The 53896-nt window shown below is 69.6% G+C and carries 60 protein-coding genes and 2 tRNA genes (1 of these 62 only partly in view); 37 read left to right on the top strand and 25 right to left on the bottom strand.

Annotation, left to right across the window (positions count from 1 at the left end; translation table 11 throughout):
- Window positions 1–43: 43 nt before the first annotated feature.
- Together ACZ5KW_RS16860 and ACZ5KW_RS16855 are read left to right on the top strand one after the other, a co-directional pair.
- Complete coding sequence (locus ACZ5KW_RS16860) at window positions 44–676, top strand: protein-L-isoaspartate(D-aspartate) O-methyltransferase (protein WP_343778993.1); 633 nt, start codon at window positions 44–46, stop codon at window positions 674–676.
- A 125-nt stretch (window positions 677–801) separates the two neighbouring features.
- Window positions 802–1635 (top strand): protein-L-isoaspartate O-methyltransferase family protein, encoded by an 834-nt coding sequence (locus ACZ5KW_RS16855; protein WP_343778991.1) that lies wholly within the window; start codon window positions 802–804, stop codon window positions 1633–1635.
- 90 nt (window positions 1636–1725) lie between these two features.
- Here ACZ5KW_RS16855 and ACZ5KW_RS16850 read toward each other — a convergent pair whose 3' ends face one another.
- A complete protein-coding gene (locus tag ACZ5KW_RS16850) occupies window positions 1726–2202 on the bottom strand; it encodes a DUF7382 domain-containing protein (protein WP_343778989.1) in 477 nt (158 codons plus the stop codon).
- A gap of 75 nt (window positions 2203–2277) precedes the next feature.
- Between ACZ5KW_RS16850 and ACZ5KW_RS16845 the strand changes: the two genes are divergently transcribed.
- The 4 genes from ACZ5KW_RS16845 (at window position 2278) to ACZ5KW_RS16830 (ending at window position 4666) form a co-directional block, all read left to right on the top strand.
- The gene (locus tag ACZ5KW_RS16845) at window positions 2278–3438 is read left to right on the top strand and encodes an ATP-binding protein (RefSeq protein ID WP_343779828.1); all 1161 of its coding nucleotides are present in this window, start codon (window positions 2278–2280) and stop codon (window positions 3436–3438) included.
- Window positions 3439–3487: 49 nt separating this feature from the next.
- A complete protein-coding gene (locus tag ACZ5KW_RS16840) occupies window positions 3488–3892 on the top strand; it encodes a fluoride efflux transporter FluC (RefSeq protein ID WP_343778987.1) in 405 nt (134 codons plus the stop codon).
- Window positions 3889–4251 carry a fluoride efflux transporter FluC gene (locus ACZ5KW_RS16835; protein WP_343778985.1) on the top strand — a complete coding sequence of 121 codons (363 nt, stop codon included), beginning with the start codon at window positions 3889–3891 and terminating at the stop codon, window positions 4249–4251. Before ACZ5KW_RS16840 ends, ACZ5KW_RS16835 begins: the two co-directional genes overlap by 4 nt.
- A gap of 100 nt (window positions 4252–4351) precedes the next feature.
- Window positions 4352–4666 carry a hypothetical protein gene (locus tag ACZ5KW_RS16830; RefSeq protein ID WP_343778983.1) on the top strand — a complete coding sequence of 105 codons (315 nt, stop codon included), beginning with the start codon at window positions 4352–4354 and terminating at the stop codon, window positions 4664–4666.
- 22 nt (window positions 4667–4688) lie between these two features.
- Here ACZ5KW_RS16830 and cca read toward each other — a convergent pair whose 3' ends face one another.
- Entirely contained in the window at window positions 4689–6104 is a 1416-nt protein-coding gene (cca, locus tag ACZ5KW_RS16825) for a CCA tRNA nucleotidyltransferase (RefSeq protein ID WP_343778981.1), read from the bottom strand.
- Window positions 6105–6352: 248 nt separating this feature from the next.
- On the opposite strand from cca, the gene ACZ5KW_RS16820 reads away from it, so the two are divergent.
- From ACZ5KW_RS16820 to ACZ5KW_RS16810, 3 genes are all read left to right on the top strand, one after another.
- Window positions 6353–6425 (top strand) — tRNA-Asn (locus ACZ5KW_RS16820).
- 71 nt (window positions 6426–6496) lie between these two features.
- The gene (locus ACZ5KW_RS16815; protein WP_343778979.1) at window positions 6497–6964 is read left to right on the top strand and encodes a group I intron-associated PD-(D/E)XK endonuclease; all 468 of its coding nucleotides are present in this window, start codon (window positions 6497–6499) and stop codon (window positions 6962–6964) included.
- A gap of 44 nt (window positions 6965–7008) precedes the next feature.
- Window positions 7009–7083 (top strand) — tRNA-Ile (locus ACZ5KW_RS16810).
- 24 nt (window positions 7084–7107) lie between these two features.
- On the opposite strand, the gene ACZ5KW_RS16805 is transcribed toward ACZ5KW_RS16810, so the two are convergent.
- Window positions 7108–7971: a TIGR01548 family HAD-type hydrolase gene (locus tag ACZ5KW_RS16805; RefSeq protein ID WP_343778977.1), complete on the bottom strand. Its 864-nt coding sequence runs from the start codon at window positions 7969–7971 to the stop codon at window positions 7108–7110.
- 120 nt (window positions 7972–8091) lie between these two features.
- Entirely contained in the window at window positions 8092–8613 is a 522-nt protein-coding gene (locus ACZ5KW_RS16800) for a UPF0146 family protein (protein WP_343778976.1), read from the bottom strand.
- A 39-nt stretch (window positions 8614–8652) separates the two neighbouring features.
- Here ACZ5KW_RS16800 and ACZ5KW_RS16795 point away from each other — a divergent pair, with 39 nt between their 5' ends.
- The 3 genes from ACZ5KW_RS16795 to ygfZ all read left to right on the top strand — a co-directional run bounded on the left by ACZ5KW_RS16795 (window position 8653) and on the right by ygfZ (window position 10762).
- Entirely contained in the window at window positions 8653–9174 is a 522-nt protein-coding gene (locus tag ACZ5KW_RS16795) for an archaemetzincin family Zn-dependent metalloprotease (RefSeq protein ID WP_343778974.1), read from the top strand.
- Window positions 9175–9257: 83 nt separating this feature from the next.
- On the top strand, window positions 9258–9557 hold the full coding sequence (locus ACZ5KW_RS16790; protein WP_343778972.1) for a DUF6432 family protein: 300 nt from the start codon (window positions 9258–9260) through the stop codon (window positions 9555–9557).
- 47 nt (window positions 9558–9604) lie between these two features.
- Window positions 9605–10762 (top strand): CAF17-like 4Fe-4S cluster assembly/insertion protein YgfZ, encoded by a 1158-nt coding sequence (ygfZ, locus tag ACZ5KW_RS16785; protein WP_343778970.1) that lies wholly within the window; start codon window positions 9605–9607, stop codon window positions 10760–10762.
- A gap of 13 nt (window positions 10763–10775) precedes the next feature.
- Here the strand turns inward: ygfZ and ACZ5KW_RS16780 are convergent, their stop codons facing one another.
- From ACZ5KW_RS16780 to ACZ5KW_RS16770, 3 genes are all read right to left on the bottom strand, one after another.
- Window positions 10776–11951, bottom strand: a complete 1176-nt coding sequence (locus tag ACZ5KW_RS16780; RefSeq protein ID WP_343778969.1) for an inorganic phosphate transporter — start codon at window positions 11949–11951, stop codon at window positions 10776–10778.
- The gene (locus ACZ5KW_RS16775; protein WP_343778967.1) at window positions 11951–12079 is read right to left on the bottom strand and encodes a DUF7859 family protein; all 129 of its coding nucleotides are present in this window, start codon (window positions 12077–12079) and stop codon (window positions 11951–11953) included. The genes ACZ5KW_RS16780 and ACZ5KW_RS16775 overlap by 1 nt, the downstream gene beginning before the upstream one ends.
- 403 nt (window positions 12080–12482) lie before the next feature.
- The gene (locus ACZ5KW_RS16770) at window positions 12483–13010 is read right to left on the bottom strand and encodes a metallophosphoesterase (protein ID WP_343778966.1); all 528 of its coding nucleotides are present in this window, start codon (window positions 13008–13010) and stop codon (window positions 12483–12485) included.
- A 423-nt stretch (window positions 13011–13433) separates the two neighbouring features.
- Between ACZ5KW_RS16770 and ACZ5KW_RS16765 the strand changes: the two genes are divergently transcribed.
- Window positions 13434–14072 (top strand): IS6 family transposase, encoded by a 639-nt coding sequence (locus tag ACZ5KW_RS16765; RefSeq protein WP_004595436.1) that lies wholly within the window; start codon window positions 13434–13436, stop codon window positions 14070–14072.
- Between the two features lie 79 nt (window positions 14073–14151).
- On the opposite strand, the gene ACZ5KW_RS16760 is transcribed toward ACZ5KW_RS16765, so the two are convergent.
- The 5 genes from ACZ5KW_RS16760 to ACZ5KW_RS16740 form a co-directional block, all read right to left on the bottom strand.
- Window positions 14152–17088 (bottom strand): replication factor C small subunit, encoded by a 2937-nt coding sequence (locus ACZ5KW_RS16760; protein WP_343776999.1) that lies wholly within the window; start codon window positions 17086–17088, stop codon window positions 14152–14154.
- 74 nt (window positions 17089–17162) lie between these two features.
- Window positions 17163–18086 (bottom strand): DUF5995 family protein, encoded by a 924-nt coding sequence (locus tag ACZ5KW_RS16755; protein ID WP_343777001.1) that lies wholly within the window; start codon window positions 18084–18086, stop codon window positions 17163–17165.
- Between the two features lie 82 nt (window positions 18087–18168).
- Entirely contained in the window at window positions 18169–19116 is a 948-nt protein-coding gene (locus ACZ5KW_RS16750) for an electron transfer flavoprotein subunit alpha/FixB family protein (protein WP_343777003.1), read from the bottom strand.
- Complete coding sequence (locus ACZ5KW_RS16745; RefSeq protein WP_343777005.1) at window positions 19113–19901, bottom strand: electron transfer flavoprotein subunit beta/FixA family protein; 789 nt, start codon at window positions 19899–19901, stop codon at window positions 19113–19115. Before ACZ5KW_RS16745 ends, ACZ5KW_RS16750 begins: the two co-directional genes overlap by 4 nt.
- Before the next feature lie 148 nt (window positions 19902–20049).
- Window positions 20050–21348 (bottom strand): helix-turn-helix transcriptional regulator, encoded by a 1299-nt coding sequence (locus ACZ5KW_RS16740; protein WP_343777007.1) that lies wholly within the window; start codon window positions 21346–21348, stop codon window positions 20050–20052.
- A 166-nt stretch (window positions 21349–21514) separates the two neighbouring features.
- On the opposite strand from ACZ5KW_RS16740, the gene ACZ5KW_RS16735 reads away from it, so the two are divergent.
- Together ACZ5KW_RS16735 and ACZ5KW_RS16730 are read left to right on the top strand one after the other, a co-directional pair.
- Window positions 21515–22876: a DUF7094 domain-containing protein gene (locus tag ACZ5KW_RS16735; protein ID WP_343777008.1), complete on the top strand. Its 1362-nt coding sequence runs from the start codon at window positions 21515–21517 to the stop codon at window positions 22874–22876.
- A gap of 79 nt (window positions 22877–22955) precedes the next feature.
- Window positions 22956–23402 (top strand): type IV pilin domain-containing protein, encoded by a 447-nt coding sequence (locus tag ACZ5KW_RS16730; RefSeq protein WP_343777381.1) that lies wholly within the window; start codon window positions 22956–22958, stop codon window positions 23400–23402.
- 18 nt (window positions 23403–23420) lie between these two features.
- Here the strand turns inward: ACZ5KW_RS16730 and ACZ5KW_RS16725 are convergent, their stop codons facing one another.
- The gene (locus ACZ5KW_RS16725) at window positions 23421–24107 is read right to left on the bottom strand and encodes a methyltransferase domain-containing protein (protein WP_343777009.1); all 687 of its coding nucleotides are present in this window, start codon (window positions 24105–24107) and stop codon (window positions 23421–23423) included.
- A gap of 114 nt (window positions 24108–24221) precedes the next feature.
- Between ACZ5KW_RS16725 and ACZ5KW_RS16720 the strand changes: the two genes are divergently transcribed.
- Window positions 24222–25085 (top strand): DUF6663 family protein, encoded by an 864-nt coding sequence (locus tag ACZ5KW_RS16720; RefSeq protein WP_343777010.1) that lies wholly within the window; start codon window positions 24222–24224, stop codon window positions 25083–25085.
- A 66-nt stretch (window positions 25086–25151) separates the two neighbouring features.
- On the opposite strand, the gene ACZ5KW_RS16715 is transcribed toward ACZ5KW_RS16720, so the two are convergent.
- Complete coding sequence (locus ACZ5KW_RS16715) at window positions 25152–26126, bottom strand: C-terminal binding protein (RefSeq protein ID WP_343777011.1); 975 nt, start codon at window positions 26124–26126, stop codon at window positions 25152–25154.
- Between the two features lie 189 nt (window positions 26127–26315).
- On the opposite strand from ACZ5KW_RS16715, the gene ACZ5KW_RS16710 reads away from it, so the two are divergent.
- Window positions 26316–26624 carry a DUF7536 family protein gene (locus ACZ5KW_RS16710; RefSeq protein ID WP_417448588.1) on the top strand — a complete coding sequence of 103 codons (309 nt, stop codon included), beginning with the start codon at window positions 26316–26318 and terminating at the stop codon, window positions 26622–26624.
- A 16-nt stretch (window positions 26625–26640) separates the two neighbouring features.
- On the opposite strand, the gene ACZ5KW_RS16705 is transcribed toward ACZ5KW_RS16710, so the two are convergent.
- A complete protein-coding gene (locus ACZ5KW_RS16705) occupies window positions 26641–26922 on the bottom strand; it encodes a MarR family transcriptional regulator (RefSeq protein WP_004598013.1) in 282 nt (93 codons plus the stop codon).
- 281 nt (window positions 26923–27203) lie between these two features.
- On the opposite strand from ACZ5KW_RS16705, the gene ACZ5KW_RS16700 reads away from it, so the two are divergent.
- From ACZ5KW_RS16700 to ACZ5KW_RS16690, 3 genes are all read left to right on the top strand, one after another.
- Window positions 27204–27512 carry an EMC6-like membrane protein gene (locus ACZ5KW_RS16700; RefSeq protein WP_343777013.1) on the top strand — a complete coding sequence of 103 codons (309 nt, stop codon included), beginning with the start codon at window positions 27204–27206 and terminating at the stop codon, window positions 27510–27512.
- A gap of 1 nt (window position 27513) precedes the next feature.
- A complete protein-coding gene (locus ACZ5KW_RS16695; RefSeq protein WP_343777014.1) occupies window positions 27514–29334 on the top strand; it encodes a ribosome biogenesis/translation initiation ATPase RLI in 1821 nt (606 codons plus the stop codon).
- Window positions 29335–29433: 99 nt separating this feature from the next.
- Window positions 29434–29700 carry an HAH_0734 family protein gene (locus ACZ5KW_RS16690; protein ID WP_053771822.1) on the top strand — a complete coding sequence of 89 codons (267 nt, stop codon included), beginning with the start codon at window positions 29434–29436 and terminating at the stop codon, window positions 29698–29700.
- A gap of 33 nt (window positions 29701–29733) precedes the next feature.
- Here the strand turns inward: ACZ5KW_RS16690 and ACZ5KW_RS16685 are convergent, their stop codons facing one another.
- From ACZ5KW_RS16685 to ACZ5KW_RS16675, 3 genes are all read right to left on the bottom strand, one after another.
- Window positions 29734–30363, bottom strand: coding sequence for an L-threonylcarbamoyladenylate synthase (locus ACZ5KW_RS16685; RefSeq protein WP_343777015.1), 630 nt, complete (start codon window positions 30361–30363; stop codon window positions 29734–29736).
- 112 nt (window positions 30364–30475) lie between these two features.
- On the bottom strand, window positions 30476–30985 hold the full coding sequence (locus tag ACZ5KW_RS16680) for a redoxin domain-containing protein (protein ID WP_343777017.1): 510 nt from the start codon (window positions 30983–30985) through the stop codon (window positions 30476–30478).
- A gap of 1 nt (window position 30986) precedes the next feature.
- Window positions 30987–31247: a glutaredoxin family protein gene (locus tag ACZ5KW_RS16675; protein ID WP_121595581.1), complete on the bottom strand. Its 261-nt coding sequence runs from the start codon at window positions 31245–31247 to the stop codon at window positions 30987–30989.
- Window positions 31248–31397: 150 nt separating this feature from the next.
- On the opposite strand from ACZ5KW_RS16675, the gene ACZ5KW_RS16670 reads away from it, so the two are divergent.
- The gene (locus ACZ5KW_RS16670) at window positions 31398–32819 is read left to right on the top strand and encodes a hemolysin family protein (protein WP_343777019.1); all 1422 of its coding nucleotides are present in this window, start codon (window positions 31398–31400) and stop codon (window positions 32817–32819) included.
- Window positions 32820–32969: 150 nt separating this feature from the next.
- On the opposite strand, the gene ACZ5KW_RS16665 is transcribed toward ACZ5KW_RS16670, so the two are convergent.
- Window positions 32970–33701, bottom strand: coding sequence for a DUF5781 family protein (locus ACZ5KW_RS16665; protein ID WP_343777020.1), 732 nt, complete (start codon window positions 33699–33701; stop codon window positions 32970–32972).
- A gap of 127 nt (window positions 33702–33828) precedes the next feature.
- Here ACZ5KW_RS16665 and ACZ5KW_RS16660 point away from each other — a divergent pair, with 127 nt between their 5' ends.
- A complete protein-coding gene (locus ACZ5KW_RS16660; RefSeq protein WP_343777021.1) occupies window positions 33829–34893 on the top strand; it encodes a WD40/YVTN/BNR-like repeat-containing protein in 1065 nt (354 codons plus the stop codon).
- A 37-nt stretch (window positions 34894–34930) separates the two neighbouring features.
- Here the strand turns inward: ACZ5KW_RS16660 and ACZ5KW_RS16655 are convergent, their stop codons facing one another.
- Both ACZ5KW_RS16655 and ACZ5KW_RS16650 read right to left on the bottom strand, forming a co-directional pair.
- A complete protein-coding gene (locus ACZ5KW_RS16655) occupies window positions 34931–35644 on the bottom strand; it encodes a queuosine precursor transporter (protein WP_343777023.1) in 714 nt (237 codons plus the stop codon).
- Window positions 35637–35861, bottom strand: a complete 225-nt coding sequence (locus tag ACZ5KW_RS16650; RefSeq protein ID WP_343777025.1) for a ribbon-helix-helix domain-containing protein — start codon at window positions 35859–35861, stop codon at window positions 35637–35639. Before ACZ5KW_RS16650 ends, ACZ5KW_RS16655 begins: the two co-directional genes overlap by 8 nt.
- Before the next feature lie 123 nt (window positions 35862–35984).
- On the opposite strand from ACZ5KW_RS16650, the gene ACZ5KW_RS16645 reads away from it, so the two are divergent.
- From ACZ5KW_RS16645 to ACZ5KW_RS16630, 4 genes are all read left to right on the top strand, one after another.
- Entirely contained in the window at window positions 35985–36566 is a 582-nt protein-coding gene (locus tag ACZ5KW_RS16645) for a biotin transporter BioY (protein ID WP_343777026.1), read from the top strand.
- Between the two features lie 4 nt (window positions 36567–36570).
- Entirely contained in the window at window positions 36571–37338 is a 768-nt protein-coding gene (locus ACZ5KW_RS16640; protein WP_343777027.1) for an energy-coupling factor ABC transporter ATP-binding protein, read from the top strand.
- The gene (locus ACZ5KW_RS16635; protein ID WP_343777028.1) at window positions 37335–38048 is read left to right on the top strand and encodes an energy-coupling factor transporter transmembrane component T family protein; all 714 of its coding nucleotides are present in this window, start codon (window positions 37335–37337) and stop codon (window positions 38046–38048) included. The genes ACZ5KW_RS16640 and ACZ5KW_RS16635 overlap by 4 nt, the downstream gene beginning before the upstream one ends.
- A 99-nt stretch (window positions 38049–38147) precedes the next feature.
- Window positions 38148–40319, top strand: a complete 2172-nt coding sequence (locus ACZ5KW_RS16630; RefSeq protein ID WP_343777030.1) for a (Fe-S)-binding protein — start codon at window positions 38148–38150, stop codon at window positions 40317–40319.
- 19 nt (window positions 40320–40338) lie between these two features.
- Here ACZ5KW_RS16630 and ACZ5KW_RS16625 read toward each other — a convergent pair whose 3' ends face one another.
- Window positions 40339–40644 (bottom strand): DUF7853 family protein, encoded by a 306-nt coding sequence (locus ACZ5KW_RS16625; protein WP_343777032.1) that lies wholly within the window; start codon window positions 40642–40644, stop codon window positions 40339–40341.
- 226 nt (window positions 40645–40870) lie between these two features.
- On the opposite strand from ACZ5KW_RS16625, the gene ACZ5KW_RS16620 reads away from it, so the two are divergent.
- The 7 genes from ACZ5KW_RS16620 to ACZ5KW_RS16590 all read left to right on the top strand — a co-directional run bounded on the left by ACZ5KW_RS16620 (window position 40871) and on the right by ACZ5KW_RS16590 (window position 47940).
- A complete protein-coding gene (locus ACZ5KW_RS16620) occupies window positions 40871–41866 on the top strand; it encodes a PstS family phosphate ABC transporter substrate-binding protein (protein ID WP_343777034.1) in 996 nt (331 codons plus the stop codon).
- A gap of 56 nt (window positions 41867–41922) precedes the next feature.
- Window positions 41923–42897 (top strand): phosphate ABC transporter permease subunit PstC, encoded by a 975-nt coding sequence (pstC, locus tag ACZ5KW_RS16615; protein WP_343777035.1) that lies wholly within the window; start codon window positions 41923–41925, stop codon window positions 42895–42897.
- Window positions 42897–44663 carry a phosphate ABC transporter permease PstA gene (gene pstA, locus ACZ5KW_RS16610; protein WP_343777036.1) on the top strand — a complete coding sequence of 589 codons (1767 nt, stop codon included), beginning with the start codon at window positions 42897–42899 and terminating at the stop codon, window positions 44661–44663. The genes pstC and pstA overlap by 1 nt, the downstream gene beginning before the upstream one ends.
- A 1-nt stretch (window position 44664) precedes the next feature.
- A complete protein-coding gene (gene pstB / locus ACZ5KW_RS16605; protein ID WP_343777037.1) occupies window positions 44665–45501 on the top strand; it encodes a phosphate ABC transporter ATP-binding protein PstB in 837 nt (278 codons plus the stop codon).
- Window positions 45502–46203 (top strand): phosphate signaling complex PhoU family protein, encoded by a 702-nt coding sequence (locus ACZ5KW_RS16600; protein ID WP_343777038.1) that lies wholly within the window; start codon window positions 45502–45504, stop codon window positions 46201–46203. It begins immediately after the preceding gene.
- A 51-nt stretch (window positions 46204–46254) separates the two neighbouring features.
- The gene (locus tag ACZ5KW_RS16595; RefSeq protein ID WP_343777039.1) at window positions 46255–46755 is read left to right on the top strand and encodes an arsenate-mycothiol transferase ArsC; all 501 of its coding nucleotides are present in this window, start codon (window positions 46255–46257) and stop codon (window positions 46753–46755) included.
- Window positions 46756–46887: 132 nt separating this feature from the next.
- Window positions 46888–47940: a sodium:calcium antiporter gene (locus ACZ5KW_RS16590; protein ID WP_343777040.1), complete on the top strand. Its 1053-nt coding sequence runs from the start codon at window positions 46888–46890 to the stop codon at window positions 47938–47940.
- Window positions 47941–47987: 47 nt separating this feature from the next.
- Here the strand turns inward: ACZ5KW_RS16590 and ACZ5KW_RS16585 are convergent, their stop codons facing one another.
- The gene (locus ACZ5KW_RS16585; RefSeq protein WP_343777041.1) at window positions 47988–48878 is read right to left on the bottom strand and encodes a VOC family protein; all 891 of its coding nucleotides are present in this window, start codon (window positions 48876–48878) and stop codon (window positions 47988–47990) included.
- A 114-nt stretch (window positions 48879–48992) separates the two neighbouring features.
- Between ACZ5KW_RS16585 and ACZ5KW_RS16580 the strand changes: the two genes are divergently transcribed.
- The 3 genes from ACZ5KW_RS16580 to ACZ5KW_RS16570 all read left to right on the top strand — a co-directional run bounded on the left by ACZ5KW_RS16580 (window position 48993) and on the right by ACZ5KW_RS16570 (window position 51581).
- The gene (locus ACZ5KW_RS16580) at window positions 48993–49412 is read left to right on the top strand and encodes a cobalamin B12-binding domain-containing protein (protein ID WP_343777042.1); all 420 of its coding nucleotides are present in this window, start codon (window positions 48993–48995) and stop codon (window positions 49410–49412) included.
- Complete coding sequence (meaB, locus tag ACZ5KW_RS16575; protein WP_343777044.1) at window positions 49413–50531, top strand: methylmalonyl Co-A mutase-associated GTPase MeaB; 1119 nt, start codon at window positions 49413–49415, stop codon at window positions 50529–50531.
- A 93-nt stretch (window positions 50532–50624) separates the two neighbouring features.
- The gene (locus ACZ5KW_RS16570) at window positions 50625–51581 is read left to right on the top strand and encodes an alpha/beta fold hydrolase (protein WP_343777045.1); all 957 of its coding nucleotides are present in this window, start codon (window positions 50625–50627) and stop codon (window positions 51579–51581) included.
- Between the two features lie 21 nt (window positions 51582–51602).
- Here ACZ5KW_RS16570 and ACZ5KW_RS16565 read toward each other — a convergent pair whose 3' ends face one another.
- Window positions 51603–52121 carry a DUF4442 domain-containing protein gene (locus tag ACZ5KW_RS16565; RefSeq protein WP_343777047.1) on the bottom strand — a complete coding sequence of 173 codons (519 nt, stop codon included), beginning with the start codon at window positions 52119–52121 and terminating at the stop codon, window positions 51603–51605.
- Window positions 52122–52627: 506 nt separating this feature from the next.
- Between ACZ5KW_RS16565 and ncsA the strand changes: the two genes are divergently transcribed.
- A complete protein-coding gene (ncsA, locus tag ACZ5KW_RS16560; RefSeq protein WP_343777048.1) occupies window positions 52628–53611 on the top strand; it encodes a tRNA 2-thiolation protein NcsA in 984 nt (327 codons plus the stop codon).
- Window positions 53612–53666: 55 nt separating this feature from the next.
- On the opposite strand, the gene ftsZ is transcribed toward ncsA, so the two are convergent.
- On the bottom strand, window positions 53667–53896 hold the 3' portion of the coding sequence (gene ftsZ / locus ACZ5KW_RS16555) for a cell division protein FtsZ (protein WP_343777050.1). It continues 1006 nt past the right edge of the window; only the last 230 of its 1236 coding nucleotides appear in the window; its start codon lies off the right edge, out of view; it ends in the stop codon at window positions 53667–53669.

The raw sequence follows: 53896 nt of genomic DNA, 5'->3' as shown, positions 1-53896 counted from the left end.
TCCGGTCGATGGTTTCTCCACGCTAGAAGTGCTATCGTATCTCATGACCGACACCGACCACGCGGCGGCCAGGCGCGACCTGGTGGCCGCGCTCCGCCGGCGCCTCGACGTGAGCGAGCGGACGCTGTCGGCGATCGAGGCCGTCCCGCGCCACGAGTTCGTCCCCGAAGCCCACGTGGACTCCGCCTACGACGACCGACCCCTCCCGATCGGCCACGAGCAGACGGTCAGCGCGCCACACATGGTCGCGGTGATGACCGACCTCCTCGACGTCGAACGCGGTGACCGCGTCCTCGAGGTGGGTACCGGCTGCGGCTACCACGCGGCGGTCGTCGCTGAGATCGTCGGCCCCGGATCGGTCTTCTCCGCCGAGCGCGTTCCCGAACTCGCCGCCGACGCCCGGGAGCGACTCGCCCGCCTCGGCTACGACGTGACGGTCACGGCCGGTGACGGACGCGACGCGTTCGTCGACTCTGCCCCCTTCGACGCCGCCTACCTCACCTGTGCGGCGCCCGAGTCGGTCCCGGAAGCGATCCTCGACCGCGTTCAGCCGGGCGGTCGCGTCGTCGCGCCCGTCTCCGCGGGCGGCGAGCAGCGACTCGTCCGGCTCACGGTCCGCGCGGACGGCGTCGACCGCGAGGATCACGGCGGCGTGCGGTTCGTTCCGCTGCGGTAGTCGGGACCGCTAGCCGCCGCGGTCTCCGAGTGCGCTGCCGCCGCAGTCCCCGAGATTTCCTCGCACCGGATCGCCACCCACTCGACGAACGCACGCTTTTAGAGGACCGAGCCCCGAGTGCGGTCATGGACGACGCGTCGCTCAGGGCGGACATGATAGAGGGGCTCGAACACCAGATCGGCGAGTCCCTCGAGCCGCCCGTGTTGACCGCGCTCCAGCGCGTTCCCCGCGACCCGTTCGTCGACGACACTCCCCGGAGCGGAACCGTCGACGACGACGACCCCCACTCGCTGTCGCTCGCGACGGTGGTCCGGCTCGTCACGGCGCTCGACGCGACCGAGGGCGACTCGGTTCTCGTCGTCGGCGCCGGAATCGGCTACTCGGTCGCGATGCTCGCCGAAATCGCCGGCGCGCGTCACGTTCACGCGGTCGACATCGACCGCGCCGCCGTCGTGGCCGCGCGTTCGAACCTCGACGCCGCCGGATATGAGGCCGTCCTCGTCGACCGCGCTGACGGCGCCGACGGACTGCCGGCGTACGCGCCGTACGACAGAATCCTCCTCGAAGCCGCGGTGGTCGAGCCGCCGCGTGCCCTCCGCGAGCAGCTGGCGCCCGGCGGACGGCTGGTCTACCCGCGCGGCGCGGGCGTTCAGACGGTCGCGGCGATCGAACCGTCCGCCGACGCGGACGCCGCAGGCGCCTCGACTGCCGACGGACCCGCTGCGGACGCTCCCGCTGCGGACCCCGGCGCGGGTGACGGAGAGGACCCGGCGCCCGCCGGGTTCGAGACGGTCGAGACGCACGGCCCGGCCCGGCTCAAACCGATGCTCGTCGACGGCGAACAGCCCGGCGTGGAACGGAACCGAGCACGGCGGGAAGACGCCGAACACGCCGAACGCGACCGCCGCCGTCGACACGGCTGGGAGCAGGACTGGATCGACTGGGACGACCATCTCTGACGCTCCCTCGTCGGAACCTGGCGAGATCACCGCCACGATTCGACCGGACCTCGGAGCGTCCGCGATGGCGTTTCACACCGCGGGCGTCGTTCACTCCTCGACGACGAGCACCTCCGTGTTCCCTCGCTCGTCGACGTAGTCCCCCTCCGCCGGCGGCTTGATATCGACCGTGAGCGTCCCGTCCGCCTGGTTCGGCCCCAGTTCGGGGTCGACGTCGACGGTCGCGATCCCTTCGCCGTTGGTCCGCGCGGTGACGACGCCGTCGATCCGCGCGGAGCCGCCCCGCACGATGACCGTCGCGTCCGCGACGCGGGAGCCGTCGGGGTCGACGACCGCGACCTCGATCGACTGGTCGCCGGGCGTGGTCACCTCGGGCTGCGGCTGCGCGTCGAGCTCGGTCGCCGCTAACCCGTTGATGTCGCCGATCATCCCCATCATCACGCTGAGGCTGGCGACGCCGACGACGAGCGCGATGACGAGGCGGACGGGGAGTCCCTCGATCGCTCGGGTATCGGTGCTGAACGTCCGGCGGTTCGCGGTGCGCGAGTCGTGTGCTCGATCGGACATACGCCTCGCTGGCCGCGGTATCGTTTATAAAAAATCGGCCCGCACGATCCGGGATCCCCCGGAGATTTTTGTCCGATACCGGTGCGATCCGACCGCGTGTACGTACTCGGACGCGACGACGCGGACGGCGACGGCGATGAACCAACTCCGCCCGCTGGAAGCGGTCCCGCCGACTCCTGCCCGCCACACACCGCTCGCATCGGTTCCTTCCTCGCCCGCGACGGGAGCGCCGGCGCGCCGCTCGGCGTCGACCTCGACCGCCCGCACGCGGGGGTCGTCTTCGGGAAGCGCGGGACCGGAAAGTCGTACACGCTCGGTGTCCTCGCCGAGGAAATCGCCGATGCCCGGGGCGTCGCTCCGATCGTCGTCGATCCGATGGGCGTCTTCGGCGGGCTCACCGCGGCCGGCGGCCGCGTCGTCGAGCCCGCCGTTCGCCCCGCCTCGATACCGCCGTCGGCGTGGCCGGAGCTGCTCGGTCTCGACCCGGCCAGCGGACCCGGGAGTCTCGTCTGGCGCGTCGTCGCGGACGCGGTCGAGGACGGCCGCGGTGACGCCGTCGACGACCCGGCCGACGAGCCCTCGTCCCCGTCGCTCGCGACGCTGCGGGAGGCGGTCGCCGCGGCCGACGCTCCGGCGGCGACCCGGCGGGCCGCGGCGAACCACCTCCGGCTGGCGTCGTCTTGGGGCGTCTTCGACGCCGACTCCCCGCCGGTTTCGTCTCTCGCGGCGGACGGTAATCCCGCGGTACTGGACCTCGCAGGCGTCCCCGACGCGGCGTCGGCCGCCGTCGTCCGCGCGGTCGCTCGTGGGCTCTACGACGCCCGGGTCGCGGGCGACCGCTCGCGACTCCCGTGGCTGCTCGTCGACGAGGCACACGCCTTCTTCGACGGCGTCGCCGACCCAGCGCTCCGGACGCTTCTGACGCGCGGTCGGGCGCCCGGCGTCTCGCTGGTCTGTGCGACACAGCGCCCGGCCGCGCTACCGAGCGTCGCCGTCTCGCAGTCCGATCTCCTCGTCTCGCACCGCCTCACCGCCGAACGCGACGTGAACCGGTTGGCCGAGGCGGAGGCGACGTACCTCGGCGGCGACCTCTCCTCCCGACTTCCCGAGGGCGTGGGCGAGGCGCTCGTCGTCGACGACGCGACCGAGACCGCCCACACCGTCCGCGTCCGGGAACGCCGAACGCCGCACGAGGGCGAGAGTCCGCGCGCGAGCCGGTCGTTTGACGCGACGTAGCCCCGAAGCGCTTCAGAACGCACAAGCCGCCGCGGACGCTCTCGACCTCATGGATCGGACGCCCTACGGATTCCTCCTCGTCGCGGTCGGCGGATTCCTCGGTGCCGTCGCGAGACACGCCGTCGACGGTGCGGTCACTGCGACGGTCGCCGCGGCCGCGCTCGGCGGCGGTCTCACGCCCTTCTCGACGCCGCCGACCGGCCTCGGGACGTTGGTCGCGAACGTCGCCGGCTCGTTCGCGCTCGGACTCCTGTTGAGCCGCGCGCCGAGCGCCAGAACGCGGCTGCTGGTCGGGACCGGCGCGCTCTCCTCGTTCACGACGTACAGCACCTTCGTCGCCGACGCGGTCGCGCTCGGGACGCCGGCGGGTGCGTGGTACGTCGGCGTCAGCTACGCGACCGGGTTCGCCGCGGCCGCGCTCGGTCTCGCGGTCGGAGGGGGGTGGCGGCGATGACAACCGCACCCCTGCTCACGGCGACGCTCGTCGGCGTCGGCGGCGCGCTCGGGGCCGTCTCGCGACACGCGGTCGGCCTCCGCGTCGAGGGACGCCGGTCGCTCATCCTCGTCAACGCGCTCGGTAGCTTCGCACTCGGAACGGTGTCCGCCGCCCCGATCGGATCGGCGGCGGCGCTGCTCTTCGGGGTCGGTTTCTGCGGCGCGTTCACGACGTTCTCGTCGTTCGCGGCCGGAACGGTCCGCGCCGCGACCGAGCGCGGGCCTCGCGACGCGGCGACCCTCGCGGCCTCGACGCTCGCTGCGGCGCTCGTCGCCTTTCTCCTCGGGGCGCTCCTCGTCGCTCGGGTCTTCGGATGAGCGCCGGTCGCTCCCGCCGGCCGAGACGCTCGGCCTGAATTCGCCCTGCTGGAGGTCGAGAAGCGATAGGTACAGCATCCTCCGGTCCCTACGCGAGCCCGTGACCGACACCGATCGTCCCGTCGATAGCGAGTCGACTGACTCGGCCGACTCGGGGCGGCTCTCCGACGACACGGACCCCGAGGAAGTCCCCGAGTTCGGCGACCTCTCTGTCCTCCAACGCGGATTCGTCGCGGCCGCCCAGAATCCCTCGCGCGGGATCCTCGTCGTCGGCCTGTTCGCGTTCGCGCTCGCCTTCTACGTCGCGTTCTGGCTGTCGTTCCCGAGAGCGGCCGGCCTCCTCACGGCGGTCGCGGTCGTCGTCGCCGTCGTGGCGGGCCTCGTCTACTGGCTTCTCGACCGGCTCTCCGGCTGACCGCCGGATTCTCGTCGATGTCTCACGGCCGCGGTTCGTAGAACTCCCGGAGCGGGCGCCCGAACGCGGGCGCGAGCGTGGCGACCCCCTCGCCGACCAACACGTCGCGGTCGGTGAACGCCGGTTCCACCCGCGCGCCGAGCGCCACGTCGCTCGCGGCGTCGCTCTCCAGGTACTCCCGGACCGTGCTGAACTCCCGCTCCCGCTCGACGACGTACCGATCGCCGTCGATGAACGGTCCGTAGGTGTCGGGGTCGACGTCGTCGACGTACGACTCGTAGAAGCTCGCGGCGTGTTTCCGGACCGCGACCGGCGGCCCTTCGTGGCGCTCGACGGCGGGGCGCTCGGTCACCTCGAGTTCCGCGTACAGCGCGGCTCTGGGCGTCTCGTCGGGGCCGTCGCGGTCGTTCGCCTCCGCCCCGTCGGTCACGGCGCGCGCTCGGAGCACGTCGAAGCCGCGGTCGTTCAGCCCGCCGACGATCCCGTCCAGCGAGCGGCGGAGCTGCGGCCACAGTTGGTCGTCGACCACGTCGGGCGCGTCGAAGACCACTGCGACCGGGGTCGTCTCCCGCCGATCGAGGTGGTCTCGGACCTCGCTCGGAGTGAGCGGGTTGGGGTCGTCCGGTTCGAAGAGCCCCTCGTTCGGCGCCGCGAGCAGCTCGCGGGCGTAGTGTTGGAACCGCGCGAGGTTCGTCGCCGACAGCACCGCGGCGACGTTGCGCGTCGGGTCCGTGGGGTCGACGACGACGAGGGGGTCCTCGAACGTGCGCTCCGCGTGCCCCTCGGGGTCGAACTCCACCGGCGGGTGCCAGCTCCGCGCCGACTCGACGAGGGGGACGAACCCGCCGAGTTCCAACACCAGCAGCTCCGTCAGGTACCCGGAGAACCCCTCGGTGCGGAGGTCGCTCCCGTACGCGCCGATCCCCTTCAGGAAGGCCTTCGCCAGCACCACGTCCGCCGCGAGGTCGTCGTCGAGCCGCGCCGAGAGGTACGCGTCGTGGAACGGAGTGCGGTCGACCGCCGAGACGAGGTCGCCGGCGGTCTCCACGTCGTGACAGGGGACCAGATCGACGTCGAACCCGTCGTAGCTCCCCTTCACGTACGGGTGTTCGGCGTACTCCTCGTGGCCGTCCGGCAGGACCGCGTGGCCGACCGCGAGCCCGTACTCCTCTAACTCGGTGCGGTCGAGATCGGCATCGAACCGCACGAACAGATCGATGTCGCGGTCGCCGGCGACCCACGTGCCGCGCGCGGTCGACCCGACCTGAACCACGCCGGCGTCGACCGGCAGATCGGCTATCGCCTCGCGGGTCCGGTCCGTCAGCTCCGCGGCCGTCGCGCGGAGCCGCTCGCGCTCCTCAGGCTCCGGGAAGACGCGCTCGCGGATCCGCGACAGCACCGCGTCCAACCCGTCGCCGTGCGCCTCCGCGTCGTCCATACCGACACCTCTCGCGGTCCGGCCGAAAACGTGTCGGTCGCTTCGGCGTTGGAGTCGACCGCGAGCGGGGTCGACGGTCCCCCCCGCACGCACCCGGTAGCGTCCGGTTCGGTGAGAAGGCCCGGCGCGCGGACGGCGGACAGGGGACGGCCTCACGACACCGCGTGACACGAACCGCAACCGACCAGCGTCCCTCCGTCGGGCGGAAACGAAAGCCCTATCAAAACAACGTGAGTACCCGAAGATGAGCCGAAGTAGCTCAGTTGGTAGAGCGCCTCGCTGTTAACGAGGCGGTCCCAGGTTCGAGTCCTGGCTTCGGCGCCTCCCGTTGTTCGTCGACACTACCCCCACCAGCGGTCGGCTCGCCCACCGTAACCCACCTGCCACCAGTCATGTCAGACCGAAGCGAGCGGCTCGCCTCACTCGAGGGGCCGCACGAACGGGGACAGGCCGCCGAGGCGATCGTGAAGTCCGAACTCGTGAGCCGCGGCGTCTCCGTATTGATTCCCGCGTACGACAACGAACCGTACGACGTTGCGATCGAGCTGGGCGGTGAGTTCCATCGCATTCAGATCAAAACCGCCTTCGAGGCGACTACCGACGGAGCGGTACGATTCCGGACTCGGAGCACGCGGACGAAAAGCTCCGGATACGAGCGAGAGGGATACGACGGGCGCGTCGACTTCTTCGCGGTCTACGCTCCCGTTCGCGACGACGCGTATCTCGTCAGCATCGAAGAGACCAGCGAGACGCAGATGACTATCCGATACGAGCCCGCCGCGAACAACGACCGAGCGAACGTGAACTGGCACGCCGAGTACCGACTCGGCACGGTTCTCGACCGCCTCCGGTCAGCGTAATGCGGTAACCTCAAGACTGTGCCTCTTCTACGCCGAAATCGCACGGGCCCTTAGCTTAGTCCGGTTAAAGCGACTCGCTCATAACGAGTTGATCGCCGGTTCGAATCCGGCAGGGCCCATCCTCTCGCCGCCGTTCCCGACCGTTACTCCAACAGTTCCACCAGCTCGTTCACGTCCTCGACGACCGCGTCCGCGCCGCCCGCGGCGAACTTCTCGCGGCCCGCCTCGCCGGTGAGCCCGCCCGTCAGGACGCCGATACCGTAGTAGACCCGCGTCTCGTCGGTCTCGTCGGCGTTGCGCGCGGTCCGCACGTCGTCGAGCGTGTCGCCCGCGAACGCGACGCGCTCGGCGCCGAACCGCTCGGCGAGTTCGACGAGCGCCTTGGGGTGCGGCTTCCCCTCCTCCCAGTCGTCCATCGTGAACCGACGGTCCTCGGGCACGTCGAGACCGACGCGCTCCAGGGCGATGTCGGCCTCGGCGGCGGGACGGCCGGTGAGCACGCCCACGTCGAACCGCGCGGTGAGGGAGTCGATCGTCTCGGGATCGACGAGCGTCGGCTCGTCGTGAATGTACCCGTCCGCCTCGATCGGCGGCTCGCCGCCCTCCAGTTCGCGGTACAGCTCCGATCCGAGGTACAGCGCCTGAAAGGTCTCACGGAGAGCGTCCCGGTCCCACTGGTCGCGGACGCGGGCCTGTGCGACCCGCGGGAGGTCGCCGACGACCTCCTTGGCCGCGTCGAGCCCGCCGCCGAGCTCGCCGACGCGGTCCGTGAACTCCTCGACGTCCATCCGGAGCCCCTCGCGGCGGGCTAACACGTACAGCGCGGCCGCGTCCGTCAGCTCCCAGTCGTTGTTGAACCCGCCGGCGTCCTTGAACGCCTGAACCGTCTCCCGGTCGATCGGCTTGCCGCAGACCCGGTCGACCGATTCGAGGATCGCCCGCCGGTAGGAGTCCGCCACGTCGACCAACACCCCGTCGATGTCGAGGACCACTGCGTCGACCTGCATACCGCAACGCCGGCTGGCGGCGGAATGAACGTTCGGGTTCGTGTCGACGTCGCCGGTTCGACGCGTAACCGGGCGACGGTCGCCGCCGCGCCCCCGGTGTCGATCGGCGCTGAACGTGACTCACCGCGCGACGTATGTGACCGTCCCTGACGCCGTCGTCCGTCGCCCGACGTCGACGATCGGTTCCTCGAACCCCAGCGTGGTGAACACGCAGGCGGCGTCGAGCCGGTCGGCCAGCGCGACGGTCGGCCGCTGGAGCTCGGCGGGGAGGTTCCGGGCGTACACGGCGTCGACGCCCGTCGCGTTCGGCGCGGTTCCGCCGCCGTCGCGCGCGTCTGCGCCGCCGCCATCGCGCCCGCCCGTGCCGAGTCCGAGCGCGCGCCGAAGGGCGCGGTCGTCCGCCGCCAGCGTCGTCACGTCGGCTTCGACGACCCGGAGGCGTCCCTCGCCGGACGCCCGCGTCTCACTCGCCGCCTCGCGCGCCGCCTCACCCACCTCGACGTCGACCGCGATGACGTCGCAGCCGCGCTCTGCGAGCGCGCGAGCGACGCCCGGGCGCCGGCCGACGCCGACCTCGATCAGTCGCCCGTATCCGTCGAGGGCGTCCGCGAGCGCCCGCCCTGACGGTGTCGGTGGTACCACGGCGCGGGCTTTATGACCGCGGCGGTCAAAAGCGGTTCCATGCTCGTGGACATCGTCCCGGTCGGAGAGGTCACCCCCCAAGTGAAACGGGAGGCCTCCGGCGCGCTGCGTTCCGTATACGACTGCGACGTGACGGTCCACGACGACCAAGCGATCCCCGACACCGCCTACGACGCCGACCGCGGACAGTACCGCGCCGAGGACCTCATCGAGACGGTCACGCGCGTGGGCGGCGGCGAGAAGAATATCGGCATCACCCCCGAGGACCTCTACTACCGCCGCCGGAACTACGTGTTCGGGCTCGCGTATCTCAACGGAAGCGGCTCCGTCATCTCCACGCACCGCCTCCGCACGTCCTCCGACGGCGGCGTCTCGACCAAGCCCGCGGTCGACGTCTTCGGCGACCGCGTCCGCAAGGAGGTCGTCCACGAGATCGGCCACACGCTCGGCTTAGAACACTGCGACAACAGCAAGTGCGTGATGTCGTTTTCGCCCACCGTCCGCGAGGTCGACGTGAAAGAGGAGAACCTCTGTGGCACCTGCTCGCGGCTCGTCCGCTGACGCCGCGAACGCGCTCGGTACCACTCTCGCTCTCACCTTCGACCGCCGGTAGACGTAAAGTCCGCCCCGCACAATACACACGTATGGCCGCAAAGCCGGAATACCGCGACCGGCCGGACGTCGAGGTCGCGCTGCTCGACGCGCTCGTCGACCGCGGCGACGAGGGGATGACCGTTCTCGAACTTCGCGCAGCCGTCGACGCCGACATCGACGCCGTCGAAGAGGGGCTCTCGGCGCTGAAAGCCGACTCGCTGATCACCGTCGAGACCAACGAGAGCGTTCGCGTGTACGCACACGACAAGGTGATCCCCGACCCGGAGGCGGCGACCGAAGACCCCTCTGAGAGCCTCGTCGACGCGATCCGCGACCGGATCGGACTGTAACACCCGGAGACGGCGCCCTTTTGCCTCTCGATCGCGTCTCTGCGACCATGACACTCGTCTCCGGCACCCACGACGCGCACGGCGCGGCGTACCGCGACCGCGGCGGTCGCGAGGTGGTCGACCACTACGGAAAGCCCGTCCGCGTCGGTAAAGCGGTCCGCAAGATCGCCGGCGTGATCGAGATGGGGTACGGCGTCCTCGCCGTCAGGGGCGGCGATCGCGTCGAGTTCGTCGACAACGCCGTCTCGAACCGCGTCCCGACCGCGGACGGCGAGGGAACGTACGCCCTGCTGCTCGACCCACAGGGCGGGATCGAGACGGACATGTACGTGTACAACGCCGACGAGCGACTGCTCGTCTTTCTCCCGCCGGAGCGGGTCGAGGCGGTCGCGACCGACTGGCAAGAGAAGGTGTTCATCCAGGACGTCGAGATCGACGACATCTCCGACGAACTCGGCGTGTTCGGCGTCCACGGCCCCAAGTCCACCGAGAAGGTCGCCTCCGTCCTCGGCGGTCCCGGCGCGCCCGAAGCCCCCCTCTCGTTCGTCCGCGGCTCGATGGTCGACGCCGGCGTCACCGTGATCGCGACTGACGCGCCGCTCGGCGAGGAGGGGTACGAGATCGTCTGCGCCGCCGACGACGCGGGCGACGTGTTCGACACCCTGATCAACCGCGGACTCAACGCCACGCCCTTCGGCTACCGGACGTGGGACGCGCTCGCGACCGAGGCCGGAACGCCGCTCTTCGAGTACGAACTGGCCGGAACGGTCCCGAACGTCTTAGGGCTCCGGAACGCGCTCGATTTCGACAAAGGGTGTTACGTCGGACAGGAGGTCGTCTCACGTGTGGAAAACCAGGGCCGGCCCAGCCGTCGCCTGGTTGGCCTCGAACTCGACGGCCTCGCCGAGGCGGTCGCCGCCGTCGGCCCCGACGCGGACCCGCAGGGGGTCGACCGCGCGCTCCCCGCGTCCGGCGCGGCCGTCTTCGACGGCGACGAGGCGATCGGCGAGGTCACCCGCGCCGCGGTCGGGTCGGCGACGGACGCCCCGATCGCATTGGCGTTGGTCGCGTTCGACGCCGACCTCGGCGAGGTCACCGTCCGCGTCGACGGCGAGGAGATCGCGGCGACCGCCCTCGACCTTCCGTTCGTCGAGGGGAGCGCCCGGTCCGCGCGACTCCCGGCCTACCCGGAGCTGCGAGCCTGACGCCGGCCGCCGTTCACAGCGCGAACCCGACGATCGAGTAGAGCGTGAACCCGAGCGCGAACGCGCCGACCAGCGACCCGACCCACGCGAGGACGGTGTATCCCATCTTCTTGCGGCTCACGCCCGCGTCGCCCGCGGCGTAGCCCGCGCCGACGATCGCGGAGACGATGATCTCGTTGAACGAGACGGGGATGCCGAAGGCGACGGCGGTCTGTGCGATCGCGAACGACGGGATGAGCGCCGAGATCGACCGCCGCGGCCCCATGGAGGCGTAGTCCTGCGAGATCGCTTTGATCATCCGGGGCGCGCCGGTCCACGACCCGGCCAGCAGGCCGACGCCGCCGCCGACGAGCAGCGCCCACAGCGGTACGCCGACCTCGCCGAAGATCGGCACGAGCGGGCCGATAGCCAGCCCGACCTGCGACCCGCCGGCCGAGAACGCCACCAGCCCGCCCATGGCCAACAGGAACCGCCGCTGTGCCCCCTCGCGGTCGCGCCCGAGATCGAGGTACACGAGGGTCGCGACGAGCGCGGCGACCGCGAGGCTCACGACGGCGAAGCCGGCGTCGCCGACGCCGAGGTCCGACCCGAGGACGGACGCGACGGAGGCCTGTTCGCCCGCGGGACCGAGCAGCGCGAACCCGACGTTCGCGAGGATCGCTCCCACGAGCCCGGCGAGGACCGCCGTGAGCGCCCGCTCGGGTAGCGCCTCCCCGGTGAGCATCCGCGCGACCGTGTAGGCGACGCCGCCGCCGACGAACGGGGTGAGCACCCACAGCGTCATGATCTCGGCGTACTTCGGCCACGCGGGGCTCCCGCCCATCGCGATCCCGACGCCGACGACCGCGCCCGTGACGGTGAACGCCGTCGCGATGGGGTACCCCGCGAAGACGCCGACCGCGACGAGCGCGGCGGCCGTGACGAGCGCGACGATGGCCGCCACGGCGGTGAGCGTCACCCCGCCGATCAGTTCGGTCCCGACCGCTTCGGTGACGTTCGCCCCCTGGAGGATCGCACCGAAGAGGCCGAGGACGCCGACGACGAGTCCGGCGCGCATCACGGAGATGGCGTTCGCGCCGACGGCGGGCGCGAACGGGGTCGACCCGGAGGACCCGGCCCCGATCGACCACGCCATGAACAGGCTGGCGGCGGCGGCGACGAGCAGCGTGGCGGCGGTGACGACGACCATCAGTCGCGCCCGTCGTCGTAGCCTTCGCGCAGCCCCGTCACCGTGCGACGGACGAGGAGGAACCCGAAGAAGAACAGGCCGAGAAGACCGACCAATAGGATCACGAACAGCGGCTGGACCGGGAGCATACGCCTGAATCCGTCGGAACGCGGTTATAAGTTTCGAGCCGAGCGCCGCCGGAATCCGCCGGTTTCCCGCCGCGTTCGGTCGATCGGCTCGGTGAGTAAAACGCTCGTTTGTGCCTCAGCCACGTATATGTCTTCACCCGGCTTACGTGTAACTGCGACCCCCCGCTTCGGCCCTCAACCGCTCGAAACCGCCGGCCGTCGCGCCGGCCGATCGGATTCGCACCGCTCCCTCCCCGGTACCCCCCTCCCTGCCCGGTACCCTGCGGCGACCGATCGCCGGCGACCGATCCGCGCCGATTCGGGTCCGCCACCGTGCACACGATCGACGGCCGGTTCGGCCGTGTGCGGGGCGTCGCGTCCGACCGCCGTCGCGGTCGACGGCGGCCCCCCGCTTTTCCTCGCTTCACTCCGCGTTACCGCCCTCGATCCGGAAGGTCTCGAAGGACTCGCCGGCCGGCGTCACCAGCTTCCCCGCTAGTCCGCGGCCGTCCCCGTTCGGGGTCAGCTCGGCGTGTGCCGCGCGGTTGCCCCGCGGCTGCGCGTGGCTGCCCGGGTTCAGTATCGGGAGTCCGCCGGAGTCGTCGAACCGCGGTCGGTGGCTGTGACCGCAGATCACGGCGTCCGCGTCGCGGCCGCGCCCGAGCATGGTCAGCCCCGTGTCACCGCTTCGGTGGCGGTGCGTGACAGCGAACCTGACGCCCCCGTACTCGACCGTTCGCACCTCGGGGACGCGGTCGCGGACCGCGGCGTCGTCGTTGTTGCCGTAGACGGCCCGGAGCGTGTCGGCCGCGGCCTCGAAGGCGTCGAGGACCGGTTCGCGGTAGAAGTCGCCCGCGTGGATCACGGTGTCGGCCTCGCGGACCGCCTCCGCGGTCCGTCCCTGAAGCCGCGACTCCTCGCGTGCGTGCGTGTCGGAGACGACGACGAGCATACCGACCGTCGGCGCCGCCGCGATTTAAAAAGCGCGTCCTGCGGTGGCGTCGCCGGCGCCTCTGGCAGCCGGCGGCGTAGCCGCCGGCGACGAGGTCGGGGAGGCGTGAGGTGCTGTGCCGGGCAGTGCGGGGCGGGACTCAAAGGGGCAGCCGTGAGGCGGGCGCAGGCGACGTAAGCACTGGAACGAGGGAGCGAACGGAGTGAGCGACCGAGTGAAGGGCGTGGTTCGAGAGAGCGACGCTCTCTCGTCATCACGAAAGGCGCCCCGCGCCTTTCGAACGACAGCAAGCGTGCGCCCGCCTCGCGGCCGGGGCTTTGGAAGTGTTCACCGCCGATCAACTATCAGCCATTTATAAGTGGGGGCAGGGGTTTTGAGGCGATGTTAAGTTAAGAACGAGGCGGTTGGTATTTCGAATGCTCTATGTCCGAATCCAACCGCCTCGACGTCTGTACTGATTGGATCGACTTGGAGTTTGTGGAGCGAGAGCGGACACCCCACGAGATCATTGAAACCGGTATTCAGCTCCACCTTGCTGGCCTATCACTTTCGAATACCAAACAGTATCTTGAGAGGTTGGGTGTCGAGCGAAGTCGAACAGCAATTCACAACTGGATTCAAAAGGCCGATCTACAGCCAGCTGACGGTGCGAGCCCGAATCGCGTTGCGGTCGACGAGACTGCGATTCAGATCGACTCAGACCGATTCTGGCTGTATGCCGCCGTAGATCCTCGTACAAACGAATTCCTCCACGTTGACGTATTTCCCGTTCAAAACCAACAATTTACTTTGGTGTTTCTCCGCGATCTCAGAGAGAAACACCACGTTGACGACGCGCTCTTTCTGGTTGATGCTGGCGGACATCTCACGGCTGCGCTCTCACGTACCTCGCTCCGATTTCAAATTACTCGTCATGGAAATCGGAATGCTGTCGAACGTATCTTTAGAGAAGTAAAACGCAGAACCTCTTCATTTTCAAATACATTCAGAAATGCGGAGCCGACGGCGGCAGAATCATGGCTCCGAGCCTTCGCCGTCTGCTGGAACCGATGCTTAAGTTAACACGACCGGTTTTGACGGTATCCACTCCCGATTCGCGGTCAACGATCGACAAAAAGACGAGTAGAGACTCGGAACCAGCTTATTCGTCCAATGAAAGCGCCGCGAGCAGCGACTCCAACTGGACCTGCTCGTTGGCGCCCTCCGCGATCCGGTAGTCGGCCTCCCCGATGCGCTCCATGAGGCGGACCGCCTCGCGCTCGTTCAGGTCGAACTCCCAGACGGAGCGGTGGAGCTGGTCGATCACGTCGCCGCCGGCCATCCCCGTCTCCGTGAGCAGCGTGTCGAGCGTCGCTCGCGCCCGCGCGAAGTCGCCCGCCAGCGCGTCGGTCACCATCGACTCGATCTCCTCCGGGCGGGCCGTCGCCGTGATCGCGTACACGGCCTCCTCGTCGACCACGTCACCGGTCGTCGCCGCCGCCTGAAGGGAGTTGATCGCGCGGCGCATGTCGCCGTCGGCCGCGTACACAAGGGCGTCGACCCCCTCGTCGGTCACCTCGATCCCCTCGGCCGCCGCGATCTCGCGGACCATCCCGCCCACCGCCTCGTCCGACAGCGGCGAGAAGCGGAAGACGGCACACCGCGACTGGATCGGGTCGATGATCTTCGACGAGTAGTTACACGAGAGGATGAAGCGGGTGTTATCGGAGAACTGCTCCATCGTCCGGCGGAGTGCTGACTGTGCATCATCCGTGAGGCTGTCTGCCTCATCAAGAAACACGATCCGGAAGTCGCCGCCGAACGACGACCGCGCGAACCCCTTGATCCGGTCGCGGACCACGTCGATACCGCGCTGGTCGGAGGCGTTCAGTTCCAGGAAGTTGCCGCGCCAGTTGTCGTCGCCGTAGATCTCGCGGGCAATGGCGGTGGCGGCGGTCGTGTTGTGCATCACTGTCGGAACCTCGCCCGCGACGTAGTTCCGCGTTTCCGGGACCGTCAGGTCATAGACACGCTCGTCGGTCTCCACGCGCTCGACCGTCTCTATCTCGTCGTACCGTAGGTCGGCGTTCGCGATCCGAGACGCCTCATCGAGGAGCTCGACGGTCTCGGGTGACAGCCGCTCCGCGGCGATCTCTTTGAGGCGCTCCGCGACCGTTTCGAGACGGGTGAGCGATGTCAACGTCGAGTCGTCAGAGCGAAGCAGATTCGTGAGGGCCGGCGTCTCGATCTGAAGACCGTCGACGACCTCGGCGTACTCCACGCCGAGCAGGTTGATACACTCGTTCAGTTCCGCTTCTACGCGGTCGATTTCGGCGTCCTCGACGGGTTGATCCAGCTCTCCGAGTATCTGTACCGTCCGATGTGCCCGCGGCGTCCGACGACCGTCGCTGTACTCCAGAAGGCGGTCCGAGCGCGCACCGACCTCCTCGGAGACTTCCTTTCTGACCTCGATCGGTGCGAGTTCTTCGCGACTTTCGACCCACTGTGCCGGCACGGTCGTCACCGCTTCGAGTTCCGGTCGAAGCGCTTCGAGACGTTCGAGTGCCCGCTGCGTGTCTTCGATCCGCTCCGTTGCGGCATCGACTACGTTGTCGAGAATTGAGCAGTAACGCTCTCTTCCGGGTGACTCCGGATTAATGCTCTTGGGTAAGTGATCGGTGATCGGAATCTCGAGTTGTCGACAGAGATCCCGAAGGACGGTCTGTGTCGGAATCGTGTCGTAGTTCGGGTTCGATCGCTTTTCGGCGTGTTCGGCAAGCCGCTCGGACTTGTGAGTGATCGAGAATCCGACCGCGTCTCTGAATCGTCGTAGATCCTGTGCACCCGAGATATACAGGGCGTGGTACGTCCGTTCGATCCCCGACCCGTTGGTCGCGGACTTCTGAACTTCCTTCCGTCGGGCAGAGATACCGAACGTCGAGAGCAGGTACGAAAGTAGCGTGATGTGCTCGCGGTTTCGCTGCGTCAGCTCGATCAGTCCGTTGGCGCTGATATGCGCCTCGGCGTCGAACATCGCTCGGAGGAACGCGGCACGCGCGTCGTCCCCGGCCGTGACGAGGGACGAACCGATACCCTCGCCCCCGCTCGCGCTGGCGAACGCGTCAAAAACGGATTCGAGGTAGTGTGTCAAGGTCCGGGAACCGATTTCGACATATCGAACCTCCTTCTGTACTCCCCGTCTCGTTTCCACCTCGAATAGGTCGTGTGCGGCCGACTCGAACGCGTCGAGGAGCCCGTCGTCGGTGTTGTAGAATTTGATCCGACCGCCGTCGATCCTCGCTTCGCTGATCGCGAGGCCGACGAACCGTGCGAGTTCCGGTGTCACGTCCGTCGGCGGGGTAATCGATCTGGAGCGACGGCCCTGTCTGACGTGCTTGATCGCTTCGACATCGTCAATCCACGTGTCCACGTCGTCAGTCGCCGCGTGGATCGCGGAGAGCGGAACTGTCCGGTCGAGACCCATCACTTCCGCGCGCTCGGCGGCAAGCGTCACCTCCGTCCGCTCCGGGTTCATCTCGTCGTACCAGCGCAGCGCCGCTCCCGTCGTCGAATCGGGCGTCGGCGTCGGCAGTCGACTAGGTCGAGCGATCCGATCGCCGTCCGACAGCTCCTCGGCCGTAACCCAGTCGAACCCGTCGTGAGTGATGACCCGGAGCCTGTGTTCCGGCGTCACCCGAAACTCGGCGCCGTCACGGGTCGTCACTTCGACGAGCTCCTCGGCCTGCTTCCCGAACACGTGTGACGGTTCGACGTGTTCGAACCCGTTCCGATCCGTCATCGTTGCCACTCGAAGCCCATCTTTCGGCTCGTCGAAGCCGTCCGTGTCACCGACCACGTCCGCTATCGGCCGTATGCCGGCGTCGGTCAAAACTGGGGTGTCTCCGGTCACACACTTCCCTATCCCCGCAGGCCCCGAAAACAAGAGGTGGGGTACGTCGTCCTGCGCGATGTAGCTCTGGAGTCGCTCGACGATCTCCTCTTGCCCGTGGATGTCGTCGAGCGTCTGCGGCCGGTACTTCTCGATCCAGATCTCCCGACCGGTGGCGGTCGCAGCCGTCTGCTCGTCGGCCTCGCTCATTGCCCGATCCGAGGGTCGGCGGGGTCATAAACGAACCGAGAGCCGGCCGCGTCGGTGGACGGCCCTCGGCGAGCCTACGTCCGCCGCCGGACCGTCTCGTGAAACGCGCCGAGCGCGTCGACGCCGGCCTCCGCCCGCCGGAGCCGCGCGCTCGTCTCGGCGTCGATCCCCGGCGTCAGCACGACCGCCGCCGCCCCCGTCGCGACGGTCTCGGTCCGCCAGTCGACGTATCGCTCGGCGAACCACGCCGGCAGATCGGCACGCAACACGGCGTTCCGCCACGCGAACTCCCGAGTCGCCTTCAGCCCGAGCAGCGCCAGCCGGTCGTCGAGGGGGTCGAGCAGTCCGTCGACCCCGGCGATTCCGAGCGCTCCGTACGCCTCGACGAGGGCGTCTTGGGCGGTCTGAACGAGTCGGGCCAGGACCGCGTTGATGCGGTCGTGGTCCTCGAGCTTGGCGTCGCGATCGGGATCGATCCCCACATCGCCGAGCGTGTACGTGAGATCGTAGGTGATGTGCGCGTTGATCCCGAGCAGGGCGTCCTGTGCGACGAGCGTCTCCCCGCGGGCCCCGGCGGCGAAGGCGATCAACCACGGCCGCGGGAGCGAGTCGAACGCTCGCCGCTCGAACGCGACCAGTGCTCGTCGGTAGCGCTCCGCGAAGGCGACGAGGTACGACGCGGTCCACTCGGGGTCGACGAAGGCGCCGTCCTCGATCGCGGTCCGGACGGTCGCCGTCATCCGACTGTACACCGTGAGGAACACCGCGCGGCGGTCGCCCCGCTCCCGGAGGTACGACTCCGCCCGCGCCAGCCGCTCGGCGACGTCGTCGACGGACGCGAACGGCGCCGCGACGAGACCGAGCAACGCCGCGTCCGGGTCGTCGTCGGCCAGCTCCGCCGCGACCGCGTCGGGCTCCGTGTCGACCGTCCGTCGGATCCCGGCGAACAGCGCTCTCGCTTCCTCGGCGGTCGGGACGGTGGCTCGGATCCGGGTCATCGTGGGCGACGGCGCGCGCCGTCGGACCGTCCGGTACTCGACCGGAGCAAAAGAACGTTGCTGCGAACGGGCCCGACGCGGACTACGCGAACTCGTCGATCAGTTCGGGCACCACGTCGAAGAGGTCGCCCACGATCCCGTAGTCGGCGATGTCGAAGATGGGCGCGTTCGGGTCGGTGTTTATCGCGATGATCGTGTCCGCACCCTTCATGCCGGCGACGTGCTGGACCGCGCCGGAGATGCCGACCGCGAGGTACACGTCCGGCGTGACGACTTTCCCGGACTGGCCGACCTGCCGGTTCTTCGGGAGCCACCCGTTGTCGACGATGGGTCGGGACGACGAGAGGGTCGCGCCGAGCGCGTCCGCGAGGTCCTCGACGAGTTCGATGTTCTCCTCCTCCTCGATACCGCGGCCGACCGAGACGAGCACGTCGGCGTCCGCGATGTCGACGTCGCCGCCGCCGACCTCCTCGAAGCCCGTGACGCGAGCACCCGACTCCGGGAAGTCGATATCGGCCGCTTCGACCGGCGCGTCGCCGACCCCCTCGGCGGGGGGCCACTCACCGCCCCGAACCGTGAGGACGAACCGGTCGCCGGTGACGTCGACGGCCGTTTCGACCTTCGAGCCGTACATCTCGCGGGTGACGGTGAGGCCGTCGTCGTAGTCGATCCCGACCGCGTCGGTCACGATCGGGACGCCCAGCGCCTCCGCGAGCGCCGGCGCGTAGTCGAGCCCGTTGACCGAGTTCGGGAGCACCACCGAGTCGGCGTCGACGCGGTCCGCAAGCGTCGAGGCGGCCGTCTGGTAGGCGTTGTGGTCGAACTCTTCGCCGTCTCCGACGGTGTGGACCGCGTCGACGCCCTCGCGGTTCAGATCCTCCGCGAACTCGTCGACGTCGCCCGCGATCACCGCCACGTGGAGGTCTCCGTCGCGCGCGTCGGCGAGCTCTCGCCCGGCGGTGATCGCCTCGTAGGACACGTCTCGCAGCTCTCCGCGGCGGTGTTCGGCGACGACGAGCACGCTCATCACGCGCCCACCCCCTTCTCCCGCAGGACCTCCGCAAGGCGACCCGCGGCCTCGCTCGCGTCGCCCTCGATCAGCTCCGCGTCGGACTCGCTTTCCGGCTCGTACATCGACGTGATCGTCAGCGCGCTCTCGACGTCCTCGGCGGTCAGTCCGAGGTCGGCGAGGTCCTTCGCGGCGATCTCCTTGCGCTGTGCCTGTCGGATCCCGCGGAGGCTCGCGTACCGCGGCTCGTTGAGTCCGGTCTGGACTGTCAACACGGCCGGGAGGTCCACGTCGGTCAGCTCCTCGACGCCGCCCTCGAGCTCTCGGTGGACGTGCGCCACGTCCGCGTCCGCGTCGACGTCGAGGCTGTTGACGACCGCGGCGTGTTCGAAGCCGATCCGCTCCGCGAGGGCGACGCCCGTCGCGCCGAAGCCGGTGTCGGCGGCCTGAACGCCGCCGAGTATCAGGTCCGGCTCCTCCTCCGCGACGACCGCCTCGAACAGGTCGACCTTCGAGGCCACGTCCGCGAACGCCCCCTCCAGTGCGTCGTCCCAGACTCGGACCGCGCGGTCGGCGCCCTTCGCGAGCGCCATCCGGATCGTCTCCTCGGCGCGCTCGGGGCCGACGGTGACGGTCACGACCTCGTCCGCGACCCCGGCCTCGGCCAGTTGGACTGCGGCCTCGACGGCGTAGTCGTCCCACTCGTTGAGGTCGTACTCGAGGTCGGACTCGGCGATGTCGGTCCCCTCGATCGCGAAGTCGTCGTCCGCCTCCGCGACCTCCTTGACGGTCACCAGAACCTTCATGATCAATACTCGGTCGCTCGGCGTGTAATGGTTTTCGGAACGGACGACGGCGGGACAGCGGTTTCTCCGCTCTCAGTACCGCTCGGATCCCGTCGTCGAGCCGATAGCCGTCCCGTGCGGCCCTCGCTATCGACGACGCGGTCGGGCCCTAGCGGTCGCCGCCGCCCGTTCCGTCGTCGTCGTCGCTCGCTCCGTCCTCGTCGTCGGGCAGCGAGATGAGGTTCTCGCGCCCCAGCCGGAGCTTCTCGACGCGGCCGTCGTCGGCCATCGCCGAGAGCAACTGCGACACCTTCGCGTCCGACCAGCCGGTCTCGGCGACGATGTCGGCCTGTCGCATCCGCCCGCCGTTGGTTTCGAGGAGTCGCTCGACGCGCTCTTCGTCCGAGAGCAGCGAGAGGTCCGGCCCCTCCTCGTCGCCGTCGCCCGCCTCGCCGGGGGAGTCGTCGACCACGTCGCCCTCGGTAGTTCCTCCGGCGTCGACGACGCCGCTGGGACTCCGGTCGTCGTCCGGCGCCCGCATGCCGCCGTTCGCCGCGGATTCTCCGGTGTCGTCTTCGTCGGCGTTGATGCGGCGGTATCCCACGACGCTCCCGGCGACGAGCGTCGCGGCGAGCACGATCGCGGCCATCAACAGCCCCCACGGCGGGGCCGCCACTCCCGCGGGCCCGTACACGATCGCTACAGGCTCGCCGCCGTCGAACGTCTGTGGCCCTTCGATGATCACGTCTCCGTCCGAGAGCTGCGTCACGGCGGTGCTGGGCGTTCCGGTGACCGTGTACCCCTCCGGCGTCGCCACCTCCAGCGTCTGGTCCGCTTCGAGGCTGCGCAGCCACGTCTCGTTGCCGGGCGTCGTCAGCGCGTCTCCGAGGACGAGGCTCTCGCCGTCCTGTGCGAGAAACGCCGTCCAGGTGAAGCGCAGACGGAACTCGCCGACCGCGACCGCGTCTTCCGTGGCGACGTCGAACCGACTCGGGTCCTCGTAGACCTCGAAGTCGCGCTCGACCCCTCGGATCGCCATCGACCGGTCGACGTTCCGGTTCGCCGCGCGGCGGAACCCTTCGAACATCTCGGCGTCGGGGCCGACCTCGCCGTCCTCGAACCGCTCGCCGGCGGTCTCGAACGCGGCGGTCTCGTTCTCGTCCCCCAGCGAGTACCGCACCGCGACGGACCAGTCGGCGCTCCGGTCGGGGTTCAACTCCAGTCGGATCCGCGTCGCGGACGGCGAGGTGATGGCGTCGTCCGTCTGCCGTCGGACCGCGGTCGGGCGGTCCCGGAGTGAGTCGTCAGCGCGCGGCGCGTCGGCGGCCGCCGAGACGTGGGCGGGGTTCTCGTCCGCGCCGAGGATGGAGGAGGTCGTGGCCGCGCCGTTGACCGCGCCGCCGGCGCTCGCGACGAGCGCGAGTGCGACGACCGCGATCAAGAGCGCGCGAAGGGCGGGGCTCCGCATACGTTTCCGGTCACTCGGGCACCGGGCAAAACGCTTTCCATACGCTATTTTTTGACAGGATGTCCGGCCGAACCTCCTCGTCCCGGCCGTCGGCGGCACCGCGTCGACGCCGCCGGTCGGCCGTAGTGGGTGGATTTTTTATATTGCGGGCCGAACCCGGAAAACGATGAGAGCCCTCCCGACCGCCGTGGTCGCGATCCTGCTGTTGGTGGCGCCGGTCGCCGGCGTCACCGCCCCCGTCGGCGCCCCGCAGGCAGCGGATCCGGCGCAGTCCCTGGATTCGGCGCGGTCCCTGGATTCGGCGCGGTCCGTGGAGTCGACGCCCTCGGCCGGTTCGACTCCCCCGATCGGCTTCCCGCAGTCAACCGAGCCCGCGGCGGCCGCTCCCGGACAGACGACGCCGCAGATCGACCGGGCGAACCTCATGCTTCGAACGCTCTCGGTCCCGCCGGGGGCGGAGACGCGCGTCAGCCAGTACACCCGCGGGCCGGACCTCGGGTCGTCGCTCGGGTTCGCGACCGCCGACGCCGACGCCGCGGTCGAGACCGCGTCCGTCGTGGACCGGATCGAACGCGCCGAGACGAACGTCGAGCGCCAACAGCAGATTCTGGCCGAGATCAACCGCGTCGAGCGCGCGGAGGTGGCGCTCAACGACCGGCAGACCGAGGCCTTCAGCGCGCACGCGGCCGGCGAACTCACCGACCGCCAACTGGTCGACGAGCTCGTCCGCGTGGCCGCCACCGCCCGCGAGTACGACGAGCGGCTCGACGAGATCGACGCGCTCGCCGAGGCGACCGACGACTTCAGCTCTCCCGCCCGCCTCGACGAGCTTCAGGTGGCGCTTCAGGTGTACGAGGGGCCCGTCCGCGACCGCGCGCTCGCGACCGCTCGGGGGCAGTCGCCGCCGACCGACATGTACGTCGAGTCCAGTCAGGGGGCGATCGTGCTCGCGACGGTCTCCGACGGCGAGTACGTCCGAGAGGTGTTCCGGACGGACCGCTGGGACCGCGGCGGCGGCCCCATCTCGAACGACGCGGCGATCGAAGTGACCGAGGCGGCGTACCCCGAGACGGCCGCGCTCCGCGAGCCCGACGCCTTCGGCGCCGGCGCGGTCCAGCGGATCACGATCCCGCACGAGATCGGCACCCTGCGCACCTTCGTCAGCGGCGGAACCGAGCAGGTGTTCGTCGAACACCAGCGAATGAACCTCGCCGCGTTCCCCGGCAGCGAGCCGATCACGACCGCGGGCGACGGGTTCAACGTCACCGTCGAGCGGACCTACGCCGGCGGGCCGGTGACCGTCACCGTCCTCGACGAGGAGACGGGCGACCCCGTCTCCGGCGTCACGGTCACCAAGTCGGTCGGCGACGGCGACAGCCGCGCGATCGGGACGACGAACGACGCCGGCGTCGTGCGGACGCTCTCCCCGGCCGAGACGTACCGCATCACGGTGGTCGACGAGCCCCGCGTGGTCGTCGTCGGCGGCATCGAGCCCCTCCCGACGCCGCGGCCGGTCGGCGACGAGTGACCGCCCGCGCCAGGCCGACCCTTTTACGCGAGACCGCGCCACTACCCCCGTGTCACCAACCGTTCGCCGCGCCCGAGGGATGGCGCCCGTCGCCGGCGTGCTACTGCTCGCGATCACCGTCGTTCTGGCCGGCGGCGTCGCGGCCGCCGCGCTCGACGCCCCGACCGCGACGGTGGCTCCGTCGGCGGTGCTGTCGCTGTCGGCCACCGACGACCGGATCGCGATCGAGCACCGCGGCGGGGACCCGATAGACGTGACGGCCGTGACGGTCCGCGTCAGCGTCGACGGCGAACCGCTCGACGAGCAGCCGCCGGTCCCCTTCTTCTCGGCCGCCGGCTTCCACCCCGGACCGACCGGCCCGTTCAACTCCGCGAGCGACGACACGCTGCGCGTCGGGGAGACGACGACCTTCCGCGTCGCGGACACCAACGACCCGACGCTGGAACCGGGCCGGTCCGTCACCGTCGCGATCAGCGCGCACGGACAGCCGGTCGCGACGCTGGAGACGGTCGTCGAACCGGGATGAAATCGAACGGACCCGCGCTCACTCGGCGTCGGGCGCCGAGGCGTCCGCGTCCTCGACGCGCGTACCCGACCCGCCGTTGGCGTTCGCCTCCGGCACCCGAGCGACGGTCGTGATCGCTCGCGGGCTCTGCGGGGTGGCCTGCTGGATGTGGTGTTCGAACTCCTCGTAGCCGGCCGCCTCGAACATCCGGTCGGCCTCGTCGGCGTCGTAGAACAGCATGATCGCGTCGGCCACCCGCTGGAGGATCGGGTTGCGCGGGTAGTCGGGGCCGACGACGAGCACCTGCCCGCCGGGCTTCGCCACGCGGCGGAGTTCACGGAGCCCCTCGACGGGGTTCGGCCAGTACTCGATGGAGCCGGACGACCAGACCACGTCGAAGGTGTCGTCGCGGAACGGGAGACGCTCGGCGTCGCCGCGATAGAAGTTCACGCGGTCGTGTCGCCCGAACTTCTCGAAGGCCTTCTCCATCTGATGGATGCTCTGGTCGAGGCCGTGGACGTCGTCGGCGTGTTCGAGCAGCCCCTCGGTGCCGAATCCGGTGCCGCACCCCACGTCGAGCACTTTCGGGTCGTCGCCGAACTCGAGCCACGAGAGCGCCTCCGAGCGCATCTCCTCGTTCCAGTTGAAGCTGTTAATCCGGTCGTACACCTTCGAGAGATACTTGTAGAAGAGCCGGGCGTTCGACTTGTCCTCGAGGATCCCCATTTACCGGTTCCTTGGGCCGCCCGCCCCATAACGACACGGATCCGTGGTCGGCTCCGCACCGTTCTTGCGCTCCAGTTCCGACCAGTTTTTCCGCCCGCCGCCCCACCGTCGAGTATGGACCCGACGACGAGCGGCCGGTTCCGCGTCCACGACCGCCGCAGGCGGCCGGATATCGACGACGGCCCGGACGCGACCGGTGCCGACGCCGAGGTGCCAGCCGACTCGCCTCCGACCGGTGCCGACGCGGCCGCCGCCGATCCCGAGGACCCCGAGGAGTTCGTCCTCGTCGAACTCTCCGACGAGCCGGTCGACCCGACCGCCCCGGACGCGGCGGACCGGTACGACCCCGTGTACGCAACCGCCGAGGGGTACGAGGGCGACCTCGCGGACGCCGTCGACGCGCTCCGGCCCGGCTTCGTCGTCGACGCCACGCTGGCGTGGACCGACGGCTCCGCCCGCTTCCGCGACGTCGAGGTCGTCCGCGAGACGCGGTTCCGCTTCGCCGACGAGGTCGAGGGCATGTTCGAGGCGGCCGTCGAGACCTGGGAACAGATCCGGGCCGAGGGCGAGCCGGTCGGCTCGATCACGACCCGCTCGAACGACGGCGACCCCAACGGTGCGCTGTACCTCTTCGCCGACGCGGCCGGCAGCGACACCTTCGCGGAAGTGCGCGGGGCGCGGCTTCCGGTCGAGCCGCTGGTCGCGCGAGTCAACGACTCTCGGGACGACGACGACCCGCGGGAGGTGTTCGTGTTGCGCCCCGCGGCCCACGAGTTCGTCGCCGTCTACGTCGTCTTCGACCGCGACGGCGTCCTCGCGCAGACGGTCCGGGACACCTACGGGCTCGGCCCCGGCCTCGCGGCGGGGCTCGACGCGAGCTACCCCGGTGAGGACGACGAATCGAACGACGGCGGCGGTTCGGACGACGCGGCCGATTCCGACGACCCCGACGAGTTCGACGCGCTCGATCGGCTCTGATCCCTTCGGATCCGGCCCTCTCGGCTCCACTCTCGCCGACTCCGTTCTCGCACTACCCCCGCCGTCTCACAGCCAGTCGGCGTCCGGATCGACCCGGCCGTCGGGCGTCTCGCCGTTCAGCACGGCCGCCACGTCGGCCGCGCCGCTCCGGTTCAGGTCGTCGCGGGCGTCCTCGCTGTACCACGCTGCGTGCGGCGTGACCACGGTGTCGGAGCGCCCGACGAGCGGGTCGTCTTCCGGCGGCTCCTCGGCGAGAACGTCGAGGCCGGCCGCCTTGATCTCGTCCGCCTCCAGCGCGGCGAGGAGCGCGTCGGCGTCCACGACGGGTCCTCGACTGACGTTCACGACCACCGACTCCTCGCTCAGCCGCCCCAGCGCGTCCGCGTCGACGATCCCCCGCGTCGCGTCCGTCAGCGGCGCGTAGACGCCGACGTGGTCGGCCCGGTCGAAGAGCCCCTCGAAGTCGACCTTCTCGACCCCCCGTTCGGCCATCTCGTCTGCGTCGACGAACGGGTCGTACGCGACGAGGTCGGCGCCGAACCCGGAGAGCTGTTCGGCCGCCCGCTGAGCGATCGGGCCGAACGAGCACAGCCCGATCGTCGAGGCGCTCACCCGGCGGACCGGGCGGCCCTCTTCCCAGCTCCACCCGCCGGCCGCGACCGAGTCGTCGTACGGCTTCAGCGACCGCAGACAGGCGAGGAGCAGCGTGACGGAGTGGGTCGCCACCTCGTCGGTACAGTAGTCGGGCACCCGAGTGACGGTGACGCCGCGCGCTGCGGCCGCCGCGACGTCGATGTTGTCCACGCCGACGGCCGAGCGGACCACGACGCTGAGATCGAGGGCGTCGAGCGCCGCCTCGGTGACGGGAGTGTTGATATCGGTGACGACGGCGTCGGCTCCGGCCGCCGCCTCGACGAGCCGTTCGGTCGACCCCAACTCCGCGACCTCGACGTCGACCGGTTCGCCGACCGCGTCGGCGAGGACCTCGCGGTACGTCTCCGGGTCTATCATCGGGAACGCCGACAGCACGACTTTGGGCATACGCCTCAGTTCTCGACCGTCCCACTTTACGGCTGTCACTAACGCTGTCAGGCCCTCAAACGTCCGTTTCGATCGTGAGGGATCGAGGGATCGGGCCGTCGGTGATCCGGTGGGGCGTCGGTCGCCCCGCTCGGGACCCGCGCGCCGCGTTCCGATGACTCTTTGCGGGCGCCGACCGTACGGCCTCTCGTGAGCGACGAGCGTTCGAAACCGCCGATGTTGGTTCTGCTGGAGTCGCTGTCCTTCTACCGCAACGTTCGGATCGGGGTGGTGGCCGGCGGACTGCTCGCGGTCCTGTTGTACCTCGTCCGCACCTTCGAGCTGCTCGGCCCGCTGATCGACGTACGGGACTACCCGCTGTTCGGGCCCGATGTCTGGTTCCTCCTCTTGGCGTTCGTGTTGGCGGCGACGTCGGCGCTGTCCGTCGCGGTCGTCCTCACGATCGCGACGGCGGTCCGCGGTGCGCGCGAGAACGGGACAGAGCGGCCGGGGCAGTAAAATCGCGGACGAAGCGTCAGTCGGCGGTACAGGAGGCTTCGCTCTCGTCGGCGGTGAACTCCTGTGCCGGCTCCGTGAGTTTGTAGAGGTTCTGTCGCGCGTCCGCGAAGTAGACGTCCTCGTCGACGACGCCGATACCCTCGAGCCGTTCGAGGGCGTACCGGACGGTTCGAGCCGAGAGCATCGACTCTTGGACGATCCCCTTCTGGGTCAGCGGTCCGTTGTACTCGAGCACCTTGAAGACGAGTTTGGCGCTCGGTGGGAGGTCGTCGAGGCCCTCCGTTTGAGTTCCTTCCATCGTTACGATTCGAAACCGTACACGCTCATAAATGTTGATGCAGCATCCCCGCTCAGACGCCGTTTAGCGGGTGTTTTTTCCGCATCTCGCGACGAATACCAGTGATATATGCCTGTTTCGCCCCGCTGGACTGACTAGTCAGTCAGCGATTTCGCTCGCGCGCGCTCCGCCTCGCGAGGGGCGCGCCGGAGGCACGGGGTTCACCGCCTGCCGAAGCCGGCGCGCCCGCGGTCGACGCCGGGAACGAACGGCTTTTTACGGGCGCTCGCGGATCGGAAGGCATGAGCGACGACTCGGGCCTCTCCGACCACGCCCGCGGCGTGGTCGTCACGACCATCTGCTGTCTCGCCGGTATCGCCGCCGGTATCGTTTCGGCGGTCTACGTCGGCACCGAGCCGGCCGCCGCCGCGAGCACCACCGCGGTGTTCGTGTTGGGGGCGTTCGTCATCGTCCAGTACCCGGTGTACAAAGTCGTCGGCGTCGGCGACTTCGGCGTCAAAGACAACCTCTACGTGGCGTTTCTCACGTTTACTCTCTGGTTCATCAGCTACACCGTCCTCCTGACGTCCGCCGTCGACCTGGGGGTCTGAGATGGCCGACGACAGTATCGCGGTCGTCGACCTCGACCGGTGCCAGCCCGACCGCTGTAACTACGAGTGTATGAAAGACTGCCCGCCGAACCGCACGGGCAAGGAGTGTATCACCGAGCGCGGCGAGGACGCGACGGAGGGCGACCCGGACCAGATCCACATCTCCGAGGAGATCTGTCTCGGCGAGACCTGCGGCATCTGCGTCAACTCGTGTCCGTTCGACGCGATCGAGATCATCAACCTCCCCTCGGAACTCGACGAGGAGCCGGTCCACCGCTACGGCGACAACGCGTTCTCGCTGTACGGGCTCCCGACGCCGGAGCCGGGCAGCGTCACCGGCATCCTCGGGCCGAACGGCATCGGGAAGTCGACCGCCGTCCACGGGCTCGCCGGCGAGATGGTCCCGAACCTCGGCGACTACTCCGCCGACGGCGACTGGGACAGCGTCCTCGACCGCTTCCGGGGTACCGGGCTCCAGAACTACCTCGAATCGCTGAAGGCGGGCGACGTGACCGTCGCGCGGAAGCCGCAGTACGTCGACCAGATCCCGAACCAGTTCGACGGCAACACCCGCGAACTGCTGGAGCGCACCGACGAACGCGGCGCGCTCGACGACCTCGTCGACCGCCTCAACATCCGCCCGGTGATGGACCAAGACATCGACTCCATCTCCGGCGGCGAGCTCCAGCGGGTCGCCATCGCGGCCTGTCTCGCTCGCGACGCCGACTTCTACTTCCTCGACGAGATCACGCCGTACCTCGACATCGGCCAGCGGATGATCGTCGCCCGACTCGTTCGGGAGCTCGCGGACGACGACACGGCCGACCGGTCGATGCTCGTCGTGGAACACGACCTCGCCATTCTGGACCTGCTCGCGGACACCCTCCACGTCGCGTACGGTGAGCCGGGCGCGTACGGCGTCATCACCGACCCGAAGTCGGTCCGCAACGGAATCAACGAGTACCTCAAGGGGTACCTGAACAACGAGAACATGCGGATCCGACCCTCTGCGATCACCTTCGAGGAACACGCGCCGCGGGTCGCCTCGCGGAGCGAGACCCTGATCGAGTACCCCGACCTGCGCAAGTCGTACGGCGACGGCGAGTTCGAGCTCCGCGTGGAGGGCGGCGAGATCAACCGCTCCGAGGTGCTCGGCGTCGTCGGTCCGAACGGGATCGGGAAGTCCACGCTCGCACAGCTGTTCACCGGCGACCTGACGCCCGACGAGGGCGAGCTCGACTTCGCGCTCGACATCTCCTACAAGCCGCAGTACATCGACATCGACCAGCACATGCGGGTCGACGCCTTCCTCTCGTCTATCACCGACGAGTTCGGCTCCTCCTACTGGAACACGGAGATCGCACAGCCGCTCCAGCTCGACCGCGTGATGGAGCAGAACCTCTCGGACCTCTCCGGCGGCGAGCGCCAGCGCGTCGCCATCGCGGCCTGCCTCTCCGACGACGCCGACCTCTACCTGCTCGACGAGCCCTCCGCGCACCTCGACGTGGAGCAGCGCGTGCGGGCGACGACCGCGATCCGCCGCTACGCCGAGAACCACGACGCGACGGTGATGGTGATCGACCACGACATCTACATGATCGACCTGCTGGCCGACCGCCTGATGGTGTTCGACGGCGAGCCGGCCGAGCGCGGGCGCGCCGCGCCGCCCCAGGACATGCGCGACGGCATGAACGAGTTCCTCGCCGACCTCGAGATCACCTTCCGGCGCGACGAGCGCACGGGGCGCCCCCGGATCAACAAGCCGGGATCACAGCTCGACAGCAAACAGAAGCGGGACGGCGAGTACTACTACTCCGGCTAAGTCGGCCTCCCGGTTACCGCCTCGCTCGCCGCGGCGAAACGGCCGTCACCGATCGGCGGTATCGAAGCGATTAAGCCCGGAACACGCGAACCCCGGCACATGCACCACCTCATCATCCGCGGCGATCCCGACATCCGGAAGGACGCGGTGATCGAGCACGACGGCGAGGAGCTGGTCTGTTTCGGCATCAACGTTCAGGGCGGCTGGCACGGTCCGGACGAGCCGCAGCTCTGGTGTACCGTCGGCACCGAAGACGAGCGCGAGGCCTACGACAAACGCGAGTACGTCCCCCACTGGCTCGACGTCGAGACGGTCGACGCCGAGGACCTCGACGTGATCAAAGCGAAGGGCGACCTCTCCGTCTAAAACCCTCAAACGAGCGCTTTTCGCCGGCTCTCTTCACTCCTCTACCGGCGGGTCCGCCAGCCACGCCTCGATGGCGCCGGCCATCGCGCCGCGCCGGTGGATCGCTCCCGCCTCGGGGTCGACGACGGTGCTCTCGGTGCCGGGCGCCTCCCCGTCGTCGATCACCGCGGCGACGCCGTCGCGGATCCGGTCGTCGAGCTGGTCCGGATGCGTGACGCTGCCCGTCCCGGAGACGTTGGCGCTCGTCGCGGTGAGCGGCCCAGTTTCGTCCAGCAGCGCCCGCGCGAGGTCGTGGTCCGGCACGCGGATTCCGACGCGGTCGCGACCGGCCGTGAGGGCGTCCGGCACCCGGTCGCCCCGCTCGACGACGACCGTCACGGGCCCGGGGAGGAACGCCCGGGCGAACGCGACCGCGCGCTCGGTCGGCCGGGTGTAGCGGAGGGCGTCGTCGACGCTCGCGACGCCGAGCGAGAGGGGGTTCGACCGGTCGCGGCCCTTCAGTTCGAAGACGCGCCCGACGGCGTCGGCGTCGAGCGCGTCGGCGCCCAGCCCGTACACCGTCTCGGTCGGGTAGACGACGAGGTCGCCGCGCCGCACGGCGGCGACGGCCGCGCGCAGCTCGTCGGATCGGTCTCTTCGGTCGTCGCTCGTGTCGGCGGTCACGCGCGTTCGTTCGGCTCCGAGTTGAAAAAGGGTGACGCGTCGGTCGGTCAGGTGCGCGACCGAGCCAGTCCGAGAGTGGTCGCGGTGTCGGTCGACGGGGCCGGCGGCCGCGTCAGTCGAGCAGATCCGCGACCGCGTCGTCGATCGCCTCGGCGTCCGGGAACTCGGGGTGTTCGCTCGCGACCCACGCGTACTCGACGGTCAGGTCGGCGTCGAGGAGGAACACGGCCGGCCGGCTCTCCGTGATTCCGCTCATGCCGTCGATGTCGTGTGCGAGGCCGTACTCCTCGATGACGCCCGCGCCGGGGTCCGAGAAGACCCGGACGCCGTCGCCGCGGTCGGCGAGGAGACGCTTGTGGGCGTACGGGGTCGAGATGGAGACGCCGAGCACGTCGACGTCGTCGCTCCAGCCGTGGTCGTCGACCGTGTTGTAGAGGTACGTCCCCTGGAACGCGCCGTCCATCGGGTGGAAGAGCAGGAGCGTCGGCCCGTCGACGGCGTCGTTGAGCGAGCGGTCCTCCCAGTACTCGTCGTTCACGAGCGGCCGGGTGAAGTCCGGCGCCGTGTCGCCCTCGGCGACGTGGTCGGTCTCTGGCAGGGAGACGACGTCGAAGTCGACCATCTCAGGCACCTCCCTCGCCGTACGTCCCCTTCAGGTACTCGACGATGTTCGCGCTCTCGGACATCGTGACGCCGGTCTCGCGGTCGACGATGGCCGGCACGCTCCGCGCGCCGGAGACGCGCTTAACGACGTTGCGCTCGGAGTGCATCGGTTCGACGTATCGGGAGCGGTACTCCACGTCCAGTTCGTTCAGCGTCCGGACGACGCGCTCGCAGAACGGACACGCCTGAAGCCGGTACAGGGTGATCTGTGGCTCGCTCATGTCCCGCGATTCGCCCGCGAGACGGGTAATCGTGTCGGCAGCGGCACCCGCGGACGCGGCGTCGACGAGCGCGTCCCCCCGAGAAACGGGGTCCGTCGAGTGTAGTCGAAGGGAACGCTTTAATCGCGGGCCGACGGATGACAAACGAATATGGGCTTGTCGTCTATCGGGCCGGTCGTCGACGTCCTCCAGATACCGCTGCCGGGTGACCAAGTCACGACTATCCTCGGCGTCGCGGCCATCCTCGTGCTGGTCGGGCTCTCGGCGTTCTTCTCCTCGTCGGAGATCGCGATGTTCTCGCTGCCGCAACACCGCATCGACAGCCTCGTCGACGAGGGGGTGACGGGCGCGGAGACGATCAGCAACATGAAACAGAATCCCCACCGGCTACTGGTGACGATCTTGGTGGGGAACAACATCGTCAACGTGGCGATGACCTCGATCGCGACCGCGCTGTTCGGCATCTACCTCTCCCGGGGGGAGTCGGTGCTGGCGACGACGTTCGGGATCACGACGCTCGTGTTGATCTTCGGCGAGAGCGCGCCCAAGTCGTACGCCGTCGAGAACACCGAGTCGTGGGCGCTGCGGATCGCTCGCCCCCTGAAGCTCTCCGAGTACGCGCTGTACCCGCTCGTCGTCCTCTTCGATTACATCGTCAAGGGCGTCAACGCCGTCATCGGCGGCTCGGCGGCCATCGAGTCGACGTACGTCACGCGCGACGAGATCCAGGACATCATCGAGACGGGCGAACGCGAGGGCGTCATCGAGGAGGAGGAACGGGAGATGCTCGACCGCATCTTCCGGTTCAACAACACCATCGCCAAGGAGGTGATGACGCCGCGACTCGACGTCACCGCGGTCGCGAAAGAGGACAGCGTCGAGGAGGCGATCGAGACGTGTATTCAGGCCGATCACGAGCGCGTCCCCGTCTACGAGGGGAACCTCGACAACATCATCGGCGTGGTGACGGTGCGCGACCTCGTCCGCGAACTGCGCTACTCCGAGGGGACGCCCTCCTTAGAGCGCGTGGTCAAGCCCACCCTCCACGTCCCCGAGTCGAAGAACGCCGACGAACTGCTCGCGGAGATGCAGGACAACCGCCTCCAGATGGTGACGGTCATCGACGAGTTCGGGACCACCGAGGGGATCATCACTCTCGAGGACATGGTCGAGGAGATCGTCGGCGAGATCTTAGAGGGCGACGAGGAGGCCCCGGTGGAGTTCCTCGAAGACAACGTCGCCGTCGTTCAAGGCGAGGTGAACATCGACGAGGTCAACGAGATCCTCGGGATCGACCTCCCCGAGGGCGAGGAGTTCGAGACCCTCGCCGGCTTCGTGTTCAACCGCGCCGGGCGCCTCGTCGAGGAGGGAGAAGAGATCGAGTTCGACGGGATCCGGATCCGCATCGAACGCGTCGACAACACCCGGATCATGTCCGCACGGGTGACCGTCCTCGACGGAACCGAGGCGGCGGACTCGGGCGCGTCGACCGAGTCGACCGAGCCGGTCGACGAGAGCGGCGTCACGGAGTCGGACGCGGAACGCGATCCCGCACAGAGCGACGCGGAGTAGCACGCGGTCCGCGATCCGGCGGGGAACCCCCGCCGGACCGGCGCGAACGATGCCTTCCTGCTGCTCAGCGAAACCCGATTCTCGGCGTCGAAAACGGCTCTCCAGCTCGGAAGACCGCGCTTCGGCGACCTGATCGGCGACGGTCGCGGGTCACACCGCGTACGCGCGAGCGGCCGCGACGAGCGCCTTCCGGTAGTCGCTCTCCGACGGGTCGTGAGCCAGATCGAGGAACCGGTCTTTGAACCCGTCGACGTCGACGGCGTCGGTGTCGCTGCCGGCGGCGCGAGCGAGGTCGTAGATGCGGTGGTCGGGCCCCGCGATGTCGTGTCGCTCGACCAGCGCCAACGCGAACGCGGCGTTCACCGCCGTTATCTCCGGATCCGCCCCCGCCGTCACCGGCGGCGAGCCGGTCCGTGACACGTCGGGCCGGTCCGCGACCGCGGTCGCCAGCGTCGACTCGAGGAAGCCGAGGAGCTTGTCCGCGGGCGCCACCGAGAGGGTGATGTCGTCGGCGTAGATGTCTTTCATGTGGTTCGCGATCTGGTAACAGTGCGCGAGCTTCCGGCGCTCGACCTTCTCCCCGGAGAGCCCCAGATACAGCGCCTCCTCCGTCGACTGGAGGTGCGAGGGGTGGCCCTCCTCGTAACGAGCCATGTGGGCGAGCTCGTGGATCGCCAGCTCGCGCGCCATCGCGCTCGTGGCGGCTCGCCGGGAGACGTTCAGCACGTGGTGGTCGTCGTAGTGGCCGGCCCAGGTCCGTTCGTCGGGGTCCTCGCGGACCACGACGCGGACCGGCGCCTCGACGGAGCGCTCCGTCTCGAAGAGGTCCGCGGCGCCGAGAAACGGGTCGGGGGGAACGTCCCCCTGAACGCGAAGATCCATGCGTACAGTTCACACGGGTGGCGCCGGTAAGTCTCTTGCGCTCGTGGAACCCGCCCCTCGACGCGTCGACGCCTCGGCCGCCTCGGACCGGCGTACGCTTTTGAGCCTCCCCGCCGAAATCCGATTCATGCGCGTCTACGCGGCCTACGCGGACGGGCTCCGGATTGTCGACCCCGACACTGGGTCGGTCGAGACGCGGCTGTCCGGCCAGCGGATCGAGTGCCTCTCCGTCACGAATCCCGACTCGGACGCGAGCGGAGCGACGCGGGGCGTCAGTTCCGCGCGCGACGACGCCCACCCGCCGCGCGTCCTCGCGGGGACGTTCGACGCCGGGCTGTTCCGCTCCGTCGACGGCGGCCAGCGGTTCGCCCGCGCGGCCGCCGCGACGCTCGGCCCCGATGGGTCCGGCTCCGACGCGGTGACCGCGGTCGCGACGAGTCCGCACGACCCCGCGGTCGTCTGGGTCGGCACGGAGCCCTCGCGAGCGTACCGCTCCGCGGACGGCGGCGAGACGGTCACTCGCGTCGGCGGGCTGACCGACGTCCCCTCCGCCGCCGAGTGGTCGTTCCCGCCGCGGCCCGACACCCACCACGTGCGGTGGATCGAGCCCTGCCCGAGCGACCCGGAGCGATGGCTCCTCGGGATCGAGGCCGGCGCGCTGGTCGTGACCTCTGACGGCGGCGAGACGTGGACCGACCGCCCGCCGGGGTCGCGGCGCGACACCCACGCGATGGCCGCCCACTCGGCGGCGCCCGACCGCGTCTACGCCGCGGCCGGCGACGGCTTCGCCGAGAGCGACGACCGCGGCGACTCGTGGCGGGTCCGCGACGCGGGACTCGACCACGGCTACGTCTGGGGGCTCGCGGTCGACCCCGGCGACCCCGACACCGCCTTGGTCAGCGCGGCCGAGAGCGCGACGGCGGCCCACCGCCGCGGCGAGGCGTACCTGTACCGCTACCGGCGAGACGAGGCGTCCTCGACCGACGCCGAGGCGTTCGAGCGCCTCGACGGCCGAGGGATGCCGACGGGAGAGGGCACGTATCGGGCGGTCCTGGCGCCCGGCACGGCCCCCGGAGAACTCTGGGCGCTCTCGAACCGCGGGCTCTTCGTCACGCGCGACGGCGGCGACGCCTTCGAGCGGGTCCCGGTCGACCTGCCCGACGAGCCGGCGCGGGCGCTGGCGGTCGCTTGAGTGAAACTGAACGAGACGCCAGCCGCGGCCGGTCCGGTCAGTTCCGGACCGCGCCGACGATCAGGTAGACGACCGGCGTGTCGAGCACGGCGATCGCGAGCTTGAGGAGGTACTGACCGAGCGCGAGCGCGAGCAGGATCGACGGGTTGAGCGGGTCCCCGCCGAGCAGGAGCGGCGCGGCGTAGAAGGCGACGCCGACGAAGATCGCGGTGTCGAGCGCCTGGCTCGTCGCCGTCGACGCGATGTTGCGGAGCCACAGCAGCCGTTCGCCGGTGCGGTCGCGGATCGCGTGGAAGACGAACACGTCCCAGTTCTGGCTGACGACGTACGCCAGCAGGCTCCCGGCGACGACGTTCGTCGCGGGGCCGAGCGCGGTCTGGAAGGCGGCCGACACCTCGGGGTCGATTCCCGGCGCCGCGAGCGTCGACCACACCAGTCCCAACACGAGGAAGTTCGCGAGGAACGCGACGTTGACGACCACCTGCGTCGCTCGGCGGCCGTACAGCTCGGCGTAGCAGTCCGACGCGAGGAACGTCAGCGCGTACGCGAGCGCGGCTCCCGGCAGCGTGATCTCCGGACCGACGACCGGCAGCGCGAACGGGAGGGGTAAAGCGAGGACCTTCGCGGCGGTGAGCTGTGCGGTGGCGAGCGCGACGGTGAACAGCGTGATCAGTCCGACCGCGGCCACCGCCGAGCGATCGAGCGGATCGGTTCGGAACGGGTCGTCGTCAGTCGCGGTCCGGCTACTCATCCGCGCCCTCCGCGTCGTCGACCGGCCGGCCGCCGTCCGTCTCGCCGTCGCCGCCGAGGCGGTCGTGGCGGGCGTCGATCTCGTCGAGCAGATCAAGGTTCTTCCGTATCGACGCGCGGACCGCGTCGCTGCGGTTCACGAACTTCCCGTCGTCCCCGACGTGTTCGTCGAGGTCCGCCAGCAGTTCCGCGGGGATCTCGACGCTTATCTTCGGCATACTCGCGTCGTCGGCGACCGCCGGGTATGAACGTTATTATCTGTGGGTTCTTCGAGGAGTATCGACATCTCCCACCCTGTCGTAAACCACTACGTTCAAGTGGGTTTACGAGTCCGTTCACCCATGGCAACGAACACGGAGTCCGTTGACCTCGTCGGCGACGAGGCGGCGGCGAACCTCGCGCGCGCAGCGCTGTTCGCGGCGCTCGTCGGGGCGTTCGCGTACGTCACGTTCCCGAACCCGGTCTCGCCCGTGGACGTGACCCTCCAGGTGCTCGGCGTCTTCCTCGCGGGGATATTCCTCGGTCCGGTGTGGGGTGGCGCGTCGCTGGTCCTCTACCTCGCGGCCGGGGCGCTCGGCGCGCCCGTCTTCGAGGGCGGGTCGGCCGGCGTCGGACAGCTCGTCGGACAGTCGGCCGGCTACCTCTGGTCGTACCCGCTCGCCGCGGCGGCCGTGGGTGCGGTCGTCCACCGCGGGGCGACGCTCCGTGACCTCGACGCCGTCGGGCTGCCGGCGCTCGTCGGCGCGATGGTCCTCGGGACCGTTCTCATCTACGGCTTCGGCGTCGCCGGCCTCGCGCTCGTGTTGTCGCTCGGCCCGGTCGAGGCGATCACCGTCGGCGCCGTCGCGTTCCTCCCGGCCGAGGCCCTGAAGATCGCCGCCGCGGTCGGGGTCGTCAGATCCGACGCGATCGCGGCCGCCTGACTCAGTGATCGAACTCGACGGCGTGACGTGTCGGTACGGCCGAGCCGGCGACGGCGTCGACGCCGCCGATGGCGCTACTGGCACCGTCGCCGTCGACAACGTCTGCCTCTCGGTCCCCGACGGCGAGTTCCTCGTCGTCGCGGGCGCGAACGGCTCGGGAAAGACCACGCTCGTGCGGACGTTCAACGGGCTCGTCGAGCCGGACGCCGGGACCGTGTCCGTGAACGGGACCCCGGTCGACGCGGACCTCGTCGCCGCGCGCTCGGCGGTCGGGATGGTGTTTCAGGACCCCCGCGACCAGCTGGTCGCCGCCACCGTCGGCGCCGACATCGCGTTCGGCCCCGAGAACCTCGGGCTCTCCCACGACGAGATCGACCGCCGGGTCGCCGACGCGCTCGCCGCGGTGAACATGGCGGACCGGGAGCGCGAACGGATCGACGCCCTGTCCGGGGGCGAGCGCGAGCGCGTCGCGATCGCGGGCGCGCTCGCGATGGAACCCGACCACCTCGTGCTGGACGAGCCGTTCACCGGTCTCGACGAGCCAGCCCGGCGGTCGGTCGTGGAGCGGCTCCGCGCGCTCCGCCGCGTGGGGACGAGCGTGATCGTCGTCACCCACGACCTCCGCGACGTCGCCGCGCTCGCCGACCGGATCGTCGGGCTGGCCGACGGGCGAATCGCGGTCGACGCGCCCCCGGAAGACGCGGTCGAATCGCTGCCCGGACTGGACGTGCGGGTCCCCGGGGGCGGCGGGCTTGGAGACCCGCCCGCATGACGCTCTCGTTCGTCCCCGGCGGCTCGTTCGCCCACCGGCTCGACCCGCGGTCGAAACTGCTCGTTCAGGTCGCGTTCGCGGCGGCCGCGTACGCGTACACGACGCCGAGCGGGCTCGCGGCGCTCACGCTCGTCGCCCTCGGCTGCCTGCTCGCCGCCGACGGCGGACCGCAGGACCTGTGGAGCTACCGCGTCGCGTTTCCCGTGCTCCTCTTTGCTCCCCTTGTCGCAGGCGCGACGCTCGGCGCGCCGTGGTTTCGGGTCGAGCGCGCCGCCGCGACGGGGCTGGCGAGCTACCGCGTCCTCCTGCTGCTCGTCGTCGCCGCCGCGTACGTGCGGTCGACCCCGGTCCGCGAGTCGCGCGCGGCGCTCCAGCGGACGATTCCCGGGCGGCCGGGCGTCTTCCTCGGCGTCGGCGTCGCGCTCGTCTTCCGGTTCCTCCCCCTGTTGAAACGGGACCTCGTCGCGACGCGCGAAGCGGTCCGGGCCCGCCTCGGCGCCGAACGCTCCCGCCGCGAGCGGATGCGGCTCGTCGCGGTCGGCGGGCTCTCGCGGGCGCTCTCCCGGGCGGACCGGCTCGGGACGGCGCTCGTCGCCCGGTGTTTCGCGTGGAACCCGACGCTCCCGCGGTTGACGTTCCGCCGCGTCGACGTCCCGGCGCTGGGACTCGCGGGCGCTCTGCTCGCGGCCGCGGTCCTCCGGGTCCTGTGAGGCGGTCCGTCGCCGTCGGGTCCCGAAACCGGGTGAACACCGAACGACGAACTCCTCGTTGTGGCAAGTTTTAACCGGAGCCTAACCCGGTGATCGATCATGACTCCCCTACAGGCGGCCACCCGCGAGACGTTCTGGACGATCGGCCCGGTGGGGAAGGCCGCGTTCTACTGGCTCGCTGCGGTCGCGATTCTGGTGTTCCTGTACGGCGTGTACGCGCGCTTCGCCGCGTACGCGCGCGGCAGCGCCGACCCGCGGGACCGACTCTCCGACCTCCCGAAGCGGGTCGTCACGGCGACGAAGACCGTCCTCGCGAACGAGAACCAGTTCGACGGCGACGTGTACACGGGCGTGATGCACACGTTCGTCCTCTGGGGGTTCCTCACCCTGCTCGTCGCGACGACGATCCTCGGGTTCGACATCGACGTCTACCGCCCCATCGCCGGCGAGTCGTTCTGGGTCGGCGACTTCTACCTGGCCTACCAGTTCGTCGTCGACGCGTTCGGCCTGCTGTTCGTCGTCGGCGTCGGCATGGCGATGGCCCGCCGCTACCGCGCCCGCGAGGGCCGGCTGTGGGGGAAACACACCTCCTTCGAGGACGACGCGTTCGTCTGGACGCTCTTCGCACTCGGCGTCGGCGGCTTCGTCGTCCAGGCGCTCGGGATCGTCGGACAGCCCGCCCGGGCCGACGAGACGGTGAGCTTCATCGGGATGGCGATGGCCACCGGGATGGAGGCCGCGGGGCTCACGCCGGGCGGCGCCGCGGCCATCTACGGCGTCGTCTGGTGGAGCCACTCGCTGCTGGCGTTCGCGTTCATCGCGTGGATCCCGTACGCGAAGCCGTTCCACATGATCTCCTCGTTCGCCAACGTCGTCGCCCGCGACGAGCAGGCCGGCGCGCGGCTCCCGAACGTCCCCGCGGACCTCGATCACACGAACGCCGAGTCGCTCGACGACTTCACGTGGAAGGAACTGATGGACGGCGACGCCTGTACGAAGTGCGGGCGGTGTACCGACGCCTGCCCCGCAGACACCGTCGGTCGGAACCTCGACCCGCGGAACGTCATCCTGGACCTGAAGGCGTACCGCGAGTCCGTCAGCGACGATCCGGTGGCGGGCAGCGGGGGCGGGCCGGTGGCGACGGACGGCGGGACCGCCGCTAGCGACGGCGGTACAGTCCCCATCGTCGCCGACGAGGGCGGCGTGATCGACGCGGAGTCCATGGAGTCGTGCATGTCCTGTATGGCGTGTATGGACGCCTGCCCCGTCGACATCGAGCACCTCACCTCATTCACCAAGATGAACCGTCAGCTCGTCGACGAGGGGGCGGTCGACTCGAACCTCCAAGGCGTGTTCCAGGACGTGATGGGTAAGGGGAACACCTTCGGCGAGTCGCAGTCGGCACGGGGCGACTGGGCCGACGACCTCGACGACGTGGACGTTCCCGACGCCCGCGAGGAGTCGGTCGAGTACCTCTGGTACGTCGGCGACTACCCCAGCTTCGACGACCGGAATAAGAAGGTCGCCCGCGCGCTCGCCCGCCTGTTCGACGAGGCCGACGTGTCGTTCGGTATCCTCTTCGACGACGAGAAGACCGACGGCAACGACATCCGCCGGATCGGCGAGGAGTTCCTCTACCTCGAACTCGCCGGGCACCACGTCGAGACGTTCGCGGACTGCGAGTTCGAGCAGATCGTCTGTACCGACCCCCACTCGTACAACACCATCAAAAACGAGTACCCCGAGGTCGACTTCGCGGAGTTCGCGGACGACCCGATGATGCCGTTCGACCGCGAGGACCCGTGGAACCCGGACGGCGAGGTCGACGTGTCCCACTGGACGCAGGTCGTCGAGGAGCTCGTCGACGCCGGCCGGCTCGACCTGTCCGGCGACGAGCTCGACTACACCGTCACCTACCACGACCCCTGTCACCTCGGTCGGTACAACGACGAGTACGAGGCCCCCCGCCAGCTGATCGAAGCGACGGGCGCGGAGCTTTACGAGATGCCGCGCTCGCGCGACGACTCGTTCTGCTGTGGCGGGGGCGGGGGCGGTCTCTGGACCGAACACGAGGAGGAAGTCAAGCCGAGCGAGGAGCGGCTCCGCGAGGCGGTCGAGGACACCGACGCCGGCGCCGCGATAGAGAAGTTCGTCGTCGCCTGCCCGATGTGTACGACGATGTTCGAGGACGGCCGCAAGACCGGCGACTTCGAGGACGACGTGGAAATCGTCGACGTGGCGGAGCTGCTGATCGAAGCGGTGGAGGCGTAGGTCGGACGCCCGCCGAGCGCTACGCGCGTCGCGACGGCGCGTCGGTCGGGTCGGCCGCGTCATCGATGCGCCGCAACAGCGCCCGTCCGGGGGCGCGGTCGCGGACCGGCGCGTCGCCGAGGTAGTCGACGAGGGCGCTCCGAAGCAGGACGAGGGCGTCGCCGCCGAGGGCCTCGCCGCGCTCGATCGACTCGAGCGGGCCGCGGTACGGCTCTGCGTCGTCGGTCGCGTTCCGCGCGGCGTCGAGCAGCGCGGCGTGAGCCACCCACGCCTCCTCCCTGGAGGTCGTCGGCGCCGGCGGCCCGTCGGTCGTGGGAGGGGTCATTCGTCCGGTGTCTCCCGGCACGGATACTTAAAACCACGTTCCAGCTCGTCCCGAAGTGGCTGATTTCGGCCGTGCGAGCGGCTCGCTCCGCCGACCGCCTGATCCCTCTCGTAACTATATACTTCTATATTGAGTATGTACCCGGACATACCCGTACCGGGCCGTACGCGTCTCCCAGTACGCCTCATAGCATACTACTTAACCGGACATCGACCACGAACAGGTGATGGCTTCCAGCCACGACACGGACGCAACGGGGATCACACGTCGTAAATCGCTCGCGGCCCTCGCCGGCGCGGGGGCGCTGGGACTCGCGGGCTGTACGCAGGGCGGGGACGGCGGCGACGGCGGGAGCGACGAGCTCTCCGGCCCGATCAACATCGCGGGTTCGAGCACGGTGTTCCCGCTGATGAGCGCGATCATGGAGGACTTCGCCGAGATGCACCCGGACGTCGACCCCGACATCAGTTCGACCGGCTCCGGCGGCGGCTTCTCGAACTTCTTCTGTACGGGCGACACCGACTTCAACAACGCCAGCCGCCCGATCCAGCCCGAAGAGGAGGAGCTGTGCGCCGAGAACGGCGTCGAGTACGTCGAACTGATCGCGGCGACGGACGCGCTCACGGTCGTCGTCAACCCCGAGGCCGACTTCGTCGACTCGCTCACGACTGACGAGCTCAAACAGATCTGGCAGGCCGACCCCGCCCAGACGTGGGACGAGGTCCGCGACGAGTTCCCGAACGAGGAAATCGAGCGGTTCGGCGCCGCCGACACCTCGGGCACGTACGACTACTTCATCGAGGCGATCCTTGGGGAGGCCGGCCACACCAGCGAGTACCAGGCGACCGAGCAGGACAACACGATCGCGCAGGGCGTCGCCGGCAGCGAGTACGCGATCGGCTACTTCGGCTTCGCGTACTACTTCCAGAACCCCGACCAGCTGAAGGCGCTCGGGATCGACGACGGCGACGGTCCGGTCGAGCCGAGCCTCGAAACGGCCTCCTCGGGCGAGTACACCCCCCTCTCGCGGCCCCTGTTCACGTACCCCTCGATCGAGTCGCTGGGCGAGGAGCACATCGCGGAGTTCGCCCGGTACTTCGTCGAGCAGACGACGAACGAGGACCTCGTCGCCGGCGACGTCGGCTACGTCCCCGCCACCGAGGAGACGCAGGAAGAGCAGATGTCCATCCTCGAAGACGCGATCGAGCAGGCGCAGGGCTGAACCGGCGAGATGAACCGGTGTATTGATTTACGACTGCGTGTGATACCTCACCGTTCGTGACTGACAGCACAGAGAGTCCCGACCTGAGCCGGCAGGGCGGACTCACACGACTGAAGGAGGGGACCTACGGCGGGCTCTTCGCGGCGTGCGCGGTGATCACCCTGCTCACGACCGTCGCGATCTTCGCGACGCTCCTGTCGGACGCAGTGGTGTTCTTCCGAGCGACGCCGATAGCCGAGTTCCTGACCGGTATCAACTGGAGCCCGAACCCGGCAGGCGGCGGACAGGCCTTCGGTCTCGTCCCGCTCCTGATCGGGACGCTCGTCGTGACGATCACGGCGGCGTTCATCTCGATCCCGGTGGGGACGCTCACCGCGATATACCTCAGCGAGTACGCGACCCCGAACGCGCGGTCGATACTGAAACCCTTACTGGAGATCCTCGCCGGCGTGCCGACGGTTGTCTACGGCTACTTCGCGCTGGTGTACGTCACGCCGGCGCTGAAGGCCACCCTGTTCCCGGAGATGAGCACGTTCAACGCGCTCTCCGCGTCGATCATGGTCGGGATCATGACGATCCCGATGGTGTCGTCGATCTCCGAGGACGCGATGAGCGCCGTTCCGGACGAACTCCGGCAGGCCGGCTACGGGCTCGGCGCGACCAAGTTCGAGGTGTCGACCGGGATCGTCGTCCCGGCCTCCATCTCCGGAATCGCCTCCTCGTACATCCTCGCCGTCTCCCGAGCGATCGGCGAGACGATGATCGTCGTCGTCGCGATGGGCGCACAGGCACGGATGCCCGCCATCCGAGAGGCCGCGTTCGGTATCCCGTTCATCAACCCCGCCGACGTGCTCTTGGAGTCCGGGATGACCATCACCGTCGCGATGGTCCAGATCACCGGCGGCGACCTCACCGGCGGCACGCTCCCGTACAACTCGATGTTCGCGCTCGGTCTCACGCTGTTTGCGGTGACTCTCGTAATGAACGTGATCAGTGACATCATCGCGGAGCGGTACCGGGAGGAGTACTGATGGCGACGGAAAACGCCAACGCCGACGGGTTCGGCGAGGTCAGCCGAGTTCGGGGGATCGTCTTCGAGTACCTCTCGCTCGGCGCCAGCGTCTTCGGTCTCGTCGCGCTCGGCGTGCTGCTCGTCTACGTCTCGATCGACGCCTTCGACCTGGCGAACGCGAGCCCCGAGTGGCTGTTAACCTACTTCCTCACGCTCGTCGTTCCGTTCCTCGCGTTCTGTCTGTACAGCGCCAACGATCCGGCGGTCACCCGCCGCGCGCTCGGCGCGCTCGGCGGCGGACTCGTCGCCGTCGCCGCGGTCTTCACCGCGATCGAGACGCTCCTCGTGCCGATCCCGCGGCTCAACTGGCAGCTGGCGTACCTCTTCGTCGTCGCCGCGCCGGTCACCGCGTACCTCACGTACGTCGGGAGCGGCGGTCGGGTCGGCGCGGTCGGGTTCGGCCTCCTCGGCCGCCTCGTCGGCGGCGCCGCGCTCGGTCTCGCGGTCGGCACGCTCTTCTTGGTGTTCGACTCGCTCGTGTGGTTCCTCGCGTACACGTTCGGCGTCGTTCCCGCCGTCGCGCTGTACGCGTTCGGCAGCGTCCGATCGGTTCCTTGGGCGCAGACCGCGGCGATCCCGGCCGGGCTGTTGGGCGTCGTCGCCGCCGTCTTCCTCCGCGGGGTGATCCCGACGTACCCGTCCGACCTCCTCATCTACCTCTGGACGATCGCGATCCCGGTCGCGGCCGCCGGGGCGCTCGTCGTCGCGGACCGCCGCGGTCGCACCGCCGCGGCCGTCGTCGCCGGCGTCCCCCTCGCGCTCGCCACGGCCGGCGGGTTCGCGGCCGCCGGCGCCGGACTCCCGGCGCCGACCGTCCTCCTCGTCGGCGCCCTGACGGGCGTGCCCACGGCGGTGTACGTCTCGCGCGTGGTCGACGCCGGCGAGGGCCTCGTCGGATTCGCGCTCCCGGTCCTCCTCGTCGGCGGCGTCGTCGTCGGGGCACTGCTCGTCGAGGCGTTGGGCGTCCCGGCGCCGGACCCGTGGCTCGACCCGTCGTACCTCACGGAAGCGCCCTCGCGGACGCCGACAGAAGCCGGTCTCTACCCCGCCATCGTCGGCTCCGTCATCATCATCGCGATGGTCGCGGTGCTGTCGTTCGCCCTCGGCGTCGGCACGTCGGTCTTCTTAGAGGAGTACACGCCCGGGAGCGGCCCGTTCGGCACCCTGACGCGGATCATCCAGGTCAACGTCGCGAACCTCGCGGCGGTCCCGTCGGTCGTCTACGGCCTCCTCGGACTGGGACTGTTCGCGAACCTCCTCGGGCTCGGTATCGGAACGGCGGTGACCGCCGCCCTGACGCTCTCGCTGCTCATCCTCCCGATCACGATCATCTCCGCACAGGAGGCGATCCGGTCGGTGCCCGACGACCTCCGGCGCGGGTCCGACGCGATGGGCGCGACGCGCTGGCAGACGACGAAGAACGTGGTCCTGCCCGAGGCGATGCCGGGGATCCTCACCGGGACGATCCTCGCGCTCGGCCGCGCCATCGGCGAGACCGCGCCGCTGATCATGATCGGCGCGGCGACGACCGTGTTCAGAGCGCCGGACAGCCTGTTCAGCCGGTTCAGCGCAATGCCGATGCAGATCTACACGTGGGCCGGCTTCCCGCAGGCCGACTTCCGGTACGGCGTCGTCGCCGCAGGCGTTATCACGCTGCTTATCATTCTCGTCGGCATGAACGGGACGGCCATTCTGCTGCGGAACCGCGCGGAACGGGGGAACTAACATGAGTAACACTACATCCGACGACTCGCTCATCACGACGGAGGTACAGACGGAATCGAACGACGAGAGCGCCTCGCTCGCCGGCGCCGGCACCGCGGTCGCCGCGCGGGACCTGAACGTCTACTACGGCGACGAACAGGCGATAGACGACGTGTCGATGGAGATTCCCGAAAAGCGCGTGACGGCGCTCATCGGCCCCTCGGGCTGTGGGAAATCAACGTTCCTCCGGACGATAAACCGGATGAACGACATGATCGAGATCTGCCGCGTCGAGGGTGAGGTGGAGTTCGGCGGCAAGAACGTCTACGACGCCGACGTCGACCCCGTGGCCCTCCGTCGCAAGATCGGGATGGTGTTCCAGAAGCCGAACCCGTTCCCGAAGTCGATCCGCGACAACGTCGCCTACGGGCTGAAGATACAGGGATACAAGGGAGACGTCGACGCCCGCGTCGAGGAGTCACTGAAGGGCGCCGCCCTCTGGGACGAGGTGAAAGACCAACTCGACTCCTCGGGGCTCGAACTCTCCGGTGGACAACAACAGCGGCTCTGTATCGCTCGCGCCATCGCGCCGGACCCGGAGGTCATCCTGATGGACGAGCCGACCTCGGCGCTCGACCCCGTCGCGGCCTCGAAGATCGAGGACCTCATCGACGACCTCTCCGAGGAGTACACCGTCATCATCGTCACGCACAACATGCAGCAGGCGGCGCGCATCTCCGACCGGACGGCCGTGTTCCTCACGGGCGGCGAGCTGGTCGAGTACGACGACACCGCGAAGATCTTTGAGGACCCCGAAGAACAGCGCGTGGAGGACTACATCACGGGGAAATTCGGATAGATGCCCCGCGAGAACTACCAGAAGCGGCTCGACGAGCTCCGAGACGGCGTGGTCGCGATGGGCGAGACGGTCTGCGACCGGCTCGACGACGCCGTCGAGGCGGCCGTGTCGGGCGACGAGGAGCTCGCCCGCTCGGTGATCGAGAGCGACCACGAGGTCAACGAGACGTACCTGGCGTTAGAAGACGAGTGTACGGAGCTGCTCGCGCTTCAACAGCCCGTTGCCGGCGACCTCCGACTCGTCGCCGCCTCGTTCAAGATCATCACCGACCTCGAACGGGTCGCCGACCTCGCGACGAACCTCGCGGCGTACGGGGGCCCCGAGGGCGGCGTCCACTCCGCGGTCGACGTTCGCGGCCTCGGGGACGGCGCCCGCGAGATGGTCGCCGACGCGGTCGCCGCCTACGCGGCGCGCGACCCCGACGCCTGCCGCGAGATCGCCGCCCGCGACGACGAGTTCGACGACCGCTGTCGCCGGGCGAGCGAGGCGGTCGTCCGCGAGCTGTTAGAGGCCGACCGCGCACGCAACGCGGCGCGAGACGGCCCGGCACCGACGGACGGCGAGGCGCTCGAAGCCTCCCTCGACGAGGTGTCGCAGGCGCTACTCGCGGTGCGCGACCTCGAACGGGTCGCCGACCACGCGGTCAACGTCGCGGCGCGGACGCTGTACATGATCGAGAACGACGACGAGCTGATCTACTGAGCGGAGCGCGGTTCGGCCCGCCGCGGGCGGTTCGCGGCCCCACGATACACAATGACGACACCCACCGACGCGACTGACGCCGGGAACGACCCGGCTGACGCGACCGACGAGACGGACGACGAGCCGGCCGACGAGACGACTATCCTCACGTTCATGTGCGTGCGAAACGCCGGGCGCAGCCAGATGGCGACCGCCTTCGCGGAGCGCGAGCGCGACCGGCGCGGACTCGGCGACCGCGTCGAGATCCGGACTGGCGGCACCGCCCCGGCCGACGAGGTTCACTCCGTCGTCGTCGAGGCGCTCGCGGAGGTCGGCCTCGACGTGAACGACCGGACGCCCCGAGAGATCTCCGACGAGTCGCTCGCCGAGTCGGACTTCGTCGCGACGATGGGCTGTTCGACGCTCGAACTCGACGGCGTCGACACCGACGACTGGGCCCTCGACGACCCCGGCGAGCGGCCGGTCGAGGAAGTCCGTCCGATCCGCGACGAGATCGAGCGGCGCGTGATCGCCGTCTTCGACGAGCGGTTCGGCGAACGCGACGGCGCATAGGACGCTCGGGCCGCCGGCGGGCGTCCCTCCTGTGTTCTCCTCCGACCCGCCGGAACCGAGCCGATCGAGCCGGACCGGCCGCCGTCTCGACGCTCCGGAACCCATAATCGACTCCGGACCCAGTGGCTAGACGTGACTGTACTGCAGGAGCTCATCGGAGCCCAGTCGCTCGTCGTCTGGATCGTGTTGGGGCTGATCGGGTTCCTGCTCACCTGGAAGGGCGCGAACGTCATCGAGTCGACGACCTCGAAGATCAGCGATCACTTCGGGGTCTCGCAGGCGGTCCAGGGCGGACTCATCGTCGCGGCCGCGACGTCGTTCCCCGAACTCGCGATCATCCTCATCTCGGTGCTCGTGCTCGGCGACTTCGGCGTCGGCGCGGGGGCGCTCATCGGGACGGCGGTGTTCAACATCTTAGTCATCCCGGCCGCCGTCTCCATCACGAGCGGCGACACGACGACGACGCAGGGGATCGTCTACCGCGACGCCATATTCTACATGGTCGCCGTTCTCGCCCTCTTCGGCGTGATCGCCTTAGGCGTCCTCGGGACCGACGGGCGGGAGCTCGCGCGGATCACCCCGCAGATGGGCGTCGGTCTGGTGGTGTTGTACGGCGTGTACGTCATCCTCCTCGCCGGCGGGAAAAGCGGCGCGTCGGACCTGAAGCGGGCCGAGTCGACGAACGTCCCCAAACAGGCCGGACTGTTCGCGGTCGGGCTGGTCGTCGTGCTCGTCGGCGTCGAGTCGATGGTCACCATGACGGTGCAGATCGCAGACGCGCTCGACGCGCCGTCGTTCCTCATCTCCGTGACGGTGCTGTCGGCACTGAGCTCCTTCCCCGACCTGCTCGTCGGCGTGAAGATGGGCAAGGCCGGCGACAAGCGGGCGGCGATCGCGAACGTCTTCGGAACGAACACGTTCAACCTCGTCGCGGCGCTGCCGATCGGCGTCATCCTCGCCGGCGGCGTCTCGATCGGCTTCCTCACCTCCGTGCCGCTCCTGTTGTTCCTGTTTTACACCACGCTCGTCGTGGTGGTGATGGCCGCGACGGACTTCGAGATCACCACCGAGGAGGGGTACGTCTTCCTCGCGATGTACGTCGCCTTCCTCGGCTGGATGACGACCGAGGCGCTCGGGGTCACCACGTTCCTGACCGAGTCGACGCTCCGGACGATCGTCGGGTAAGCGGGCCGTGAGACGGTCGGGGCCAGGACCGTGTCCGGGGCGCTCGGCTACTCCGTCCGAACCCGGACCTCGATCCCGTCGGCGTCGGTGACGGCGAGGCCGTCCTCGCGCTCTTCGACCGCGAACTCGACGGCGCCGTCGGCCGCGACCGCGTCGAGTCGCGTCTGGACCGCCTCCAGCGCGGCCGCGTCGGGGACCACGACCTCGAACCACGCGAGTCCCCGCCCCGCGGCCGGCGTCGTCCGACCCCGCCAGGTGTTCGCGCCGAGGTGGTGGTGGTAGCCGCCGGCCGCGACGAACCTGACGTCCGGGCCGGCCGTCCCGACCTTGAAGCCGAGGCCGTCGACGTACACCGCCTCGAACGCCGCAAGCGAGGTCACTTCGAGGTGGACGTGGCCCACGTCGGTGCCGGCCGGAGCGAGGTCGACGAGGGGGGCGGTGCCCGTCCCGTCTCCGTCCGCCGCCGCGGCGACGCCCTCGACGTCGAGCGGGTCGGTCGCCATCCGCGTCGTCCCGTCCTCGTCGACGGGCCACTCCTCGCGGGGGCGATCGCGGTAGATCTCCACCCCGTTGCCCGCCGGATCGTCGAGGTACAGCGCCTCGCTGACGAGGTGATCGGACGCGCCGTCGAGCCGCCACCGCTCCCGGACGCGTCCCAGCGCCTCGCCGAGCGCGGCCCGGGACGGGACTCGGAACGCGACGTGGAAGAGGCCGGCGTCGGTGCGGCGCCGCGCCGGGCGGTCGGGGTCGCGGTCCAACACGAGCAGGGGCGTCTCGTCGACGCCCAGCGTCGCGCGGCCCTCGTCGCGGTCGAGGACCGCGAGGCCGACCACGTCCCGGTAGAACGCGGTCGTCTCGTCGAGGTCGGCGACCCGGAGCGCGGCGCGGCCGATGCGCGTCGCGGCAGGGAGGGAATCGGTTGGTGAGACGTCCGACATACCGCCTCTCAGTGGGGCCCGCGCGTTCAACGCGTCGGTCGCGGAAGCCGAACGCAACGTGAACCTCCCCGATCGTCCGTTAGAATCAAGCGGACGGGTGACCCAGAACGGGACATGAGCGCCGAACAGCAGGAACGGGCCGTCCGGTGTCTGGTCGCGAAGGTCGGACTCGACGGTCACGACCGGGGGGCACACGTCATCGCGCGGGCGTTCCGCGACGCCGGCTTCGAGGTCGTCTACTCCGGCCTCCACAGGGCTCCGGACGACATCGTCCAGGCGGCGGTGCAAGAGGACGTCGACGTGCTTGGCATCTCGATCCTCTCGGGCGCGCACAACACGCTCGTCCCCAAGGTCATCGAGGGGCTCAAAGAGTACGACGCGTTCGAGGACACCCTCATCCTCGTCGGCGGGATCATCCCGGACGAAGACGAGACGGAGCTGAAAGAGCTCGGCGTCGCCGAGGTGTTCGGTCCCGGGACGCCGATGGAGGAGACGATCGAGTTCATCCGGAACAACGTTCCGGAGCGCGCGTAGATGGCCGGGTCGGACGCACCCGCCTTCGCGGACGCGCCGACGCTCTCGGACGCCGACGAGGCGCTCGTCGACGAGCTACTCGACGGGAGCCACCGCGCGCTCGCCCGCGTCATCACGAAGATCGAGAACCGAACGCCGGGGTATCGCGCGATCGTCTCCGCGCTCCACGAGCACACCGGCGGCGCGGACGTTATCGGGATCACGGGGTCGCCGGGCGCCGGGAAGTCGACGCTGGTCGACAAGCTGGCGGCGGCCTACCGCGACCGCGGCGACACCGTCGGCGTGATCGCGGTCGACCCCTCCTCGCCGTACACCGGCGGGGCCGTCCTCGGCGACCGGATCCGGATGGGGTCGAACGTCGGCGACATGGACGTGTTCTTCCGGTCGATGAGCGCGCGCGGCCAGCTCGGCGGGCTCTCGACCGCGACCGCGGACGCCGTGAAGGCGCTCGACGCCTTCGGGAAGGACGCGGTCGTCTTGGAGACGGTCGGCGCCGGACAGAACGAGGTCGACGTGGTCCGCACCGCGGACACGGTGGCGGTCCTCGTCCAGCCGGGATCGGGCGACGACGTACAGACGCTGAAGGCCGGAATCTTGGAGATCGGCGACGTCTTCGTCGTCAACAAGGCGGACATGGACGGGGCCCAGCGCACCGTCGCCGAATTAGAGGAGATGGTCCACCGCCGCGACGGCGGGACGACGCCGCGCGACACCGGCCACCACGGCGCGGCCGCGATGGCCTCTGCCGACCCGGACGAGACGGACGATGCGGAAAGCGCCGAGAGCTCCGAGTCGTGGACGCCCGAGGTGTTAGAGACCATCGCGAACACCGGGGAGGGCGTCGAAGCGCTGATCGAGACGTTCGACGCCCACGCGGCGTATCTGCGTGACTCCGGCGAGATCGCGGCGACCGAACGCCGTCGGTACGCCGAGGAGATCCGCACGCTGGTCCGGGCGGACGTGGGCGCGCTCGCGACGGCCGAGATCGAGCGCCGCGGCGGGATAGACCGGCTCGCGGAGCGCGTTCGCGACCGGGAGACCGACCCGTACGCGGTCGCCGAGGCGATCGTGGGGCCGATCGCCGACTGCGTCGACGAGGCCGGAGACCGCGACGACTGACGCGCCCACTCCCGCCGCGGGTCCGCGGTTTCCGGAGCCCTTCGCGCACCCGCGTCCCACGAGTATAAGTCGCCAGCGAACCAACACGTTTCCATGAAGCTCAGGAACCTCTTCGGCAGCGCCCTCCTCGGGCTCGGCGCGCTCGCGGCGGTCAACACCGGCCTCCGGTACGAGGGCGAACTGGAGTCCCCGCTCGACGGCGACGACGGCGTGTTCCGCTGGCGCGGGATGGACGTCGCGTACACCGAGGCCGGCGACCCGGACGACCCGGACCTCGTCTTGCTCCACGGGATCAACGCCGCCGCCTCATCCGGCGAGTGGCGCGCGGTGTTCGACGACCTCGCTGACGACTACCACGTCGTCGCGCCCGACTTCCCGGGGTACGGCCGCTCCGACCGGCCCCCGCTGCGGTACTCCGCGGCGCTGTACGAGGACTTCGTCCACGACTTCCTCGCGGAGTTCGACGAGCCCGCCGTCGTCGCCTCCTCGCTGTCGGCGGCGTACGCGGCCGCGGCGGCCGACGAGCCCGACGGCACGGAGGGGGGAGTCACCCTGAGCGGCTTCGTCGCCGTCTGTCCGACGGCGGTCGCGGGACCGAGCCCGCCCAAAGACTGGCTCCGCGAACTCCTCCGTGCCCCGCTCGTCGGACAGGCGCTGTTCAACGGGATCACGTCGAAGCCGTCGATCCGCTATTTCAACGCGGACCACGGCTACGACGACCCGTCGAACCCGAGCGCCGAGTGGACCGACTACGAGTGGCGCACGACCCACGTCGAGAACGCCCGGTTCGCCCCCGCCTCGTTCGTCTCCGGGACGCTCAACAGCGACGTCGACCTCGCGGCCGCGTTCCGGGAGCTCGGCGTGCCGCCGACGATCGTCTGGGGCCGCGAGGCGACCGTGAGCCCGCTCACCGACGGCCGCGAACTCGCCGACGCGACCGACGCGCGGCTCGTCGTCTTCGACCGCGCCCGGCTGCTCCCGCACGTCGAACACCCGGAGCGCTTCGTCGAGACGGTCCAGGAGACGCTCGTCGCGGGCGCGACGGCGTAGATTCGTCGACGCCGGGGCGCATCACTCGTCGCGACGCACGTACACCGTCTTCTCGCAGGCCGCGTGGACCGCGCCGTCCTCGTCGACGAGCGAGACGAGGTACTCGCGATCGGTCGATTCGCCCGGCTCGAGCGTCTCGCGGATCGCCTCGGTCTCGGCGGTCGGCACCTCGAACTCGGCGTACAGCGTGTCGCGCCCGGGTTCGATGAACTCCAGTGCGGCCGACTTGTCCCACACCGTGAACGCGTCGCCGAGGACCCGCCGCAGCATCATCATGTACACCGGGTCGATCGCGGCGTAGATGCTGCCGCCGAAGATGGTGCCGACCGCGTTGCGGGTGCGCCAACTCAGCGGCAGTCGAATTCGAATGTATCGCCAGTCGCCCGCGATGTGGTCGACGCGCGCCCCGGTGCCGCGGTACGCGGGGAGGAGGTTGAACCCGTACCGCCAGAGCCGGCTCCGTCGGCTCTCCGCCGTGGGGTCTTCTCGCAGGGGCCGGGGATCCGGGTCGCGGTCGAGCCCGGTCGGGGAATCGCTCACGCCGATCCGCGACGGGCCGGCGACAAACCGGTGTCGGAACCGGCGACAACGCGTTTGGGGTTGTCGATGTCTTACATCGCTTCATCCGATCACAACGGCGCGTGCCTGCGAGGCCGCACCGCGGCCGAGTCGCACGCGCGAGGGAGTCGGTGGTCCGGAGCGTAGCGGAGGACCACCGACGAGGCTGGGGAGGCGTGAGGTGCGGTCGCGGTGCTGTGCGCGGGGCGGGACTCGAAGGGGCGGCCGCGAGGGCGAAGCACACTGACGCAAGGACCGCAACGAGTGAGCGGAGCGAGCGAGTGAGGACCGCAGCGAAGTGCGCGAGTCCTCGCGGCCGGGGCTTCGGAGGTGTTCGACTCTCTGATCGCAGCGGTTAGGTCTGACCGAGTGGCTGGGAATTCGGTGACGTTCATTCCAATCTCGGATCCGGACCACTCCACTACCGCTCTCGCGCCCGCGTCGACGGCCCGAAACGGGTATCCGCGCGCGACCGCAACCCGACATCGATGGAGTGCGACAAGTGCGGGGCCGACGCGATCCACCACGCCGCCTACTCCGGGGCGCACCTCTGTGGCGAACACCTCCGCCAGTCCGTCGAGAAGCGCGTGAAACGCCGGGTTCGCGAGGACGGGCTCCTCGATCCGGACGCGACCCCCGACGACCCCGACCGCTGGGTGATCGGGCTCTCCGGCGGGAAAGACAGCGTCGCCCTGACGCAGATCCTCGACGACGTGTTCGGGAAGGACCCCCGCGTCGAGATGCTCGCCCTGACGATCCACGAGGGGATCGAGGGGTACCGCGACGCGAGCGTCGACGCCTGCGTGGAACTCGCCGACGACCTCTCGATGCGCCACGAACTGGTCTCCTACGAGGAGGAGTTCGACGTGCGCATGGACGACGTCGTCGAGGACGATCCGGAAAACATGGCCGCCTGCGCGTACTGCGGCGTGTTCCGCCGAGACCTCTTGGAGAACTACGCCGCCGAGTTCGACGCGGACAAGCTACTCACCGGCCACAACCTCGACGACGAGGCGCAGACGGCGCTGATGAACTTCCTCGAGGGCGACGTGCGGCAGGTCGCGAAACACTTCGACGCCTCGCTCGGTCCCTTCGACGAGCGCGAAGAGACCGACGCGTTCGTCCCGCGCGCGAAACCCCTCCGCGACGTGCCCGAAAAGGAGATCGCGCTCTACTGTCACGTCCGCGACCTCCCGACGCACATGGCCGAGTGTCCCCACGCTGAGGAGGCGTACCGCGGCGAGATCCAGTCGACGATCCACGCCCTCGAAGAGAACCACCCCGGGGCGCGTCACTCGATCATGGCCGGTTACGAGGAGCTGTCAGCGCTCGCGGCCGACGCGTACCGCGGCGCCGGTGCGGACCCCGACGACGAGACGCCCGGCCTCGGCGAGTGCGAGCGCTGCGGCTCGCAGACGAGCCGGGACGTCTGTCGGAAGTGTCGCCTGCTGGAGTCGATCGAAGCGGTCTAGCTCGTTACCCGCGTCCGCCGAAAAAATCCGTCGGCCGTCGGTCGTCCGGGGGTCGTCAGCGGATGACGTCGAGCCCGTTGTTCTTCTCGACCGGCTCGTTGCCGCCGTCGGACTCCCACGCGCTGCGTTCCGAACCGCCGGAGACCGCCGGTTCGCCTCTGTCGCCCGCGCCGCCCGCGGCGTCGTTCGCTTCGGCCGCCCGCTGGCGCGAGTCGCCGAGGTCGTCACCGTTGACCGCGGCGCGTGACTTGTCCGCCTGCTTCTGTGTCGAGGGGCCGAGCACCT

The sequence above is a fragment of the Halorubrum ejinorense genome, from assembly GCF_055389685.1.
The sequence above is the reverse complement of the archived record's forward strand: the minus strand, read 5'-3'. Positions and strand labels throughout refer to the sequence as shown.

Bases quoted from the DNA above. Each gene is read 5' to 3' on its own strand.
- ACZ5KW_RS16860 (WP_343778993.1), top strand. From the start codon at position 44: ATGACCGACACCGACCACGCGGCGGCCAGGCGCGACCTGGTGGCCGCG.
- ACZ5KW_RS16855 (WP_343778991.1), top strand. From the start codon at position 802: ATGGACGACGCGTCGCTCAGGGCGGACATGATAGAGGGGCTCGAACAC.
- ACZ5KW_RS16850 (WP_343778989.1), bottom strand. From the start codon at position 2,202: ATGTCCGATCGAGCACACGACTCGCGCACCGCGAACCGCCGGACGTTC.
- ACZ5KW_RS16840 (WP_343778987.1), top strand. From the start codon at position 3,488: ATGGATCGGACGCCCTACGGATTCCTCCTCGTCGCGGTCGGCGGATTC.
- ACZ5KW_RS16835 (WP_343778985.1), top strand. From the start codon at position 3,889: ATGACAACCGCACCCCTGCTCACGGCGACGCTCGTCGGCGTCGGCGGC.
- cca (WP_343778981.1), bottom strand. From the start codon at position 6,104: ATGGACGACGCGGAGGCGCACGGCGACGGGTTGGACGCGGTGCTGTCG.
- ACZ5KW_RS16815 (WP_343778979.1), top strand. From the start codon at position 6,497: ATGTCAGACCGAAGCGAGCGGCTCGCCTCACTCGAGGGGCCGCACGAA.
- ACZ5KW_RS16805 (WP_343778977.1), bottom strand. From the start codon at position 7,971: ATGCAGGTCGACGCAGTGGTCCTCGACATCGACGGGGTGTTGGTCGAC.
- ACZ5KW_RS16795 (WP_343778974.1), top strand. From the start codon at position 8,653: ATGCTCGTGGACATCGTCCCGGTCGGAGAGGTCACCCCCCAAGTGAAA.
- ACZ5KW_RS16790 (WP_343778972.1), top strand. From the start codon at position 9,258: ATGGCCGCAAAGCCGGAATACCGCGACCGGCCGGACGTCGAGGTCGCG.
- ygfZ (WP_343778970.1), top strand. From the start codon at position 9,605: ATGACACTCGTCTCCGGCACCCACGACGCGCACGGCGCGGCGTACCGC.
- ACZ5KW_RS16780 (WP_343778969.1), bottom strand. From the start codon at position 11,951: ATGGTCGTCGTCACCGCCGCCACGCTGCTCGTCGCCGCCGCCGCCAGC.
- ACZ5KW_RS16775 (WP_343778967.1), bottom strand. From the start codon at position 12,079: ATGCTCCCGGTCCAGCCGCTGTTCGTGATCCTATTGGTCGGTCTTCTC.
- ACZ5KW_RS16770 (WP_343778966.1), bottom strand. From the start codon at position 13,010: ATGCTCGTCGTCGTCTCCGACACGCACGCACGCGAGGAGTCGCGGCTT.
- ACZ5KW_RS16765 (WP_004595436.1), top strand. From the start codon at position 13,434: ATGTCCGAATCCAACCGCCTCGACGTCTGTACTGATTGGATCGACTTG.
- ACZ5KW_RS16760 (WP_343776999.1), bottom strand. From the start codon at position 17,088: ATGAGCGAGGCCGACGAGCAGACGGCTGCGACCGCCACCGGTCGGGAG.
- ACZ5KW_RS16755 (WP_343777001.1), bottom strand. From the start codon at position 18,086: ATGACCCGGATCCGAGCCACCGTCCCGACCGCCGAGGAAGCGAGAGCG.
- ACZ5KW_RS16745 (WP_343777005.1), bottom strand. From the start codon at position 19,901: ATGAAGGTTCTGGTGACCGTCAAGGAGGTCGCGGAGGCGGACGACGAC.
- ACZ5KW_RS16740 (WP_343777007.1), bottom strand. From the start codon at position 21,348: ATGCGGAGCCCCGCCCTTCGCGCGCTCTTGATCGCGGTCGTCGCACTC.
- ACZ5KW_RS16735 (WP_343777008.1), top strand. From the start codon at position 21,515: ATGAGAGCCCTCCCGACCGCCGTGGTCGCGATCCTGCTGTTGGTGGCG.
- ACZ5KW_RS16730 (WP_343777381.1), top strand. From the start codon at position 22,956: ATGGCGCCCGTCGCCGGCGTGCTACTGCTCGCGATCACCGTCGTTCTG.
- ACZ5KW_RS16725 (WP_343777009.1), bottom strand. From the start codon at position 24,107: ATGGGGATCCTCGAGGACAAGTCGAACGCCCGGCTCTTCTACAAGTAT.
- ACZ5KW_RS16720 (WP_343777010.1), top strand. From the start codon at position 24,222: ATGGACCCGACGACGAGCGGCCGGTTCCGCGTCCACGACCGCCGCAGG.
- ACZ5KW_RS16715 (WP_343777011.1), bottom strand. From the start codon at position 26,126: ATGCCCAAAGTCGTGCTGTCGGCGTTCCCGATGATAGACCCGGAGACG.
- ACZ5KW_RS16705 (WP_004598013.1), bottom strand. From the start codon at position 26,922: ATGGAAGGAACTCAAACGGAGGGCCTCGACGACCTCCCACCGAGCGCC.
- ACZ5KW_RS16700 (WP_343777013.1), top strand. From the start codon at position 27,204: ATGAGCGACGACTCGGGCCTCTCCGACCACGCCCGCGGCGTGGTCGTC.
- ACZ5KW_RS16695 (WP_343777014.1), top strand. From the start codon at position 27,514: ATGGCCGACGACAGTATCGCGGTCGTCGACCTCGACCGGTGCCAGCCC.
- ACZ5KW_RS16690 (WP_053771822.1), top strand. From the start codon at position 29,434: ATGCACCACCTCATCATCCGCGGCGATCCCGACATCCGGAAGGACGCG.
- ACZ5KW_RS16680 (WP_343777017.1), bottom strand. From the start codon at position 30,985: ATGGTCGACTTCGACGTCGTCTCCCTGCCAGAGACCGACCACGTCGCC.
- ACZ5KW_RS16675 (WP_121595581.1), bottom strand. From the start codon at position 31,247: ATGAGCGAGCCACAGATCACCCTGTACCGGCTTCAGGCGTGTCCGTTC.
- ACZ5KW_RS16670 (WP_343777019.1), top strand. From the start codon at position 31,398: ATGGGCTTGTCGTCTATCGGGCCGGTCGTCGACGTCCTCCAGATACCG.
- ACZ5KW_RS16665 (WP_343777020.1), bottom strand. From the start codon at position 33,701: ATGGATCTTCGCGTTCAGGGGGACGTTCCCCCCGACCCGTTTCTCGGC.
- ACZ5KW_RS16660 (WP_343777021.1), top strand. From the start codon at position 33,829: ATGCGCGTCTACGCGGCCTACGCGGACGGGCTCCGGATTGTCGACCCC.
- ACZ5KW_RS16655 (WP_343777023.1), bottom strand. From the start codon at position 35,644: ATGAGTAGCCGGACCGCGACTGACGACGACCCGTTCCGAACCGATCCG.
- ACZ5KW_RS16650 (WP_343777025.1), bottom strand. From the start codon at position 35,861: ATGCCGAAGATAAGCGTCGAGATCCCCGCGGAACTGCTGGCGGACCTC.
- ACZ5KW_RS16645 (WP_343777026.1), top strand. From the start codon at position 35,985: ATGGCAACGAACACGGAGTCCGTTGACCTCGTCGGCGACGAGGCGGCG.
- ACZ5KW_RS16635 (WP_343777028.1), top strand. From the start codon at position 37,335: ATGACGCTCTCGTTCGTCCCCGGCGGCTCGTTCGCCCACCGGCTCGAC.
- ACZ5KW_RS16630 (WP_343777030.1), top strand. From the start codon at position 38,148: ATGACTCCCCTACAGGCGGCCACCCGCGAGACGTTCTGGACGATCGGC.
- ACZ5KW_RS16625 (WP_343777032.1), bottom strand. From the start codon at position 40,644: ATGACCCCTCCCACGACCGACGGGCCGCCGGCGCCGACGACCTCCAGG.
- ACZ5KW_RS16620 (WP_343777034.1), top strand. From the start codon at position 40,871: ATGGCTTCCAGCCACGACACGGACGCAACGGGGATCACACGTCGTAAA.
- pstA (WP_343777036.1), top strand. From the start codon at position 42,897: ATGGCGACGGAAAACGCCAACGCCGACGGGTTCGGCGAGGTCAGCCGA.
- pstB (WP_343777037.1), top strand. From the start codon at position 44,665: ATGAGTAACACTACATCCGACGACTCGCTCATCACGACGGAGGTACAG.
- ACZ5KW_RS16600 (WP_343777038.1), top strand. From the start codon at position 45,502: ATGCCCCGCGAGAACTACCAGAAGCGGCTCGACGAGCTCCGAGACGGC.
- ACZ5KW_RS16595 (WP_343777039.1), top strand. From the start codon at position 46,255: ATGACGACACCCACCGACGCGACTGACGCCGGGAACGACCCGGCTGAC.
- ACZ5KW_RS16585 (WP_343777041.1), bottom strand. From the start codon at position 48,878: ATGTCGGACGTCTCACCAACCGATTCCCTCCCTGCCGCGACGCGCATC.
- ACZ5KW_RS16580 (WP_343777042.1), top strand. From the start codon at position 48,993: ATGAGCGCCGAACAGCAGGAACGGGCCGTCCGGTGTCTGGTCGCGAAG.
- meaB (WP_343777044.1), top strand. From the start codon at position 49,413: ATGGCCGGGTCGGACGCACCCGCCTTCGCGGACGCGCCGACGCTCTCG.
- ACZ5KW_RS16570 (WP_343777045.1), top strand. From the start codon at position 50,625: ATGAAGCTCAGGAACCTCTTCGGCAGCGCCCTCCTCGGGCTCGGCGCG.
- ncsA (WP_343777048.1), top strand. From the start codon at position 52,628: ATGGAGTGCGACAAGTGCGGGGCCGACGCGATCCACCACGCCGCCTAC.